This window comes from Flavobacterium sp. 140616W15 (genome assembly GCF_003668995.1).
Taxonomy (GTDB): domain Bacteria; phylum Bacteroidota; class Bacteroidia; order Flavobacteriales; family Flavobacteriaceae; genus Flavobacterium.
The window spans coordinates 2,133,842-2,191,512 of record NZ_CP033068.1 but is presented as its reverse complement, the minus strand read 5'-3'; the positions used below and the strand labels follow the sequence as shown (position 1 = coordinate 2,191,512).

Genomic DNA, 57,671 nt, shown 5'->3' with positions numbered 1-57,671 from the left:
TTATCACCTATTAACTGCCCGTAATATCCATATTGTTTACTAGTTTTTTTATCTATTCCAGTTCCTGAAATATGTACCACTTTATCTTTTTGAACTATTTCTCTAGCTTCACTGCACAAATCTAAGTAAACCAACGTGTCCGTTTTATTCTTGCTTTTTTTATAAAGCTTCACGTTATCACTTTCATCATTGATTCCATATGGATAATCAACTATATCTCTTGTATATTCCGTTTCTGGTATCGTTTTACATATACCCAGTCTTTCTTATAATCAGTCCCTTGAAATTTGTAGACTTTGTTTTCAACTGTATGAACATAAAGCTGCTCCTTTGGATTTGAAATTACTTCCATTAGAAAAAATTTTCTAGTATCAAAAGTTGTTGTTTCCCAAGAATTTCCAAAATCTTTTGAAATATGTATTCGAGAATAATCCGATTCGTGAATTCCTACCCAACTATCAATTCCAACAAGAATCTTTTTATCAGTAAAAGTTATTTCGTGTTGATGCGTTTGATCTGGATTGATTCAACTTTTCATTGGTTTTTGAGCATAAAAAAAGTCCTGAAGTAATTCAGGACTTTTATGTGGGGAGAGCAGGATTCGAACCTGCGAAGTTCTCACAGCAGATTTACAGTCTGCCCTCGTTGGCCGCTTGAGTATCTCCCCTAAGCTTGTTTTGTCTTGCGTTGTTCTGCTTGACGGGTGCAAATATAGGGACACTTTTTAATTCTGCAAACAAAAAACACACTTAATTTTAAGTTTATTTTATGTTGTTTTTTAAAGCATTGGTATTGAATAAAATAAAAATTGATAACAAGGCGTTTTTTTTGAAATATAGGTAGAATAGCATGATTTTATTTCTCAGTCTCAGTAATCAGTAGTGTTATCTTGAGTGGAGTTGAAGGGGTATCAGTTCTAGTTTTCAGTTTTCCTCCTTTGAGTCTTTGTAATTTTGAGTCTCTATTGAGGAGTTATTTTATGAGTTCCTTCCTTTGTCTGTATGACAAAGTTGGTTATATTGATTAGTCATAGTAATCAGTAGTGTTCTTCTGAGGAGTCGAATGACAGTCGTAGTTTTCAATGACAGTGTTTTACTTTATTTTAAATGTAGTTTTTAAATCTAACTAGTAAATGGATTATAATCTCGTATAAGTGGTGTTATTAGTCCGTATTTGGTGTTTAAGTTGTAAACTTTTGGGTGGTGTATAAAACAAAAAATCTCCACTAGGGAGATTTTTGTTTTATACTGAATATTGGTATTATTTAGCTAAAAGTTCAATAATTTTTGCTCTTAATTCATCGCCTCTTAAATCTTGTGCTACTACTTTTCCTGATGCATCTAGTATAAATGTTGCAGGAATTGATTGAACACCGTATTGAGCAGCAATTGGCTCATCCCAAAATTTTAGGTTAGAAACTTGCGTCCAGGTTAAATTATCTTTTGCAATAGCTTCTTTCCAAGCTTTGGCATCTTTATCTAAAGAAACTCCAATAATATTAAGGCCTTTAGAATGTAGCTCTTTGTAAATAGCTACAACATTTGGATTTTCTTTTCTGCATGGTCCACACCATGAAGCCCAAAAATCTACAATGGTAACTTTTCCTAAGCTTTCTTTAAGAGATACCGTTTTTCCTTCTGGATTAGGAGCAGAAAAATCTGATCTTCAGTTAGCGCTACCAACTGGAGGAGCAGTAGCACCAACAGCAGGCATTTTCATTTGACCAATTTTTTCTTTTATTTCTTTACCAGGCTTAGTGTTCTTTACAGATTCATCTAAACTAGCGTAGATCGATTCAACTTTTTTCAAATCCGTTGAAGGATCGTTTAACATTCCTTTGATAATTAATGCAGTAATGAAAGATTTTGGGTGAGATTCAGCGTAAGTAGTGTACTTAGATTTAGTTTCAGTTTGTACATCACCTTGTAATTTCATAAATTCTTTCATCAAACCATTGATTACTGCAGTATCTTGAGCTTGTTGAGCAGTATTCATAGTAGCTGTATTTTTTTTCTGGAAATCAACTAATTTCTTTTGAACTTTCATAAGTTCGTCGTTGAATTTTACATACTCATCATTGTTGTATGTACCAGAAATTTTAGATTTATGGATACTATCTTTATCTACAACAACTGTAATTTCTCCAGTTTCAAGAATAAAAGGAACAGGTCCTTGAATGTCTTGTATTTGTAATATGTGAAATGCAGGCTCAGTAACTTTACCTTTAATTTCGAATTTTCCATTTTCAACTTTTACAGTATCAAGAGAGATTGCTGCTCCAGTAGTTGGATCTTGAGTTTGTAGGATGATAGTTTTCCCATTTTCAATTCCTTTTGCAGTACCAGTAATTAGGTATTCACCGTCTTTAACTTTGTTGCATGAAATTATTGCTATAGAAGCAGTAAGTAAAAAAAATATTTTTTTCATTATTAATTAGTTAATTGATTTGAGGAACAAAAGTATTTAAAATTATATGACTTAAATAATTTTGTAACCTAAAATTTTGTTATTGTTTTCTGAAAGTTAAAACACTTGTAATCAGTTTGTTTTGCGGTGTTTTAGTAGGTAAGTGTTGCGTTTTTATGTTAATTACAAAACATAAAACAATATTTTGTGTGTTTTTATAGCAAAAAAAAAGCATCCGCCAGAGGGGATGCTTTTCTAAAACAACTAGAAAAACTAGTCTTGATTTGTTTTCTTTCTCCAAGTAAAAGAGTTAAGAATATGTCTTTTTGCAAATCTTCCAGGAGAATCTGCATTTACCATTTTTACATAAGTAGCTTTTGGTACACTGATGTACTCATATACACTACCATTTGAGAAATCAATAATTAATCTACCTTCTACAAATTTGTAATCTGTAATAGATGAATTAGAGATTGTTTCTGTGTATTCTGGCAAGTTTTGCTTAATTGTCTCAGGATTGATGCTTACCAAAAAGTGGTATGCTTCAATTACTAATTTACTTTTTTCTTCTGCTTCTTTTAAACCAGCGTCGTTACCTTGAAATTTGTCAGGATGACATTCTTTCATAGCATTACGATAGATTGTTTTTAAATCTTTTAATTCTGCAGTTTTGTCTACATTAAGTAACTTGCGGTATTCAACTATTTTTTTCATAAATAAGATAACTACTTGTCTATTAGGTTTAAATTAATATTTGTTTAATTTAAAAAAGACAAATTTTTTGCAAAGGTACACTTTTTTTTAACTTTTTACTTTCGTAGAAAAAAATATTCAAAAATATATAAAACACTGATTTTAAAGTGTTAAAAATAGGTTTTTTATCGAAAGGATCTGCTGAGAATTAAAACTTAGAAAATAATCGAATTATTTTTGCTCCGGTTTATTATTTGCTTTATCAAAGTTTTTTGACTTTTTTGGATATTTATTATAACTAATATCACTTGGGTTTTCGATTATAGATTTTATAGTAATCCAATCTCCAACTACGTGATTAGCATGTGCCATCTTGTAATCCAAAAGGTATATACCACAAAAATAATTATTATTTTCGTCCTTCTCCATTATTCCTGTATAAACCCCTTTTTGTAACATTTTTTCTTGAGAAGCTTTTGTCATGATATTTTTATTTAAAATTTGATGCAGCAAAGTTAATCAATATATTGTTTGGTTTAGGGAGTTCGTGACAATCTGAGTATATTTGCACATGCAAAAAAACTTTAGACCAAATCCGAATTCATTCAAAAATACATTTTGTGTTTTTCAGGAAGTAACAATGAATGAAGTCAAGGGGTTGAAAATTCAGTTTGAAAGTAAGGCAGGGAGTACTTATTATTATTCAGATTTGGGAATGTATCGTTTTTCAAATCATTGGGGAAGATTGGCCAATAGTAAATGGCGTTTAATCGCTTTAGAACCAGAAACAGAGTCTAAATTTAAATTAGGTTTTGCCTCATGGAACTCTTTTTATCCTGATAATGCAATTGATAAACTGTATTATATAGAAGCTGATTTTAATAAAAACAGTGTTAATTATCAACATAAAAATAATCCTGAGTACAATAATAAGGCATTACTTAGAACAAGTTTTGATACAACAAAAAGAATTAAACAAATAAGAAATTTACAGCAATTAACTTCATGGGCAAAATATTTTGATTATGATGATATTGCTGTTTTGCGAGAATCAATTATAAATGAACTTATTTTTACCAATAAAACATTGGAAGAAATTAAAAAAGAGATACAATAATGGGAAGGAATAACGAAAGGAATATCAAGAAACACAACGATAAGTTGCACAAAGCACAAGATAAAGCAAAGCAGGCTGTAATTGCGCGTAAGGAGAAACTAAAAGAAATTGTAAAGAAATTTAATGAAGATAAGTCTTCATCTGAAAAATAGAATATAAATATATGGAAAACGATAAATTCAACGGTTTAAAAGAAAGTGTTCAGGAAATTATAGATTTAATTGCTGCCAAACAAAATAAATCTGCAAATAATAAACTAGTAGAAGTAAGCGATATCTTAGATGAATTACTTGATTTTTCTGAAGAAGACGAAGATCTAATCGAGATTAGTAAATATCAGGTTTTACTTAATCAATTGCATCAAAAGATAAATACTGCTGAATAATATTAAATATTTTCATGGAAAACTCCAAATGTTATTGTGATACAGGTTTAGATTTTGATAATTGTTGTGGTTTGTATCTCAAGAATAATCTAAAAGCGCCAACAGCCTTAGCTCTAATGCGCTCTCGTTTTTCGGCTTATGTTACTAAAGATGCCGATTATTTATTGGATACGACACATGCCTCTGAAAGAAAATATTATTCGAAAGAAGATATTTTGAATTGGGCTACGACCAATGAATGGCTACGATTAAAAATTATTAGTTTTACAGAAACGACTGTGGCTTTTAAAGCATATTTTTTAGATGAAAATAAACAATCTCAAACGCATTATGAGTTTTCTACTTTTAAACAAGAAAATAATGTTTGGTACTATCTAGAAGGTAAGTTTGAGTAATTAGTAGTTTTATACTGATTATGAGGTGTTTTTAGAGGAATCTTTTAACTAAAAATTAATATCTGTTTGTTTTTGCTACACTCTAAAATGATGTAATTTTAGAATTATGAAAGAGGAACATAAAAAAGGCTTTTATTTTAAAACGTACGAAGCTCCAAATCAGTCTCCGTTTGAAAAACTTTTTGGTATTTTCAAGGAACTAATTACTCATACTTCGGGTGATTTTGATGAGGCTATAGACTGGCTTCGTGAATTGGATAAAGAATACAAGCTTACAGATGAAAATTATACCATCGACGATTTTATAGAAGATCTGAAAAAGAAAGGATATATAAAAGACGAAATAAAAGAAGATGGTTCTTCGGGAATAGGGATTACTGCTAAAACTGAACGTGCGATACGACAACAAGCACTTGATCAGATATTCGGAAATTTAAAACGCTCTGGAAACGGAAATCATAAAACCAAATACGCTGGAAATGGAGATGAACATACGGGAGAATTCCGTGAGTTTCATTTTGGCGATGGGCTTGAACGAATTTCGCTTACAGAGAGTCTACGTAATGCTCAAATTAATAATGGAGTAGATGGCTTTGTGCTTACCGAAAATGATTTGGTTGTAGAAGAGACACAATACAAATCACAAATGAGCACCGTTTTGATGATAGATATTAGCCATAGCATGATATTGTATGGAGAAGATCGTATCACACCTGCAAAAAAAGTCGCCATGGCTTTGGCAGAATTAATTACTACGCGTTATCCTAAAGACACTCTAGATATTTTGGTTTTTGGAAACGATGCCTGGACAATTGCAATTAAAGATTTACCATATTTAAAAGTTGGACCTTATCATACCAATACAGTAGCTGGTTTGCAATTGGCAATGGATTTATTACGCCGAAAACGAAATACGAATAAACAAATCTTCATGATTACAGATGGTAAACCAAGTTGCGTTCGTGAACGTGACGGTTCTTACTATATGAATAGTAATGGTTTAGATGAGTATATTGTAGATAAATGTTATAATCAGGCGCAACAAGCCAGAAAGTTACATATTCCTATTACCACATTTATGATTGCAAATGATCCTTATTTGCAGCGTTTTGTCAATCATTTTACCGAAGCAAATCAAGGGAAAGCATTTTATACAGGATTGAAAGGCCTTGGAGAAATGATTTTTGAAGATTATGAAGCTAATAGGAAAAAGCGAGTGCGTTAGTTTGCAGTATTCAGTCTCAGTTTACAGCTATAGTGTTGAGATGAATCGGAGTAAATTTTAAGATATTCAAAGGTTTTACTGTAGAGGCTCACAGTAGTGCGTCTGATTATTGATTTTATTAGAAACAAATTTTACAGGTTTAATTCAAAAAACACAAAAAATAAAAACTGAAGATTTTATAAATTTTTAAATCATTTAATCTTTCAATTTTTAAATAATATAGATATGGAAATAAATAATATAAACACATTAGGTGAATTAAACGCTTCAGGATATAAAAGTAAGAGCATCAAAGATGAATTACGAAATAACCTTCGTGAGAAAATAAAATCAGGAAACCCAGTTTTTGATGGTGTACATGGATTCGAAAATACAGTTATTCCTGAACTAGAACGTGCTATTTTATCACGTCATAATATTAATTTATTGGGACTTCGAGGACAGGCTAAAACGAGATTGGCTCGTAAAATGGTCGAATTGCTAGATGAATACATTCCATTTGTAACAGGTTCAGAGATAAATGATGATCCATTGAATCCCATATCACGCTTTGCAAAAGACATAATTTCTGAAAAGGGCGAGGCAACTCCAATAAGCTGGCTGCATAGAAACGATCGTTTTTTCGAAAAATTGGCAACACCAGATGTTACTGTTGCTGATTTGATTGGAGATGTTGATCCTATAAAAGCAGCTAATTTAAAATTGTCATATGCTGATGATCGTGTAATACATTTTGGAATGATTCCGCGTGCTAATCGTTGTATTTTCGTTATTAATGAATTACCCGATTTGCAAGCAAGAATACAAGTGGCGCTGTTTAATATTTTGCAAGAAGGAGATATTCAGATTCGAGGATTTAAGTTACGAATGCCATTAGATATGCAATTTGTATTTACTGCAAATCCTGAAGATTATACTAATCGTGGAAGTATAGTCACGCCATTAAAAGATAGAATAGGATCTCAAATTTTAACACATTATCCTGAAACAGTTGCAATTGCCAGAACAATTACAGAGCAGGAAGCTAAATTAGATGCAGAGCAAGAAGAGTTGGTATATGTGCCAGGTTTAGCAAAGGATTTATTAGAACAAATAAGTTTTGAAGCTCGCGAAAGTGAGTTTGTAGATAATAAGAGTGGTGTAAGTGCTAGAATGAGTATTACGGCCTACGAAAATTTATTAAGTACTGCTGAGCGCCGTGCATTGCGTGCAGGTGTTGATAAAACTAGTTTGCGTTTATCGGATTTTATGGGAATTATTCCGGCTATTACAGGAAAAGTTGAGTTAGTATATGAAGGAGAGCAGGAGGGAGCAGCGATTGTTGCCCAGCACTTAATAGGTGATGCAATTCGAACATTCTTCCCAATATTTTTTCCGAAAATTGAAAAATTAGAAAAACCAAACGAAAAAACACCCTATACAGATACGATCGAATGGTTCTTTACCGAAAGTGGTTTTGAATTATTAGATGATTGTTCGGATGCTGAATACAAGAAAATTCTTGATGGCATTAAACCATTGGATGTCTTGCTAAAAAAATACCAACCTGAATTACCCGCGGAAGATCACTATTTTATGAAAGAGTTTATATTATGGGGATTAGTTGAATATAAAAAACTAAGTAAGGATCGTTTTTCAGAAGGATATGAATTTAAGGATATATACGGGAGTTACATCAGTAAATTATAAAGTAAATAGAAAGGGTTTGATAATTATCAAGCCCTTTTTTATGTCGTTAAAAATTTAATTCTAAAAAGGTTATACTATTTATCTCTGATTATAGTGTCGCAAATTTTATTTAGCCTACCTTGCTCCGTTGGTTGTACTTGCATTCCATCAAAAACATAAATGGAAAATAGCTTTGAGGCTTTGATCGCTACTTATATAGATAATAAAGTAGGTATATGCGAACATTTTTTGAGTACAGAATTGGCAAATAATTTAAAACAAAATCTTCTTGATTTAAATGCCAAAAGTTTACTGCTCGATGCTGGAGTCGGGAATTTAGATAAAGTGACTTATGATGGAGCTATTCGTAGTGATTCGATTTATTGGCTTGACAAAAAGCACAATAATGCATTCGAAAATGAATTCTTTGTTCAAATTGAGACATTTATTGCTTATTTAAATAGTAGCTGTTATGCTGGAATTACGGGCTATGAATTTCATTATTCTTTATATGAAAAAGGAGATTTTTATTTAAAACATTTAGATCAATTTAAAAATAATCCTAGCAGAAAATATTCGATGATAAGTTATTTAAATGCCAATTGGGAAGAGAGTGATGGAGGAGAACTGCTTATTCATCAGTTAAATAACAATCAAAAAATTAGTCCTACACAAGGTAAAACGGTTTTCTTTAAAAGTGATGAACTTGTTCATGAAGTATTGGTGACTCAAAATACAAGAATGAGTATTACAGGTTGGTTAAAGAGTGATTAAGTAATTGTTTTTCAGTCTGTTTTGAATTTTTATAAAAATAACTCTACTAATTCTATAGAATATTAGAAATATATTTATAGATTTGTAAAAGAAATGAGAAACGAAAGCCAAAATACGATCCCTTATGACTGTGATACTATAATGTGTTATATGTATGATTTGTTATATGAACAGGTTTTCTATAGTTTGGTTATTTAGCTAAAGAGCATTTTTTATTTAAGATTATTAAAAAGTAAATAATATAAATCATTAAGAAGTTAAGTTTTATTAAGTATTGCTCTTGTTCTTACTAAGAATTAAATTAGGTTTAAATCTGTGTCATTTTTAAGTAATTAGAAGAATTAGAGATAAAATAAAATTAAGCGGTTAAGTATTTTAAACTTAATAGGACTTAATTTATTAATGGTGAAAAATAAAAATAGTCAAGGTTAGTAATAAAATAAACATGAGATTATATTCTATAAATAGTAACATTATGATGCAAAGCTGCCACATGAAAATCCCTCCCTGTTGCAGAAGTTGCTATTGTTTATAAAATAATATTTATGCTCTTTCGTAACAGTTCCGAAAGAGTTTTTTTATGCCGTTCGCATTTCAATTACTGTACTTATTTAATAAAAATATAATTTAACACCCCATAAAATTATGAGTTCACAAATCGTAAAACAGAATCCTTTTCAATCGATGATTGATCGTTTTAATATAGCTGCTGACATTCTTAAATTGGATGAATCGGTTAGGCAAAAACTACAGAGACCAGAGAAACAGATAGTAGTTAATTTTTCTATTACACTTGATAATGGTACAGAACAAAATTTTGAAGGATATCGCGTAATTCATAATACTGCTTTAGGACCGTCTAAAGGAGGTATTCGTTATGATACAGCTGTTAATCTAGATGAGGTAAAAGCCCTTGCGGCATGGATGACCTGGAAATCAGCAGTTACTGGAATTCCTTTTGGAGGAGCTAAAGGTGGAATTATCTGTGATCCGAGATTACATTCTAAAACAGAATTAGAAAAAATAACAAGGGAATATACCAATGCATTGTCAGATATTTTTGGACCTGATAAAGATGTTCCGGCGCCAGATATGGGAACTGGTCCAGATGAAATGGGATGGTTAATGGATGAGTTCTCTTTAATTCATGGAAAAACAATTCATTCTGTTGTAACCGGCAAGCATTTGCATTCAGGAGGTTCATTGGGTCGGGTAGAAGCGACAGGAAGAGGAGTGAGTATTATAAGTATTCTGGCACTTCAAAAATTAAAATTGAGACCTGCAAGAGCTACAGCAGCTATTCAGGGATTTGGTAATGTGGGACTTCATTCTGCTTTATTTTTATTTGAAAAAGGACTAAAAATTGTTGCTGTTAGTGATGTCTCTGAAGCCTTTTATAATCCGCAAGGAATTAATATTCCAGAGCTTATCTTGTACTATAATTTAAATAATAAAAGCGTTAACGGATATCCAAATGCTGTTGCTATAAAACACGAAGATTTATTATTACTTGAAGTAGATGTTCTTATTCCTGCTGCTAAAGAAGATGTGATTACAGCAGTAAATGCGGGATCTGTACGTGCTAAAATTATAGTTGAAGGAGCTAATGGCCCTGTTTCTTCAGATGCTGATAGAATCTTGCATGAGAATAATGTTTTGGTAGTTCCGGATATTTTAGCAAATGCAGGTGGAGTTACGGTTTCTTATTTTGAATGGCTTCAGAATTGTCTTTTAGAGTCTTGGAGGATCAATCAGATTAACAAACGTTTGGAAGATATATTAGAGAAAAGCTTCGAAACTGTTTTTGCTACTTCTGTAAAATATAAAATAACACCGCGTATTGCGGCTTATGTAATTGCTTTGCGTAAAGTGGCAGATGTTCAGCAAGTAAAAGAAATTAAATTGATTGAGAAAAAATTCAAACAGAATTAAAAGCAATTGAGTTTTAAAATTGACTTTAAACTGGTTTAAGATAATTTTCATTGGCTACATATTGTATTTTTTTTGATATTTTTTTTTGAAATACAGCATTGGTTAGTTGCGTAAGTATATAGTCAATGGAAATGTCTTTTACTCAATATTTTTAACGTATTTAGGATGGAACATATTAATTTTTTGGCTTTTGCCATGCCTGCTTTTTTTCTTTTTGTTTATATAGAATTTCGATTGGCACAACGAAGTAATAGACCTGAATTATTCAATTATGAAAGCTCTGTTTCAAACATAAGTATTGGTATAGCTGAGCGATTAATTAATCTTTTTATTGCAGCAAGTTTTTATCAATTGTATTATTACATCTATAATAATTACAGAATTTTTGATATTCCGAGTAATTTTCTGGTCTGGATTGGATTAATTCTCGCCACAGATTTCGTTTGGTACTGGTATCACAGGCTGGGACATGAGGTGAATTTTTTCTGGGCAGCACATATTGTACATCACCACAGCAGTGAATTTAATTTTACAGCAGCAGCAAGAATAACTACTTTTCAGGCAATTATTCGTACTGGATTTTGGTGCATATTGCCGTTTATTGGCTTTCATCCCAAGATGGTTATTACAATGTTAATTGTGCATGGTGCCTATTCTTTTTTTACGCACACTCAGATTATAAAGAGAATAAAATGGTTAGAATATGTTCTTGTCACGCCTTCGGTTCATGGAATTCATCATGCTTCTGATGAGAAATATTTGGATAAAAACTACGGAGATATGTTTACATTTTGGGATCGTATTTTTGGAACTTTTCAGGAAGAAGAAGAAAAACCAAAATACGGATTAACGCATCCCTTAAAAAGCTATAGTTTTCTTTGGCAGCATTTTCATTATTATTTTGAAATTTATGAATTATGGAAACGTTCTAAAGGATTTAAAGCCCGTTGGAATGCCATATTTGGAAGTCCTGCCGATATGGATCAAGATATCCGTCCAATACTGGAAAAGCGCTTTCTTCAAGACAAAGACAATCCAAGTCACCGACTTAAATTTAAGAATTACCTTTATTTGCAACTTGGTATAAGTACATTTTTGCTAACTATTTTTACTTATTATTTTGATTCTTTGGATGCATCTGACAGAATATTTGTTTTGTCTTTCATCATAATCACACTGATCAATTGCGGAGCGCTTTTAGAACAGCGAAAGTGGATTTATTACCTTGAATATTTCCGAATTTTTATTTGTACGACTTATTTTTTATATGTTGTGAATGAAGTCGAATATTTTATTATTCCTGTTGTTTTGATGTTTTTGGCGGAGCAGGTTTTTTCTTTGGGTGAAAAATATCAAAATGTAGTGCTTCAGCTTGAAACTTCTGAGTGAGGGGGTGATTTATATAATAACCTTTGATGTTTTTTTTGCTAATTTGATTTTGAATGTCTTGCTCTTTTGTTATATTTGAAAGTAAAATAATACATAACGACTGTAAAATAATTTATAGAAAAACAAGAGTATCGATAATGGGATTAATCAATAGTATTTTAGGAAAAAAGGACGCAGCTATAAAATCATACGCTGATTTTTGGAATTGGTTTGAAAAAAATGAAAAAGTTTTCTTTGAAGCAGTGATGAGTAAAGGGGAAAATATAGAAAAAGATTTTTTTGATAAATTATCTCCTAAGTTAGGAGAGCTAAAAAAAGGCTATTTCTTTTTGGCTGGAATGATGAACGATACTACTGCAGAATTAGTTTTAACTGCCGATGGTAATATTAAAAATATTGTTTTTGTAGAAGAATTGGTACATGCCGCTCCTAAGCTTCCTAATTGGAAATTTACAGCATTAAAGCCAGCAATCGATATTAATAATTTAGGAATACAAATGAATGGTTTTACTTTTGATAAAGACAATTTGTTTTTTTATTCAAATGATGAAAATGAATTTCCTGATAAAATAGATATTACAATTGTTCATTTGGATTGTACTAAAGAGAACGAAGCAATTATAACGAATGGAACATTTATCTTTTTAGATAATTATCTTGGCGAATTGCATTTTACTGAAAACATTGATAGAATTAATGTGATTGGTACAGCTGAAGCTAATAAAGAGTTAGTACCTATTGAAAAACTGAAAGATTTCTTAATTTGGAGACAAAAAGAATTTGTTGAAAAATATGAAGGGGTAAGACATGATACAGAAAATGACGGTTATGCAAGCCTTGAAGCTACTCTTAATAATGGAATGCCGTTGATGGCAGTTATTAACTCGACATTGTTTGAATGGGATGCAAAACCATCTCACCCTTGGATTGTAGCTATAAGAATAGGATATAATGGAGAGGACAATAATGGATTTCCTGATAGCGAAATGTTTAATTTATTGAATGAAATTGAAGATGATTTTTTAATGGTAAAACTTAAAGATTCAGAAGGGTATTTAAATTTAGGCCGTGAAACAGCAGATAGTTTAAGAGAGATTTATTTTGCTTGTAAAGACTTTAGAAAGCCTTCGATAGTGCTTGAAGAAATCAAAAACCAATTTGCTTCACAGGTAGATATTGAATACGAGATTTATAAAGATAAATACTGGCAATCGTTTAGTAGATTTATGAACTAGCTTTGGCTTTATGAGTAGATACTCTCAATGTTTTATTGGAAAAAGTATATTAAAAGCATCCATCTCAGGCGGATGCTTTTTTGTTTTTTATAAGGCCATTGTATTGTCTTTTTTATGGTTTTTATCTCCCCAGTCAGCCATTAAATTCAAGATATCTTCAAAAGATTTGCCAAGAGTAGTTAGTTCGTATTCTACTTTAGGAGGAACTTGTGGGTGAACGATTCTATTTACTAATCCATCACTTTCTAACTCCTTAAGTTTAGAAATGAGCATGCGTTCAGAGATTCCAGTAAGCCTAGATCTTAATTCGCTATATCGAAGTTTGTGTTCATTTATTAGATAGCTTAATATATTTATTTTCCATCTTCCTCCAATTAAAGACAGTGTGTAGGCAATACCACAAGTTTCGGTTAAAAAATTTTCATTAATGCTATTGGTAGAATTTTTCTTTCTCATAATGTGTACTTACTTTTTTATTAGTACCCAACAATTTTGTATGTACTTATATAAATGCAAGTTAGTAAATATATTTGCTGTATAAATAAAATATATAAAAAATGGAAACTATTAAAACAATTATTCATTGGTCTAGTTATTTGTATTATCTATATGTGTTTGGATATGCCTCGCTTTTTAAAATTTTTCAAAAAGAATCAATGATGAAAAGCATGGAATCTTTAGGATTTAACAAGATCTGGACGATCTATATTGGTATTGGAGAGTTTATAGGTGTTTTGTTGATTGTTATAGGGCTATTTAATCCGCCTATAAAAACAATTGGAATTTTATTATTGTTCCCTTTTGCAGTGGGAGCATTTACAGCTCATATGGCACATCACGAGTACAATCATTTTTACAATTCGCTTATAATGTGTATTCTGACTGTATTGTTATTATGGTCTGATAAAAATTTTAAAATAATTTTGTAAATGAAATTACTGATTGCAGACGTTTTAAGGTTAATTAAGCTCCTGTTTTGAAGGAGCTTAATTTCTTTAAGAAAAAGAAGTTTTAGAGATTCATTCCTCCCGAAACTTCAATGCGTTGAGCATTAATCCATCGGGCATCTTCGGTACATAAAAATGCTACAACACCGCCAATATCATCAGGTAATCCGGCACGACCTAATGCTGTTACTGATTTAACATAATCATTATACTGCTGGATATCTCTAACGGCTCCACCTCCAAAATCGGTTTCAATAGCTCCTGGAGCTACAACATTAACTGTGATTTTGCGATTGCCAAGTTCCTTAGCTAAATATTTTGTAAGTGTTTCTATAGCGCCTTTCATAGATGCGTAAGCAGAATAACCTGGTGCAGTAAATCGAGCTAATCCTGTTGAAATATTTATTATTCGCCCTCCGTCATGTAATAAAGGCAATGCTTTTTGGGTTAAAAAATATACTCCTTTGTAATTGATGTTCATTAATTGGTCAAATTGTTCTTCGGTAGTTTCCGAGAAAGGAGTATTAATTCCAATACCGGCATTATTGATTAAGAAGTCAAAACGTTCTGTGTGGAAAGTGTCTCTTAAAATAGTTGCAATTTGAGTATAAAAAACATCAAAGCTCTTTATATCTCCGCCAGTATTAAGTTGTAAAGCAATTGCTTTTTGTCCTAATTTTTCAATTTCAGATACTACGATTTTAGCTTCGTCTTGATTGCTATTATAGGTAAGTATTATATCTATTCCTTTTTTAGCAATACTAATTGCCATATTCTTACCTAATCCTCTACTGCCTCCAGTTACTAAGGCTATTTTTGTATTTGCTGCCATTTTTATATTTGTTTATAAATGAAAGAACAAAGGTAAATATGAAATGAAATGAGCTATTTGTAAATTTCAATCAGATGTTTGCAAAATTCAAATACCATTAATTATAATCGAAATGATAAGGGAGTTAGCGAAGTTTGTTTTTTGAAAAAATTAGAAAAATGGGCTAGTTCTTCAAAACCGAGAGTATATGCAATTTCAGATACATTCCAGTTTGTTTCCTTTAGTAAAATCTTTGCTTCTTGTGTTAATCTGCTGCTTATTAACTCGGTTGTAGTTTTACCCGTATTTTCTTTTAGAACTTTATTAAGGTGGTTTACATGAATGGATAATCGTGCAGCAAAATCTTTAGCCGTTTTTAATTCGACTTTCTGATGTGGAGATTCTATTGGGAATTGTCTTTCAAGTAATTCTATGAATAATGAAGAAACTCTTGCTGCAGAATTGTGTTTAGAATATAAGGCAGTAACAGGCTGCAGTTTTTGTCCAAAATGGATTAATTCTGAAACGTAATTACGAATTAAATCATATTTATAAGCATAATCAGAATTAATTTCGGAATGTATCTTTTTGAATATTAGTTCGATTTCTGTAGTCTCATCATCGCTGAGTTCGAAAACGGGATATCCATCAGATTTAAATATAGGAAGTTCATCCAGTTCTATTCCGTTTTTATTCCCTGTAATAAACTCGGATGTAAAAACACAAAAATGACCAGATTGATCAGTGTCTAGAGGGACATAATGGTAAGGGATTTTGGGAGTTGCAAATAAGATAGCATTTTTTTGAATGTCAATTATTTTGTTTGCGTATTCAGCCCTGTTTTTTCCTCGAATCAAACTTATTTTATAATAAGCTCTTCGATCATAAGACATAACGGGTTTATCCTGAAATTTTTCCCAAAGTTCTTTTATATTAAAAACATTGAAGTGACCAATTTCTTTCTTAATATCATTTGGTAATAGTGAGCTAGGCTCAATGTCTGAACCTTCTGTGATTTCTTTGTAAAACTGGTCGATTGAAGTCGTTTTCATATAAAGGACTTGTAAGATTCAAATATACGAAATAATGTACTTGAGTTATGTGGTCTTTTTTGTTTTGGAATAGATGATTTTATAGCTTTTTAAAATCAGTAGGTTTCATGTTTTTTCTTTTTTTAAAGTAATTCGATAAATGACTTTCATCAGTGAAACCAAACTCGTGAGCAATTTGCTTGATTGGCATTTGGTTGTTTGTAATTCTTTTTTCGATTAATATAGTCCGCAAATTATTGATATAATCGCGATAACTAATAGAGAATGCTTTTTTAAAATAAGCACTAAAATAGGATTCGGCAATATTAAAATGAGCTGAGATTGCTTTTATCTGAACTAATTTTGGATAATAGATTTTTTGATGAATATAGGATGTAATCTGCTCGCTATCAATAGAGGCCCCTTTTGTTTTAGGATTCATACTGCGCATGGTCTCCTTTATTAATCCGAAGATAGAGAGAATTTGATAGAAAACAATTGGAGAAGTAGTAACATCAATCCTGCTATTGTAAGCAGTAATATTCTCAATTGTATTTTTTAGTATTGTTTTACATGGTTCGTCTAGTTTAAGGACTGTTTCTTTGAGTAATCTATCCCGCATAAAACATTCCGGAGTATTCAGAAGTAAATCATCACAAAACAGGCTTTTATTTGAATTGAAATAATTATCAGTAAACTTGATATATACAAATCGCGTATTTTTTTTAATGTCAAAATAATGCTCATCTTCTGGCGAAACTACAAATAAGTCACCTGCTTTATAGGGAAGTAAGTTTTTATTAAGATGATGAATACCATTGCCTTTTACGATATAAATAATTTCATAATAGGTATGACTATGAAAAGGAAGATGAAATTTCTCCTCTTCAAATTCATCTATAACGAGAGTTTCAAATTGATTTAATTTAGGCATGCTTGATATGTACAAGTTTATGTCGTAAATATACAACTTATTTTATGCATGATGGAAGTAAATTTGCATCACAGAAAATCTATCCTTTTCTTATCTATTCAAATGAAAAAAAGTCTTATTGCGCTCTCATTGGGCGGTTTAACTATTGGTATTACAGAGTTCGTGATGATGGGTTTATTACCAGATATTGCTCTTAATATGAATGTTTCAATTCCTGTGGCAGGATATTTAATTTCTGCTTATGCTTTGGGTGTTGTAATTGGTGCCCCTTTACTGGTTATTATAGGGAGAAATTATCCACCTAAAAAAATGCTTTTAATTTTGGCAATGATGTTGGCTGTGTTTAATGCGCTTTCGATTATTGCACCTACTTATGAAATTTTGTTTGCTTCAAGATTACTCTCAGGGCTACCACATGGAGCCTTTTTTGGAGTTGGAGCAGTTGTAGCGAGTCGCCTTGCTGATAAAGGGAAAGAAGCGCAGGCAGTTTCTATTATGTTTGCTGGGTTAACATTAGCTAATTTAATTGGTGTCCCTATTGGAACCTATATCGGACATCATTTTTTATGGCGCTATACATTTGTTCTCATTGCAGCGATTGGACTACTGACATTTCTTTTTATTTACTTATGGATGCCCAATTTAGAATCGAATACAGGTGAAAGTATGAAAAGCCAATTGCAGTTTTTTAAGAGAGCAGAGGCTTGGTTGATTATTGCAATAACAGCTATTGGTTTTGGAGGATTGTTTTCTTGGATTAGTTATATCGCACCTTTGTTAACAAATGTCTCTGGGTTTTCTCCTGAAAATGTTCCTTATATTTTAATCTTAGCTGGACTAGGAATGGTGATTGGGAATTTTATTGGAGGGAAATTAGCCGATAAATTTTCACCTGCTACAACTGTAATGATGTTACTGTTGGTAATGGCAATCGATTTATTTTTGGTTTATACTTTCTCTTCTAATCAATACGCTTCTTTATTCTTAACGTTTTTAACGGGCTGTGTTTCGTTTTCGATTGTAGCTCCAATTCAGATGTTAATGATCCAAACAGCAACAGGAGCTGAAATGATTGCTTCGGCTGCAATTCAGGCAAGTTTTAATATAGGAAATGCTCTAGGGGCTTTTTTAGGTGGATTGCCTTTGATAGCAGGATATAGTTATGCTTCTCCTAATTTAATAGGTGTTGGGATGTCGGTTCTGGGAATACTTATTACGTTTATATTTATACAAAGAAAAAAACATATTCTTCAAATGCAAAAAGTTTAAATGTAAACTTATTTTATAAAGACAAGTCTAACTGACTTGTCTTTTTTGTTTGTAGTTGTTTTTGGGATTAAATTTTGATAATCTTAAAACTGAAAAAGCAAACATTTATTGAATATAATTTTTGTAAATTTCAACCAACGGATTAGATAATAGTTCGTTTTTTTAGCGAAGCTGATTTTAATGATTGTATTATAAAATGTTTTAGAATGAATAATAATAAAAAACTTAAGGCAGTATCTTATGGTGAGGTACTTTGGGATATTTTTGAGAATGAAAAGAAAATTGGCGGAGCACCTCTTAATGTTGCTCTACGAATGAAAGCATTAGGTTGTGATGTTGCAATGATAAGTTGTGTGGGGAATGATGCTGATGGAATAGCAATTATAGATCAGGTTAAAAGTTTAGGACTAGAAACCAATGCGATTATCAAATCAGAAGAATTTCCGACAGGTACAGTTCAGGTTTCTTTAGATGATAAAGGGTCTGCTAGTTATGAAATTAATTATCCATCGGCTTGGGACAAGATTGTTCTTAATGCTGCTGCAAGAAAATTGGTTGCCGAAGCGGATGTTCTTATTTATGGGAGTTTAGTTTGTAGGGATTCAGTATCACGTTTGGCATTAGAAGAACTGCTTAAAAATGATGTTTATAAAGTTTTTGATGTCAATTTAAGAAAACCCCATTATTCGTATGAGATAATTGAGAGGCTAATGCAATCTGCTAATTTTATAAAGTTTAATGATGAAGAATTGTTAGAAATCGCAGCTGTTATGAATTCTCCTTACACAAGCTTAGAAGAAAATATGGAGTTTATAGCCAAAGAAACAAATTCTAAAGGATTGTGTGTAACCAAAGGAAAAGATGGTGCATTGCTGTTATGGGAGGGTAGATTGTATCGCAATGAAGGTTATCCGATAAAAGTAGCTGATACAGTAGGAGCAGGAGATTCTTTTCTTGGGGCTTTGATTACTTCGTTGCTTGCAAATAATAATAACCCACAAAAATCAATCGATTTTGCTTGTGCTGTTGGGGCTCTGGTAGCAGAGTCAGTTGGGGCAAATCCTGAAATTTCTAACGCTAAAATTGATGAATTAATGCTAAAAGGTTTATAGGTTATATTTTAAATGAAATCTACCTACTAGTATTTCACAAAGATATTTGTATAATAATTTCTGCCATTAATGGGGTTTTTAGTTATCGAAATACCAAAGTTTGTATAATCTCCTGTAATGTTTTTTTTGTGTTTAGGGCTAGCTAACCAGGCATCAACAGCGGCTTGAGGAGTCTTATAATTATAAGCAATGTTTTCGCTAACTTTTATAACATCAAGTGTTTTAATGATATCTTCTGAGCGAGCTACAAAATTATCATGACTAACTACATTATTGCTAATCATATAATTATTGTGTTCTTCAGATTTAACAGAAACGTAGTTTATTGTTTCTAAAGTATTCAAGCCTATACTAGTTCTGTATTCATTTATTAAATCGATTACTTCTAATTCTTCAGGAGTGTAATTGTACTCCACATTTGCTTCAGGGGTAGGTCCTGACGAAGTACTTTTGTTTAATGCGTCATTAGTACATGAAAGTAGTGTTAATAGTAGTGTGATAAATAATGTAATGTGACTAATTTGTTTTGTCATGATAGAATATAATTTACTGATTCAAAAGTGTTTGTTTTGAATTTGCAAAGTTCCGTCAAGTATTTTTTTTCGTTTATAATTTAAAATTTTAAAAATAACACGATAAGGTTTTTTTTGGCTGATAAACAGTGATTTGTTGCTTTTTTATATGATTGGCTTAGTTTTTTAAAGAAAATTGATAACAATCATTCGAACTGAGAAATAGGTCTGCAAGGGAAAAAGGACCTATAGGTATTTTTTAATTATTTGGATGAACTGATATTCTGGAAAAACAAGAATTGTTAAAACTCTTAATTAATATTCTTTTATACTTAAAAAAGGAAAATATTTAGTGTGTTTTATGTGCTATTTAACATATTAATTTTGTTTTTCAAAATGCTTGATTTTTGTAAAAAATAATAAACCCGGTATTACATTAAAAATAATAATTTGTTAACTTTTTTGTGTTAGTAAATTTTTAGTTACTTGATTTTTAAGTGTTTATTTGTTTTTATTTGTGAACTTTTTTCTTCTCATTTTTTTTATAGTTTAATTATTTTTAAATTTACTTAAGAATTAAATTTTTAAAATTATCAATATCATGAACGAATTATTAGCTACAAAAAATAAAGCAGTTACCTATTCTCAAGATGAAGTTATACAAGCATCTTTAGAGTACTTTAAGGGAGATAGTCTTGCCGCAACAGTTTGGGTAAGTAAGTATGCTCTTAAAGATTCACAGGGAAATATTTTTGAGTTATCTCCTAATGATATGCATCATCGTATTGCAGGTGAAATAGCCCGAATTGAAAAAAAATATAGTAATCCGTTATCAGAAGATGAAATTTTTAATTTGATAAAAGATTTTAAATATTTGGTGCCACAAGGGAGCCCTATGACTGGAATTGGAAATCCGTTTCAGGTTGCTTCATTATCTAATTGTTTTGTGATTGGTAACGATAATTCAGACTCATATGGGGGAATTATGAAAACCGATCAAGAGCAAGTTCAACTTATGAAAAGACGTGGAGGGGTTGGACATGACTTGTCGCACATTCGACCTAAGGGTTCCCCAGTTAAAAATTCAGCATTGACTTCTACGGGATTGGTACCATTTATGGAGCGTTATTCTAATTCGACTCGTGAGGTTGCTCAAGATGGCCGTCGTGGGGCATTGATGCTCTCAGTATCTATTAATCATCCTGATGCAGCCGATTTTATTGATGCCAAAATGGATCAGGGAAAGGTTACAGGAGCAAATGTTTCAGTGCGTATAGATGATACTTTCATGAAAGCTGTTAAGGAGGACGCCATATACGTTCAGAAATATCCAATTTTTAGTGCTAATCCATTGTATACTAAAGAAATTAAGGCAAAAGAGCTTTGGAATAAAATTATTCATAATGCATGGAAATCGGCAGAACCAGGAATTTTATTTTGGGACACTATCATTAATGAATCTTTGCCAGATTGTTATGCTGATTTGGGATACAAAACGCTATCTACAAATCCATGTGGAGAGATTCCGCTTTGTGCTTATGATTCTTGCCGTCTATTAGCTATAAATTTATTATCCTATGTAAATAATCCTTTTACTAAAGAGGCTTCTTTTGATTTTATTCTTTTTAAAAATCATGTTGCAGCGGCTCAAAGAATAATGGATGATATTATTGATCTTGAATTAGAAAAGATTGATGCAATATTGGCAAAAATAGATGCTGATCCTGAAAGTGATGAAGTAAAGATGGTGGAGAAAAATTTATGGCTTAATATTAGAAATAAAGCAAAAGAAGGCCGTCGTACTGGAATTGGTATTACTGCCGAAGGAGATATGCTTGCTGCACTTGGATTGCGTTACGGAAGTGATGAAGGAGTTGTGTTTTCTGAAAAAATACATAAAACCCTTGCAATTGAAGCTTATCGTGGCTCAGTAAATCTAGCTAAAGAGCGTGGAATGTTTGCTATATATGATTCAGAAAGAGAGAAGAACAATCCATTTTTGCTTAGGCTAAAAGAAGCCGATGAAGAATTGTATTTTCAAATGAAAGAACATGGGCGTCGTAATATTGCTTTGTTAACTATAGCCCCTACGGGAACAACAAGTTTAATGACTCAAACAACATCGGGTATTGAGCCTGTTTTTTTACCAGTTTATAAACGAAGAAGAAAAGTCAATCCAAATGATAAAGATACTCGTGTAGATTTTGTTGATGAGGTTGGGGACAGTTGGGAAGAATATGTTGTATTCCATCATAGATTTAAAGAATGGATGCTCGTAAACGGATATGATGTTTCTAAAAATTATAGTCAAGATGAAATTGATGAGTTGGTAAAAAAATCACCTTATTATAAAGCTACAAGTAATGATATTGACTGGCTAAGTAAAGTTCGTATGCAAGGTAAGATACAAAAATGGGTAGACCATTCAATATCTGTTACCATCAATGTACCAAATGAAACCCCAGAAGAAATGGTAGATAAATTGTATATGGAAGCATGGGAAGCAGGATGTAAAGGAGTAACAGTATATCGTGATGGCTCACGTTCAGGAGTACTTATTGCTAATACAGAAAAGAAAGAAGAAACTGTTCAGACTGTATCAACTGTTTTTCCAACTAAACGTCCTCAAATATTAGAAGCCGATGTAGTTCGTTTTCAGAATAGTAAAGACAAATGGATTGCTTTTATAGGATTGATAGATGGTAAGCCCTATGAAATTTTTACTGGTCTTGTAGATGATGAAGATGGTATTTTGATTCCGCGTTGGGTATCAGAAGGATTTATTATTAAAAATAAGAATGAAGACGGAAGTAGCCGTTATGATTTTCAATATAAAAATACTAGAGGTTATAAAACAACAATCGAAGGGCTTTCCCATAAATTTAATCCTGAATATTGGAATTATGCCAAGCTAATATCGAGTACATTGCGACATGGCATGCCTATCGATAAAGCTGTTGAATTAATAGGCAGTCTTCAGTTGGATGGCGAGTCTATAAATACTTGGAAAAATGGAGTTGCCCGTGCACTTAAACGCTATATCGTAGATGGTACCGAAGCACATGGTCAAAAATGCAGTAATTGTAACTCAGAGAATCTTATTTATCAGGAAGGTTGTCTTACTTGTAATGATTGTGGTTCTTCTAAATGTGGTTAGGAAAAAAGGTTCAAAAGGGGTTTCTTTAGGTTCTGTGAAGCTAAGGTTCTAAGGTTTTTAGGGACTACTTTTGAATATTATATAAATATTTTCTTTATTAAAAAACGCCTGTAAGGATTTCTTTGCAGGCGTTTTTGTCTATTATCTAAGTTATGTATCCTCAAGTCTAAAAACCGAAATAATTACTGTTTTTCATAGGTGGATTCAGTTCCATCTGCTGCTATAACTCCATTAAAAAGAATCAGTTTGTTTTTTAGTAAAGACAAGTATGTTTTCTCAGTATCTTTATTAAACGTAATGCTGTAATTGGCTTTGCGGTTGTTTATTGTTGTGTCTTCTGGAGTAATAGTAAAGGTACCGTCCTCTTCTTTTTTACCCTCATAATAGCGTTCGTATTTTTGTCCTTCAAATTTAAGTAAATTACCATTTCCAGGTTTAAAGTTAGGATCTGCGTTAGCCACTTGAATGCCTTCGATGTGTCGGAGTTCCCATGAGCCGTTTAGCTCTTCGAGTGCCGATTTTTTTTGACAACTTACAATTGTAAAGAGTACTACAAGAGGAATTACTAGGTTCGAAATATTCTTCATATGTTTTATTTATATAAGATTGTTAAATTATTTTGGTCAAAATAGAGTTAAATAAAATTGATTTGAACTTTCATTATTTTTAATTTATAAAAAAAAGAAACATTATGGTTTTATCACTTTTGATAAAACTTGTGGTATTTGTATTAGATCATAATCATCACTAAAAACAATATATTGGTTATGCCAGGAAGGTGAAAATTTTTCTTTAAAATCTCTTAAGCCTTTATAATGTGAAAATGATTTTACTTTTTCATATACATATTTCATCGATTTCTCTTGAATAGTGGTTGGGTTATCAATACCACTCATTGGTGCAAGACCAATATTTACAGCAGTAAGATTTTGAGATTTTAGGTGATTAAAAAGTTCAATTAAAATAAAATCAATTATACCATTTGGAGCATCGGTAGTCTTTCTAATTAAGTCGTAGGTTCCTTCGTTCTTCGTATAATCTGGAATGATATTAAGGAATGCAATGATTTTTTCTTCGCCATTTTCAACCGTAATTATAGTTTGTTTTTTTAGCTCATCCCATAAAAAAATGCCTTGCGAAAAAAGAATTTCTTTGCGTCTAGTTTCTTCTAGCCATTCGTCACTAACCGATTGTATTTTTTGTAATAAACCATCTTTTATGGGGGGTAAATTGATAGTGGTTTTTAATTGTAAGTCGCTTATTTTTTTTAATCCATTACGTAACGATTTTTTACTGCCTCCTTCTAAATTAAAGCTAGTTAAGTCAACAACTCCCTCTTGACCAATAAAAAAATATTTTTTACCAAGTGATTTATATACTTCCAGGTTTTCTTCAGGAATACGATAATAAATACTTTTTAATCCAGCTTCATAACAAAAATTGTCAAATTCAATTATGCATTGTTTCATTTCATTTTCATTTTTTGCTACAGGATTTTCGAGTACTACAGCAAAATTACCTGAAACTCGGTAGGCTAGGAAAGCATCATTATTTTGAGAAATGTATAAAAGTTTATCAAAGTAAGTTTTAAAATAATCTAAAGAAGAATTGCCGTATTTTTCAAGAAGTTCATTTGCAATTTCTTTTTCAGCAGTTGTCACAGAATTTTTTAATATATAAGGTTTTATCAATGTATAAATTAAAAAGGCGAAAGAAATAAAACCGCTAATTTTAATCGATGCCAAAAAGTGTTTCGAAAAATTATCTAATGGAATTAAATCGTAACTCCCCAACAAAAAGTAATTTTGCAAAGTATATCGTATCGATTGACCGATGCTAAAATCAATATTAAAATGCTTTTTATCTAAAAAATAGAAGCCGATAATACCGTAAATTAATACCGCTATTACGCTTAGAATAGCAGTTTGCAAGCCCAATAAACGAAGTCTGGGATTGGTTTTGATATAATATTCTTTTCGGGTTGCAATTAAACTGATGCATACTATTAGCGCAAGAGTCGATTCTTCAAAATCTATTGCTTTAGTAAGATTCCCTATAAGAGAAATTATCGATAATCCGAAGCCAAACCACCAAGCCATTTTTAAACCTTTTAGCATAAATGATGAGGTAACTAATAGAAATAGTCCTGAAGTAAAAACCAGATAATTAGATAAATGGATTGCTTCTAGAGGTAAAAAGCCTTTTAATTGCATTAATCGGCCGCTAATTGCTGGAGTTAGAACTGAAATGATATTAATTATTCCAAGGAGAAATAGTAATAAGGCCGGAACAATTCTCATTAAGAGTTTATTTATTTTAGATAAAAAAGTTAGCATTCCTGCGAATAGTGGAAGCCAAAATTCAAATACTCGATATAGTAATGTTATAGAAATTGCCTCAGCATTGGTAAAACCATAGCGGATTAATATAAATCCCATTGAAACTTCTACAGGACCAAGACCACGAAGAAAAGGAGATATGATAAGAAAGATAACCGCTATTATATATCCCATAGCTGCAGCAACCAATGAAGGTTCAAATTGTAGTGCTATCATAGCGATATACAAATGCGCAATTCCAATTATATCAATAAGGATAGAGATAAAAACGGTATAAATAAATTTGTTTCTATTGATATTATGATTTTGTAAATCGGATATGAAAATTTCAGTTTTTGGGAACCATTTTAAAAGTAATTTGTTTGCTAGTCCATTGTTTATTATTGAATTAAATAATACAAACAGTATAATAATTAATAAAATAATCATAGACATTCCAATCCATTCGCTAGAAGCAATTGTTCCATTTAGCAGTGTATAAATGAATAAAGGGATTCCAACTATTACTACTGATAATATACCGATAAATCCATAAATGGTTGATGCCAGATGTACTTGTACTTTCTCAACACCTTTTTCTATTATCGATTCTGTGAAAAAATAGAGTGATGTTACACCACCAGCTGGAATAAATACGCTAATGAAATTTCGTTTTAAAAATAAAGAGAGCGCTTGCTTGAGTTTAATACTAACGCCAATCGCCGAAAAAGAGGTTATGTACATTAACCCTTGCAGGAGAATGTAAAGTATAGTTGTAAAGAAGCCTGCAATTATCCATGGAAGTTTTGCATTTGTAAAACTATTTTTAATCTGAGATAATTCGGTTTGTTCTTGTTTAACAAACCAAATCGCCACTCCAAGGAAGAAAAGTGTTACTATAAATTGAGTTATTATTTTTCCATTTCTAGATAATAGCGGAACACTTCTTTTTTTTAAAATTTGGACGTAATTATTAATTTTTGATGGTGTTTTCAATATTATTTTAATTAAGTATCTTATTATAAAGATATTGCATTAATTTTTAAAATTTAACAAATGATTTAATTATGATAAATATACACGGCAAATTATTATAAGTTAATCTGTTTTTCATTTAAGTGCAGTAATTTTAAATTCAAATTAAACCGAGTATAAATTTTTAAATATCACAAATTATGAAAAAACTATTCTTGGCTTTAATCATTTTGTATGGTGCAAGCATGATTGGCCAAACAGAAGTTAAATCAGATAAAGAAATTGTTCCCCCTGTAGCAGTGACTATAGCTTTTCAAAAAGAGTTTTTGGGTAAAATACCTACTTGGACTAAGGACTATGAAGGAGAAGATATGGATCATATTCGGTATTTGGCAAAATTTAGTACAGGTTCTTCTGTAGGATTAGCGGTTTATGATAACAATGGTGTTTTAAAAGCGTATGAATTGGCAATTGCAAAAAATGAACTTCCCAAAGCGGCTTTAAATTATATTCAAAAAAATTATCCTGATCAAACTATTAGGGAAGCTGCTAAGCTTATCGATGGAAATAATGTTATCACCTACGAAGTAGGAATTATAAAAGACAAGAAATTTCTTGATTTGGTTTTTGATAAAAAAGGTGGGTTTCTTGAAGTAACAGAAAAGGATTAATTATAACTGCAAATTATACATAAACAATACATGGACAATAAAAAACAAGTATTTCAAACCAACACGAAGTACCGTTGGAGAAGTTTTCAGTGGACAACAAGATTTGTTATCTAAAATTACTTATTGATCCTATTATGATGGCAAGCTTGTCTTTGTAACTTTAAATATTTATTTTTGGAAGAGTATAATTAATATCATTATTCTCTTGAGCAACTATTCCATTCCTACTTTATCTGTTGGTAATATTCTTGGTGAAGAAACTTTGGGTATTACGCTATTTCAGCATAGCGTAAAGGGGCGAGATGCTTTTGAAGAACCTCATAAGCATGATTTTTATATGCTGTTTTTTGTAGAGAAAGGCACAGGATTTCACAATATAGATTTTACTCAGCATACTGTAGGAGATAATCAGGTTTATTTTATACGGCCAGGACAAGTGCATAATTGGTTGCTTAATGCAAATACGATAGGGTTTCAGCTAATGGTTTCAGCTGAGATCATTACTGTTTTTTCTAATTTATCACAGCTTCCATATTTTGGACAAAGCGTTCCATCATGCCTTTCTTTAACGAAAGAAGAATTTCAAAAAATTAAAAATCATCTGCAAGAGATAGAAATTGGACTTTCTCAAAACGATTTACTTACAAAAGAAATAATTTTACTTCGCTTGCATTTACTTTTTAAGCTATTGCAAAAAGATTATTTAGAACAGTTTCCTGAATATCATTTTTCGGGTAGGCCAGAAAAAGTAATAAAGAAGTTTAATGATTTAGTAGATGCTAATTTTCAAACAGAGTCTTCAGTAGGTTTTTATGCTGATAGACTCAGTATTACTCCCAATTATCTAAACATACTTTCTCAGAAGTATTTAATGATGCCTGCAAGTGACGTGATAAAAGAAAGAACAATTCTTGAAGCGAAACGATTACTTACCAGTACCAATTTATCTATAAAAGAAATAGCTTATCAATTAGGCTTTAATGATAATGGGTACTTTAGTAAGGTTTTTAAAAAATATGCAGGAAAAACACCAGGCGATTTTAAAGAAAGTTATAATCTTTACCATCCTTCTCATTAATAATACCATTGCCGTTAAAAAATCTAACCGATTTTTGTAAACAATTAATAACAATTGTTTTCCGGAAACAATTATGAATTTTAAAATGATATGGAAAAAAATAAAAACAGAAGCAATCTGCGATATTGCTTGATTTTATATGTTCTAATATTAATGGGATGTTCTTCTAAACAAACAGATTTAAAAATAGATAAGATGAAAGATAAAACACTTATAGAAGCGGTTGAAGCGGGAGATATTGATAATGTAATTGCACTTTTAAAAGAAAAACCTTCTTTAGAAACAAAAAATATTGATGGAGAAACTCCTTTAATGAGAGCTGTTTATAATAACAATAATGAGATAGCAATACTATTAATTAATGCTGGTGCCGATGTAAATGCACAGAATAAAATGCTTGATAGTCCATTTTTATACGCTGGAGCAGAAGGGAATCTTGAAATAGTAAAAGAGTCTTTAAGTCATGGAGCAAATTTTAAAATATATAATCGTTATGGAGGCTCGGCACTTATTCCAGCTGCTGAAAAAGGACATTTGGATGTAGTAAAATTGTTAGTTAATACACCTAATTACCCTAAAGATCATATTAATAATTTGGGATGGACAGCATTATTAGAAGCAGTCATACTAAGTGATGGTGGTATAGTGCATGTAAATATTGTAAAAGCATTAATTCAAGGTGGCTGTAACGTAAATATTGCAGATAAAAACGGCGTGACATCTTTAGCGCATGCTAAAAAAAGAGGATACAAAGAAATGATAAAAGTATTAGAACAAGCCAAAGCAAAATAATATATAGGATATGGAAGAAAATAAGATAAGCCGAAAAAAATTTTTAGGATTGGGGGCAGCTGCTACAGGTGCTGCATTGTTTTCGGGAATAGGTGCTGCAGCTATGGCACAAGAGCAAGCAGAGGATGGGAAGAAGTCTGCTTTAAAAGAATATATTTTAAGTAATGTAAGATTAGAAGAAGGTTTTGAATACAATGAAAAAAATGAAGTTGTTGCTACAAAAACAGCTTTATATAATTTACATATTGCAGAAGGTAAAATAAAAAGTATTACTAAAGATAAACCAGTAACAAAATTAAAAACGGTTGATGCCAAAGGATTTTTAATGCTTCCAGGATTACGTGATATGCATATTCATATCGATAAAACGTATTATGGAGGGAACTGGAATGCTGCGCCTAGAAAAGGATATACTGTAAAAGATATGATAACGCTGGAGCAAAAAATTATACCGCAATTGCTCACGGATTCTCAGTATAAAGCAGAAGAAGCTATTAAACTTATGCAAAGCCAGGGAAGTTATTTTGCACGTTGCCAATGTAATATTGATCCAGTTAGCGGACTAAAAAGCTTAGAACATTTGCTTGCGGCTTTAGATAAAAATAAAGATAGTTTTGGGTGGGAAATTGTAGCTTTTCCACAACACGGAATTTTATATTCACAATCGGAGCCTTTGTTAAGAGAAGCTGCTAAAATGGGAGTTGATTTTATAGGCGGATTGGATCCAACAAGTGTAGATGGAAACATGGAAAAATCGTTGGATGCAATGTTTCAAATTGCAATTGACACCAATAAAGGAATTGATATTCATTTGCATGAAGGACTTCCATCAGGTAAAGCAGCGATAGAATATATTATTAAAAGAACAGAGGAAAACAAGCAACTGCAAGGAAAAACGTATATAAGTCATGGTTTTGCTTTGGCAAAAATGGAACCTAAAGATTTAGAAAAAGTAGCAGAACAAATGGGAGCACTTGGTATAGGGGTCGTTTCTACAATTCCTATTGGTAAAACGATAATGCCAATTCCGACTTTAAAAAAATACGGTGTGAAATTAATGACAGGTACTGATAGTATCGTAGATCATTGGATGCCTTTTGGTACTTGTGATATGCTTGAAAAGGCAAAATTATGTGCGCAACTTTATGGTTGGACAGATGAATATAGTTTAAGCCGTGCTTTACATATTGCTACAACAAATGAGATATTGCCTCTCAATGATGCGGGAACCAAAGTGTGGCCAGCTATAGGAAATGATGCTAATTTTATTTTGGTAAAAGCAAGTTGTTCAGCTGAAGCTGTAGCTCGTTTACCAAAAAGAGAAGGTGTGTTTTTTAAAGGGAAAATGATAGCTGGAGAGATGGTTTAGAGCAGGTTCTAAGAAATAAAGGTACAAAGGTTCAGTACCTCAAAGGTTTTTCTGTAGAGACGCACCGCAGTGCGTCTCTACAATATAGGTTTACACATAAATTAGCCCCGTATTATGTAGACGCACTGCGGTGCAACTCTACGAGAATCTTTGCGCCCAATTTTGCGCGCCAATAATTAAACAATTAATAATCAACAATCAATTACTCCTTCATACAACCTTCATTATAAAAATGTAGTTTTATATTTTTATAATTAAAATGATTTTTGATATGGCTAATAAAACTTCACAACATATATTAAATACGTCAGCAAATCTTTTGGGGTTTTGTCTTATAGTTATGACTTCTTTGCATATTACAAATAAATCAGAAACGACTCATATGGATGAGTTTACATCTATAATATCTGTATTTCTTATCTTTTCCTGTTTCTTTTCCTTTTTATCCATTAAAACAATCAAAGAATCTTTAGAGAAAAAGTTAGAAACTATAGCTGATTATTTATTCGGAATGGCATTATTGGGAATTCTGGTTATTGTTGTGTTTACGGCACTAGATTTAATTAATTAAGGCTGTTTATAAAATTAAATAGATTCAATTATCTTTTCGCGATGATTTAGTCCCCATTGTACCAAAGTTTCGGTAACGGGGAGTACTGATTTACCATATTCTGTGACAGAATAAGCAACTGTTATTGGTTTGGTATCCTGAACTTTTCTTGTGATAAGTAAATTGATCTCTAGGTCTTTGAGTTCCTTGCTTAGCATTTTTGCAGAAATTCCATCAATTTCACGCTGCATTTTTTTGAAATGAATCACCTGATGCGTTCTGTTAGTAAGAAATCGCAAAATCATTAGTTTCCACTTCCCACCTAAGACGTCCAGACTATCTCGCATTGCAAGCAGTTCTTCTGTACAATTTGCTTCACGCAAAACACCATCTCTTTTAATTTTTGCCATAATAGTTTCTTTAAGGTAACTAGTAACCTTTAGTTAACGGATAGTAAATATAAATTATATTCAGAATAATTTTGTGTTTTAAATTGATTAATATGAAAGCAATTATAGCAGACAATATAGGGAGACTACATTTAGAAAATGTAAATGGACCAACAATAAAACAAGAAGAATTATTGATAAAGATAGTCGCTTCTGGATTTAACCCAATCGATTATCAGATGTTAGAAAATGAGTTAGAAAGAAAGCTAATGCATTCTCCAATCTTAGGGAGAGAATTTTCAGGAATTGTTGTTGAGGTAGGAGAGAAGGTGAAAGATTTTAAAGTTGGTGATGCTGTATTCTCGGGTTCAGGAAGTATGGGATCGAATGGTACATACGCTGAATATATTGCAATTCGAGAATCTGTTGTTGCGCATAAGCCTATTTTCTTATCTTTTGAACAAGCTGCTGGAATTCCTTCGGTGGGGTTAACAGCACTGCAATCTTTTAACCGAATGAAATTACAAAATACTGATTCAGTTTTAATTACTGGCGCAGCGGGAGGGGTAGGAGCTATGTTAATTAAAATCCTCTTGGCAAATAACTTTTCAAACTTTATTGTTACAGCTGGAAATGAAGAAAGCATTCAGGCATTGGTAGAAATAGGAGTTAAACACAATCAAATAATTAATTATAAAACTGATGTTGTTGAAACTTTCGCTTTAGCAAAAAACAACCAGCAAAAATTTGATTTTGTAGTTGATTTAGTTGGGAATGAAATAGGAGAAATTGCAGCAAGGCTTTTAAAATCTAATGGAACTTTTCTTGATGTAACAGCACTTTCTACCGTAGAATCAAGAGAAATTTTATTTAATAAAGGCGCTGTAATCATGAATATTTCCAATTATGTTTATTCGGCAGATAAAAATTATGCCTATTATAAGAACGGTTTGTTAGAGTTAGTTCGATTAATAGAAAATGAGTTGGTGACCCCACCAAATATTGAAATTATCGGGCAATTAAATACAGAAACAGTTGTTAAAGCACATGAGAGACTTCGTTTGAATAAAACAAAAGGGAAGAAATTAATTATGCAAGTAAATACGATATAAGCATCATGAAAACGATACCAAGAAGAATTGTAACAGGAATTAAGAATGGGAAATCTATTATTGAAAAAGATGAAATAGTAAGTAATGTTTCAGAACACTTTCCAGGTCTTATTATATCTGATATTTGGAGTACTGATAGTATGCCAGTACAACTTTCTGAAGAGAAAATTATAGAAAATACAGCATTTCCCCACACACCCAAGAATGGTACTTATTTTCGATATGTACAGATTCCGCCTGATAAAGATTTAGGAATTGCTGTGGCAGTTGGACAACCACATCCATTAATGCATCAAACCGCTACATTAGATTATATCGTTATACTTTCTGGAGAAATATATCTTATTATGGATGAAGGAGAAACTCTCTTGCAAGCAGGGGATATCGTAATACAAAGAGGAACAAATCATGCATGGAGCAACAGATCGAATGAGCCTTGTATTCAATTGGCAGTTCTAGTAGATGCTTCTTTTTAGTCGGAGTATTCAGTATTCAGTATTCTGTCTCAGTACCAGTTTTCAGTGGTAGCATTTAGTTCAGTAGTTGTATATATTATAAAAAAAGAGTTTTGCAATGCTGAACTGCCCCCAAAAAGTTAGACACTATTTGGGGGCATTTTTATGGAAAGAAAAGTCAAATACAATTATGAATTTAAACTTCGTTGTGTAGAGGAAGTTTTAAAAAGACATAACTCGGTTAAAGGCACAGCCAAAGCAAACAGCATAGCCGAGAGTAACCTTACATGCTGGATTAGTCGTTATAATGAATTTGGAATAGAAGGTCTTTTACTAAGACAAAAAAATAAAATTTATACTGCAGACTTTAAATTGAAAGTGATACAAACCATTCAAAATAAGTCTATATCTTTGGATGAAGCCTGCTTAATTTTCCAAATTCCAGCACAGTCCACAATAATAAGCTGGCAAAGAAGATATGCGAAAGATTACTTGGCAGGTTTAGAACTTAAATCACGAGGTAGACCAGCAGTTATGAATTTTAAGAGAAAACAACGAAAAACAGATAAACCTTTAAGCAGGGAAGAAGAGCTCTTAAAGGAGTTAGAGTATCTGCGCGCTGAGAACGAAATTCTAAAAAAGTTCAACGCCTTAGTTCAAGCCGAGCAAGCCAATCAAAACAAAAAGCTCAAACCATAATGGAATTAAGGCATAAGTATGATTTAGATCTTTTACTAAATTGTATGAACATGGTTAGAAGTACGTATTATTACTATGAAAAAAAAGGTCAGGTAATCGATAAATATCAAGAGATAAAAGAATTAATTAAAAAGATTTACAATTATCATAAGGGTAGATTGGGATATAGACGTATTACTCTATTAATCAAAAAAGAAGGTATTTTAATTAATCACAAAACAGTACTTCGATTGATGAAATTTTTAGGATTAAAAAGTTTAATCAGAATCAAGAAGTACAGATCATATAAAGGTGAACAGGGAAGAATAGTTCCCAATATATTACAACGTAATTTTAAGGCAGATAAACCTATTGAGAAATGGGCAACCGATGTGACTGAATTTAATGTTTCTGGCAATAAACTGTACTTATCGCCGATAATTGATCTGTTTAATGGAGAGATAATCAGCTATGAATTATCTCAAAGACCAGTGTTTAATCAAATCTCAACAATGCTTGAAAAAGCATTTGCAAAAATACCAGATAATACTAATTTAACTCTGCATTCTGACCAAGGCTGGCAGTATCAAATGAAACAATATCATTATTTATTAAAGAAAAAAGGAATTAAACAAAGTATGTCCAGAAAAGGGAATTGTCTTGACAATGCGGTTATTGAAAATTTCTTCGGAATATTAAAATCAGAACTGTTTTATCTTAAAAAATACAGTTCTATTAATCAATTGAAACAAGAGATTGTTGAGTATATAAATTATTATAATAATGACAGAATTAAACTTAATCTAAAAGGAATGAGCCCGATACAATACCGAGCTCATTATTTTCAAACTTAATTATTAATTTGTCTAAACTTTTGGGTGCAGTCTATGCAAAACTCTTTTTTTATAACTGCAACTGAATGCTAAAAACTACCAGCCCTTAACAGCGCCTCCTTTAAATTCTTTTTCAGCAGCTTTTGCTACTTCTTCAGATTGGAATGCTTTAAGGAATTTTTGAACCTTTTCTTCGTTTTTATTATCTTCTCTAGAAACAATTAAGTTTACGTAAGGAGAATCTTTATCTTCTACAAATAAGGCATCTTTAGACGGTACAAGACCTGCTTGTGATGAGAATGTATTATTGATGATAGCAATAGTTACATTTGCATCATCTAATGCTCTTGCTATTTGTGGTGCTTCTAATTCTAGAATTTTTAGGTTCTTAGGATTTTCGGCTATATCAGTTACTTTAGGTAAAAGACCAACACCATCTTTAAGTTTTATAAGTCCGTTTTTTTGTAATAATAGCAACGAACGGCCACCATTGGTTGGATCATTAGGAATAATAATAGTGCTTTCTGGTTGCAACTCGCTAAGTGATTTTATTTTTTTAGAATAACCAGCTATAGGATAAACAAAGGTTTTTCCGATAATAGCCAGTTTGTATCCTCTCTGTTTAGATTGCTCGTCAAGATATGGTTTGTGTTGGAATGCATTTGCATCGATATCTCCTTGGTTTAATGCTTCGTTAGGAACTACATAATCATTAAAGGTTATTAGCTCTACATCAAGACCATATTTTTCTTTAGCAACTTTTTGAGCAGCTTGTGCAACTACAAATTCAGGTCCAGCAGCAACACCAACTTTAATATGGTTAGGGTCGTTTTTTTTGTCTTTTCCGCAGTTAGCAAATACTAATGTAAGTAGTAGTATTCCTGTAAGTATTGAAAATTTATTTTTTGTATTCATGGTTTTAAAATTTTATTTTTTTTTATCTGTGATCAAAACGTTTTGAGAGTGCATCTCCAATAAATTGTATAATAAATACTAGCGCAACAAGAAGAATCAATACTATATTCATGATTGTAGCGTCATAACCAATATATCCGTATTGGTATCCAATTTGTCCTAAACCACCAGCACCTACAGCACCACCCATTGCTGAATAACCTACAAGTGTGATTAGTGTAATCGATGCAGCATTGATAATAGAAGGAAGTGCTTCAGGCAATAATACCTTGTAAACAATCTGAAAAGGTGTTGCACCCAATGCTCTCGCTGCTTCTATCAATCCTGAAGGTAATCCCAAAAGACTGTTCTCTACTAATCGAGCAATAAAAGGAGCAGCTCCTATGCTAAGAGGGACTAATGCAGCACTAACTCCAATAGAAGTTCCTACTAATGCTCTTGTAAAAGGAATCATCCATACAATTAAAATGATGAAAGGAATAGATCTGAAAATGTTTACTACAACCGATAAAATTCGGTTAAATAGAACATGCTCCATAATTTGTCCCTTGCGGGTTAGGAATAGAAAAATACCTGCTGGAAGTCCCAATAAGAAACCGAAGAATCCAGAAAGTAAGGTCATTATAATAGTTTCTAATGTACCTTTTAATAATAATAGTATAATAGATTCAGACATAGCCTAATATTTCAGTTTTAATATGTTTTTCTTTAAAAAAGTTGATTGCTTGATTTTGCTCACTTTCATCACCAGAAAGTTCTACAATAAGGATTCCAAAATTAGCATCGCCAGCAAATGCGGTTTGTGCAGTTATAATATTGGCATTAACATTAAATTTTCTTGCAGCTTGAGTAAGGATAGGCTCATTTACCGACTTGCCATTTAACTCTAATCGCAATAATGGATTTAGTCCATCTTTGTAAACTGTAGAAAGGCGTTCTTGATATATTTCAGGAATTTCGATATGTAACGAAGAAGCAATAAATTCGCTTGTTAAAGGATGTTTTGGATTGGCAAATATCTCCCCAATAGTTCCTTGTTCTATTAATTCACCATTGCTAATTACGGCAACTTCATCACAAATGGCTTTTACAACTTCCATTTGATGGGTGATAAGTAATATGGTAATATTTAATCGTTTGTTTATGTCTTTTAGTAAATTCAGAATAGACCTTGTAGTTCCTGGATCCAAAGCACTTGTCGCTTCATCACACAGTAATACTTTAGGATTATTAGCCAAAGTTCTTGCAATAGCAACACGTTGTTTTTGACCGCCAGAAAGACTAGCAGGGTAATCATTTATTTTTTCTTCAAGACCTACAAGCTCTAGTAATTCTTTAACTCTGTTTTTTATTTCATCTTTAGAAACTCCAGCTAGTTCTAATGGAAAAGCCACATTACCAAAAACAGTTCTGGATGAAAGTAAATTAAAATGTTGAAAAATCATTCCGATTTGTCTTCTTTCTTGTGCTAATTCAGAATTTGAACGATATAATAAAGACTTTCCGCCAATGATTACATCACCAGATGTTGGTTTTTCTAATAAGTTAATACAGCGTATAAGTGTACTCTTTCCTGCTCCTGAAGTACCAATTACACCAAAAATTTTCCCTTCTGGTACATGAAGGGAGACATTATTAAGGGCTGTAATTTCCCTTCCAGTCTTGTAAAACTTCTTGGTTATATTTTTTAATTCTATCATATCTAACTATTTGTAATCATTAATAAGATAAAGTGAACATTTAATTTTTGAAGAATTAAAGCCAACTAAATGTGCTTTTTTACTTTAGTCTTTTAAATTATTGTGCAAAGGTAACTCAGAATTTGATATAATAAAATCTATAGGTTAAGTAGAATAATAATAAAATGTTAATTTTTAAAATAAAATTTGCTTGAAGTACTGATTTACAGTGTTTAATTTTTCTGATTCAAAAGCTAATTTTGTATTATAAATAAAGTTAAACCTGTTAAAATATTGCATAAGATTTTGTTTTTTTGTTAGAATTATCTAATAAATGCTTAAATTTAAATCAATTTAAAAATACTTGATATAAATATGCCCCATAATCATTATTTATAATATGCCGAAAACTAAAATTATAGAAAACCTTAAACTTCCAAATGTATATATTCTTTTACTAATAGTATTTTTTTCATGTGCATTATTAATTTTTATTAATTTTTATACAATTAAGATTTTATCTGCAAACAGAGCGTATGTAAATGGAGAATCACACTATTCAAAAGGACAGAAAGATGCAGTAAGACATCTTATAACATATTTGTACACAGAAGATGAAGAACAGTGGAAATTATATCAGGAAGAATTAAAAGTATCTCAAGGTGATGGGATTGCCCGAATTTTACTCTTAAGTAATGGAGATATCGATAGTATTAAAAAAGCATTAAGAGATGGTCGCAATCATGAAAAGGATTTAGACGATATGATTTGGCTATTTAGAAACTTTAAATCTGTTTCTTTTTTAGCGAAAGCCATTAATGAGTGGGAACAGGCAGATAATTTAGTTAATCAATTAGCTGAGATTGGGAAAAGTATTGATGAGAAAATAAAAACGGCTAGTTTAAATGAGGAGGATCAAAAAAAAACTCTTAATTTAATTAGTGTAATAAGTGAAAAATTAACAATAAATGAACGCAAATTTTCGGATACGTTAGGAGAAGGAACACGTGCAATTAAAGATCAATTGATATTTACGAATATTATTTTTATTTTAATAATTGTTAGTAGTGTTTGTATCTATTATTCGATAATGGTAAAAAAGATTATAATATCAAAAAAGAAGTAGAAGCGAAGAATGAAAATTTAATTCTTGCAAATAAAGAACTAGATAGATTTGTTTATAGTGCTTCACATGATTTAAGATCTCCTATTACTTCTCTCAAGGGATTAATTGAGATTACTCAAATGGAAGACAACTTAGAACAAATAAGAGAATATCTCAATTTGATGAAATTAAGCTTAATTAAGCAAGATCAATTTATAAGTGATATTATTGATTATTCTAAAAATAAAAGAAAAGGAGTTGTTTTAGAAAACATAAGTTTAATAAATTTATTTGAAGGAGCAATAATACAACACACACACATAGAAAATGCCGATCGTATTATTGTAGATATTGAAATTTTGGTTGATGTAATTAAAAGTGACAGCCTTAGATTAAAAATTATTATAAATAACTTACTCTCTAATGCTATAAAATATGCTGATGAAAACAAACAAGAAATGCGTATTTTTATTAAGACTTACATCGAAGGGAATTTTTATAAAATCGAAGTAATTGATAATGGAATTGGAATTAAACCAGAATTTAAGGAGCATATATTCGAAATGTTCTATGTTATTGATAGTAATAAAGGTTCGGGATTAGGTCTTTATATATTGAAAGAAGCTGTGAAAAGCCTTAATGGAAGTATTGAAGTAGAATCTGAGTTTACTGTTGGAAGTAAGTTTGTAGTAACAATACCTAGATTATAATAAAGCATATGATTTAAATATTTAAGAGATTAAAATAAATGTTAATACCATATTCCCCAAAAATAGTATCGACACCATGGAATCTAAATATGTATTTTTGCTGATAGAAGATAGCGATATCGATAAGCTGGTTATAAAACAACTGCTTAAAAAGGTACTTGAAGTAACACATGTAAATGCTGTTAATAATGGTAAAGAGGGAATCGAATGGATTATAGATAACCGAAAGAGTTTTACTCAATCTCTAGTTATTCTTCTTGATATACAAATGCCAATAATGACTGGATTTGAATTTCTTATAGAGTATGATAAACTTTCAGATGATTTAAGGCATGAAACTCAAATATTTGTTCTTTCGTCTTCATTAGTGAAGGAAGAAATAAAGCGGATTAAAAATAATCGCTATGTAACAGATTTCCTAAGTAAACCTATCGATATTGAGGAGTTTGGAGATGTGTTATATCCAAAGCTAAAGAAAAAAGTGCAATAAAATATTTGAGAAATAAATTTAGAATATGGTGCGATTAGATAGAATCGAAAAACATTTTCCTTGGCTAGTAATTTTACTAAAAGGATTAGGTCAAATTATGCTACAACAATCTGCTTACACAGGTTTGTTTTTTTGATAGGAATATTTTATGGATCTATCACTATGGGAGTAGGAGCCTTATTAGCAGTTTCTGTTGGTACAATCACAGCATATTTATTACAATATGATAAAGATCAAATTGCAAATGGAATTTACGGCTTCAGTGCTACTTTGGTAGGTGTAGCACTTACTTTTTATTTTGAAGCAACATTAATTGTTTGGATAGCTGTTGTAATTGGAGCAGTATTAGCTACTGTTATACAACATTGGTTTAGTAATAAAAAGATTCCAGTATTTACATTCCCATTTATTCTGGTTACATGGGGAATAATGTATTTGCTAAAGGATGTTTTCTCAGTTGGACCATCTGCGTTTTTGGATATTCCAGCAGAAATTAATCAGGATTTTGCCTTTGGATTTCGTGGGTATGGTCAGGTTATATTTCAAGGAAGTACGCTAGCTGGACTGCTATTTTTTATTGGGGTATTTGTTAATTCTCCATTGCAGGCACTTTATGGTTTTTTTGGAGCTGTAATTGCTGGTTTTATGTCTAGATTATATGATGCTCCGATAGAATTAGTTATGACTGGATTGCTTAGTTATAATGCAGTATTATGTGCTATAGTTTTTTCGGGAGATAAAATAAAAGATGGAATTTGGGTAATAATTGCAATTATTCTCTCATTAGTTGTCAGTTTTATTATGAGCGTTTATCAAATGACTCCGCTTACTTTTCCTTTTGTAGCAGGTACTTGGAGCGTTTTGATAATAAAGAAAATGACAGCAAGAATAAGTGATTATAAATATTAAAACTATTTGTCTTTAAGCGTTTTAATTTCGTTTTTTAATTCTAAGAACATGGTTTTAATAGTATCTATTTCGGATGTTTTTTGTTCTTTATCATTTCTACCAATATTACATACATATTCCCAGATTTCGAGAATATTTGAAGCCTTTACAAGATAAGGAGGATAGAATGTATTATCAGAATGTGCCATTAAATCATTTTTCCCATTTTTGTTGAGACGCTTATACACGATACCATCAGTTTTTGTAATAAGAATGTAGGTTTTGCCATCTAGAACTTCGCCTAAATTCTCTACATACCTGCCAACAATAAAAGAGCCGTTTTCGTGAGGAGGCATCGAATCGCCTTCTACAGGAAATGCTCTGTGTTTTCCGTGACCTAAGAACGGGAGTGAGATGTGTTGTAAGTTTTCGATAAACTCAGGATCAGCATAGCCAGAAAGATAGCCTGCTTTTGCTTTATGTGGAATAATTTCGATTAAATTGTCACCATTTCTATCTACCGTAATTGGTAGTAATATTCGGTTATCACCCAATTTTAGCAACTCACCTAGAGGAATTTTTTTCATTTCTACAGAAAGTAAAATATCTATGCTAATATGAAAAAAGCGTGATATAGCTACTAATATTTCTGGTGGAGGAGAGTTCTTTCCATCTTCGTATTTGGCATAACGATCACGAGATATATGTAAACCTTCGGCTACTTCACGTTGTGAAATCTCTTTTCGGGCTCTAAGGTGCTTAATATTTTCAGAAAATAACGACATATGTTAATGGGATAATTTATCACAGTAAATATATTAAATTTGTGACGATATATACTAATTTTGTTTTAAATATAAAATAGATACCAATTACTGGTTCATTTCACTTAATTCAATTAGCATGTTACTTTTTAATGATACCGAAATTTTTACAAGTGGTAATAGAGAAAAAAAGGTTTTTGACCTCCCAGATACAGAATTGATATTGTCTGATTCTCTTTTTACTAAAGAGGAAGCTGATCATTATTATAATGTGTTGCTAAACAATACTGCATGGCGTGAATATGAAATGGAAATGTATGATAAAACGCTTAAAGTTCCACGTATGATTTCTTGGTATGAAGACAAAAGTAATATTGGTGTTGCACTAGATTCTCCAGATTGGACGCCCGAATTATTGCAGATAAAAGAACGAGTAGAGACAGAGACAGGAGTTAAATTCAATAGTGTGTTGCTCAATTTGTATCGAAACGGAAAAGATGGAGTAAACTGGCATAGTGACCGAGAGCAAAATTTTGGAAAAGATGCTATTATTGCTTCTGTAAGTTTTGGAGAGACTCGAATGTTTAAGTTAAGACATAAATTTAAAAAAGAAATTCCACAATTAGAAATTCCGTTATATCACGGGTCTTATTTATTAATGGGAGGAACAACACAAAGTTTTTGGCAACATCAGGTTCCTAAAAGCACAAAAGATATTTTACCAAGAATTAATCTTACTTTTAGGATTGTAGACAGGAAGTTATAATTTTTTAGTCTGTGAAGAAAAAATTAACCGCAAAGTGCACAGTTCCGATAGCTACCGGGATACGCAAAAAGTGTAACGTTTTAAAGCTTCTACAAAATGAAAATTGAACCATTAAGAAATAAAGTTTCACTAAGAACAAGGTTTAATTTTTATTGATTTCTTAATGGCAAAAAAAATTGCGCTTATTAGTGTAATTTGTTGTAGAAAATAACCCAAGTTTTTCTTCAATTTTGTCATTCTGAGCGGAGTCGAAGAATCGCATTAAACTCACACAATCTTTGTCGAGCTACTTGCGGAGCCCCTTCCTGCGTCGGGATGACAATTTTGTGGAAATTTTTAGCGAAAAATAACAGCAAAGCCTAAACCTTTTAATCTTTTAAATCTGTGAAGAGAAAAATTAACCTCAAAGTGCACAGTTCCGATAGCTACCAGGATACGCAAAGAGTGTAACGTTTTAAAGCTTCTGCAAAATAAAAATTGAATCATTAAGAAATAAAGTTTCATTAAGAAAAGAACAAGACTTAATTTTTCTTAATCTCTTAATGGTAAAAAAATCGTGTAAATCGTGGCAGACTTTTTTTAAGATTAATCATTGTTTTTCCAACAAAGCATTTGTTCTACGAATGGATTCTTCGTCTTTATAATCTAGCCAAGCTTGTCCTTTGCGTTTTCGCATCCAGTTATCATAATGGCGTATGACTGTTACATTAAGTAATGCTTTGATTACATTAGTTGGTCTGCCAGATAAGGAACGTAGGCTTAATGAAAATCCCGGAGTAGTATATTTCATATAATGCCACCAGCCCTCAGGCATATAGAGCATTTCGCCATGTTGCAAATTGGCAATATATGGTTTTACGTATTTAAGAGCAGGAAACTTGTCGTAATCGGGATTATCAAAATCGATATCTTCATTACAAATCCAGGAATAGGGAAGGCGATACATGTATTTTGTTTCTTTGGGATCTACAAGAACGCATTGTTTTTTTCCTTGAAAATGGATATGAAATATGTTGGGGAAATCAATATCATAATGCATAAATACTTTAGCATTTTGACCTCCAAAAAAGACCAATGGTAAGCTTTTTATTAGTCGAAGACCAAGTTTGGGCCATCTCATATCGGCTCTCATAGAAGGCACATCTTTCATTAAATTATATAGAAATATACGTAAATGAGTAGGTCCTTTTTCGAGTATATCAACATATTCAGACATAGTCATTGTAAAATCGGGCTCATTGACTTTTTTGGTATGATCCGTTTTACGATTGTCGTATAAAGGAACCGTTTTATCCCCTGCTACTTCTCTTAAAAAGTCAAAATTCCATTTTGTAAAGGCAGGCCAATCTTCTATTTGATTAGTTATGACTACAGGTTTTTGTGGCTTATAATAGTTTTCTATGAATTCTTTTTTTGTAAGTTTCTCTACTCTTTCAATCTCTATATATTTAAATGCCATAATTAAAATTTTAAAATTGTTAGAAAACAATAAAGTTACATATTCTAGGAAAATTTCTACATAAAATTAAATCATTTTTCTTGTTTAGCGTAATGATATGTCTATAGTTTGTATGAAGATTGTGTTTTTTGGTGTGGATTATGGGATAAAAATTATTGTTAGATCATTTACTTCTTAGCTGATAAACGGTATCGTCTATGTGTTTTTATTATTATAAAAATAAGTTAACCTAAAGTTATTGAATTTTTAATTTATATGCTCAAAAAAAGTAAATTTCTATAAAAAAATGCATTTTCATTTTGATTGTTATATTTCTTTAAAAATTTATGATTATAAATTACTTTTCTATTCATAATTGTTTATGTTTGTTAATAAAACATTAAATATAAGGTTAAATTTAACTTTTTCTTTTTTAGATGTTTTGTTTAATAAATAGAAACCTATTGCTAAACTGTTACCTGATAGCGAGGGCTTTTAAGTTTTGTAAACAAGCGTATTTATTAGAATTGTCGCAATACAATCACGATTGAAATTCATTGAAATGTTAATAAAAATAAAATCATTTGTTAAATTGATTGCTACTTATAAATTTGAAAATACAGTAGAACTTCAATTTATCAAGAAAATAAAATGTAGGTTTTTATTTGTTAGCAATGAAAATTTTAAACCAAAAAACTTCAATGATAATTCTAACTGTCCTATCTATCAGTATGTTTGAATTAAAGATTGTTAATTAACCAAAACCAAATTATGAAAGTCCAAACAATAACGAAGGTAGATGTCCTTGATGATTCTATACTCTGGAATAATCTGAAGGCTGGTGATGAAAAGGCCTTTTCATTACTTTTTGAAAAGCATTATGCGCATTTAGTTCGTTATGGAAATTCGCTTTCTGCTTTTGCAGAAAAAGTGCAAGATTGTGTGCAGGATGTATTCACAGATATTTGGGTATATAGAGAAACATTAGATGATTCAGTTGTTGTAAAAGCCTATTTGTTATCTAGCGTACGTAAGAGAATTGCCCGACTTCATGAGCGTGATCATATTTTTCGCAAGACAACTTCTATAGATTCGATTGAATTTTTATTTGATTTCTCTGTTGAGCATCAACTTATCGCTGACGAAGAAACTCTAGTTAAAGTTTCACATCTTAATAAATTATTAAATAGTTTGCCAGCAAGGCAAAAAGAAGCTTTATATTTAAGATATAATGAAGGACTTAGTGTGGAGCAAATTGCAGAAATGCTTAATGTTAATTACCAATCGGCTAATAACTTGTTACACCGTGCTTTATTAAATCTTCGTAAAGAATGGAAAGGTAATATCTCCCTTTTATTGCTTTTATCACCAGGCCTTTTTTAGTTTTTTTTAATTAAATGTAAAAAAAATCATAAATAAGTGAGTATATAAAATAAAATCTGTCCTCTATGTTTTTGTAACCCTTATTATAAGATGCAAGAACGTAACAATTATAAAGAAGTAGAAGATTTTTTAGCTGACAAATCATTCCGAACATGGGTTCAATCTGAAGAAGATTTGGATCGCTGGGAAGAATGGACTCTTGAGAATCCTAAACGTGCCAAATTAGTAGAAGAAGCTCGTTTATGGTTGTTGGCAATGAATGTGCCTGAGAGTACTTTGTCTCAAACGGATATTCAATTAGCATTAGAGGCTACTTGGAACAAGATTGAAAGAAAAGAAATTACTCAAAAAGGAATAAATTTCTCTGTATTCAAACTTTGGAGTAATTATTGGCTTCGCGGAGTTGCTGCAGCTTTAGTTTTAGGGCTTGCAATTAGTTGGTTATATAAGAATAATATAAATTCTGACAATACAATTGTTACTTATAAAGAACTTGTAAGTGAAAACTACGAAGGTCTTGTAGAGCAAACCAATCACTCTAATAAATCACAAATTATAACTTTATCTGATGGTAGTTCTGTTTTGTTAAAGCCAAACAGTAAGCTAAGTTACCCTAAAATATTTATAGGGAACGAGAGAAAAGTTTATCTATCTGGCGAAGCTTTTTTTGAAATTAGTAAGAATCCCAATAAACCATTTTTTGTCTTCGCCAATGAGATAGTTACCAGAGTAGTGGGAACAAGTTTTAGGATTAAGGCATATTCTGATCAGCCTAATGTTGAGGTGCTTGTTCGAACAGGAAAAGTTACTGTTAAGTCAAATGAATTACTTACAAATTCAAAAAAGAAAGAAGTTGTTTTATTACCTAATCAAGCCTTACGTTTTGTGCGACAAGGATTTACTTTTAATAAAATTACTGATATTACACTAGATGAGTCTTTATCCCACTCAGTAGGTAATATTGAACAGCTAAGCTTCGAGTTTACTGATATTCCAGTTACACAGATACTCAAGACCATTGAACAAGCGTATTTGGTAAAGATTGATTATCCCCATTCAAAACTTAAAGATTGCCACCTTACAACTTCGTTAAGTGACCAACCACTACCAGAGAAACTCAAAATTATTTGTAAAAGTCTTGGTAACAATACAAGTTATGAGATGAATGGAAATCAAATCATCATTACATCCAACGGATGTGAATAATAGCTAATGCTTATGTAAAAATGATATAAAAAAAGCGCCGAAAATGCTGTAACATTCTCGACGCTTAAATGAAATCAAATTGCACTCTGTAAAGTGCAGTTTGTGTTGTTCCTCAATACCCAGTAAATAGTATTAATTAAACAAACCAAAATTATGAAAAAACCTGTTGTTAAACAACGATTACTCTTTCGAATCATGAAAATAACATTATTTCAGTTTGTCTTGGCGTTTGTCTTTTCAAGTGTCACTATGGCAAATAGTGTGAAAGGACAAAGGAAATTGGACACGAAAGTAACTATTGACGTTGTTAACTTAAGTTTGGATAACGCATTATCTAAGCTTGAAAAATCAGCTAAAGTTAAGTTTTCGTATAACTCAAGAATGACTCAATTGAATCAAAAAGTGAGTATCGAAGCCAACGATGAAACTTTATCAAGTATTCTAAATCGTGTACTTAAACCGTTCAGTATTACTTACTCAGAGGTAAGTAATCAAATTATATTGCAAAAGGACAGCTCACAAGCTGCTAATTTTGAAGATGTAAATGTATCAAGTTCATTGTTTGAAAGTTTATTTATTCCTGTTGTAAAAGGAAAAGTAATTGATCAAAACGGCAGTCCTTTACCTGGGGCTACTGTACTTGCAAAAGGGAGCAAGGTTGCAGTGCTTACTGATTTTGATGGTAATTTTACAATTGATATGCCAACCAATACTACAAGATTAATAGTCTCTTATGTGGGTATGGAAACACAAGAAGTTAGCATTGATAAATCGCCTCTTACTGTTGTTTTAAATGAACAAGGACAGAATTTAAAAGAAGTTGTGATCACAACGGGTTATGAAAAAACTTCAAAAAGAACTTTTACAGGAGCGATTAGTAAAATTTCGGGAGCGGAGTTAAAAATGGATGGTGTTGTAGATGTAAGTAGAATGATTGAAGGAAAAGCTGCGGGTGTTACTGTTCAAAACGTAACGGGTACATTTGGTACTGCACCTAAAATTACCGTGCGTGGATCATCATCAATTTTTGGAGATACAAAACCGTTATGGGTAATTGATGGTGTTGTACAAGAAGATATCATTAATTTATCTTTTGCAGATTTGGCTTCAGGTAACTCAGAAACTTTATTAAGTTCATCAGTTGCAGGTTTAAACTCTAATGATATCCAAAGTATTGAAATATTAAAAGATGCTTCGGCAACTTCTATTTATGGATCAAGATCTTTAAATGGGGTAGTGGTTGTAACTACAAAACAAGGGCGTAGAGATACACCTCTAAAAATATCTTATTCGTTAGAACAATCTGTTAGGGCGGTTCCTAATTATAGTCAATATGATATTTTGAATTCTCAGGAGTCGATGAGTATTTATAAGGAAATGGAAGCTAAAGGGTATCTTGATTTGCCATCAACAGTAAACGGTAGATACGGTGGTGTATATAATATTTTAGGTAAAGCTATAAATACCTATGTTCCTGAAAATGATAGCTATTTGGTAAACAATGATCCTGTAAGTCGTAATAATTTTTTAAAAAAATACGAGTTAGCCAATACTGATTGGTTTAAAGTTGTGTTTAGACCATCTATAACACAAAGTCACTCGTTGAGTTTTTCTGGAGGAGGGAAAAACAATACATTTTATGCTTCTTTAGGTTATTATTCAGATCCAGGATGGACTATAGCTGATAATGTAAAACAACTTTCATCGAACATAAAAGGAACCTTTTTTGTAAATGATAAATTAAACATTACTTTATCTACTTTAGCTTCTGTAAGAGATCAAGGAGCTCCAGGAAGTTATGAAAGTCAAAAAGATGAAGTTTTTGGAAAAGTAACTCGTGATTTTGATATAAATCCCTTTGCCTATGTGTTAAATACAAATAGAACGTTAAGGCCTTATGATGAGAAAGGGAATCTAGAATATTATAGAAATAACTGGGCTCCAATGAATATTATTAATGAGTTGGCTAATAATTTCATGGAAATTGAAGTTAAAGATATTCGTTTTCAATTGGATTTAGATTATAAAATAAATCCACATTTAACGTATAATCTTACGGGATCAGCTCGTTATGCTAATACTACAAGAGAGCACAAAATATTAGAAGGTTCTAATGTTGTAAGTGCTTATAATGCGGGAGTTGGTAATGATTTAAATACAATTGTTCAAGACGAAAATATCTATTTGTATCAAGATCCAAATGATCAAACAGCACCAAAAGTTTCGGTATTACCAAGTGGAGGTTTTTTGAGAAAATTTTCTAATGATTTGACTTCATACAACATCAGAAATAGTGTTAGTTACAGAAATACGTTACATGATAAGCATGAATTAGAAGGTTTGTTTGGAACTGAATTACGATCTGTAGATAGAAGTAGTGATAATTTTACAGCAGCTGGAGTTCAATTTAGTAGAGGTCTTACCCCTTTTACTGATCCTAAGTTTCTTGAAAAAATCATTAACGATGGAGGTTCATATTACGGTTTAAATGAAGAAAGAGAAAGAACAGTTGGTTTCTTTGGAAAAGTAGGTTATACCTATGATCGTCGTTATACTGCGTCTTTGACAGGACGTTATGATGGATCCAACAGACAAGGTAATAGTAATTCTTCTAGATGGTTGCCTACATATACGATAAGTGGTAAGTGGAATATTGCTGAAGAGAAATTCATGCAAAATTTAAAAGCGGTAAACAATTTAGCATTAAGAGCTTCTTATGGGCTTACAGCAACAGCTGGACCAGCTACAAATTCTTTGGCTATTTATAAAAGTTTCATCACCAACCGTTTTAATGTTTCTGATAGAGAAGCGGCAATTAGAATTGACGACTTGCAAAACGGTGATTTAACATGGGAAAAACAATTTGAAACTAATATCGGTTTAGATCTAGGGATGTTTAACAATCGTATACAACTTACTACTGATATTTACAGCCGTAAAGCCTTTGATTTAGTAGATTATGTACTTACTTCAGGAGTTGGTGGTCAAGATATTAAACAGGGTAATAATGCTGATATGGAGACCAAAGGTCTTGAGTTAGGTTTTACAACAAAAAATATTGTTACTAAAGATTTTAATTGGTCAACGACTCTTAATTTTTCTATATATGATCAAAAAATTACAAAATTAGCAAATCAGCCTTCTGCTTTTGATTTAATTGATTCTAATGGAGGAAATGCTTTAGGGAGACCAAGAAATTCAATTTATTCATATCAATTTACAGGTTTAAATAACCAAGGGTTACCAACATTTGTTATGCAAGATGGTGCCGTAAATAATATTACTGGGGCCAATTTTCAAGACATTGATAATGTTACAAATTATTTAAAATATGAAGGATCTATAGAGCCAAATAAATCAATTGGTCTAGCCAATACTTTCACTTATAAAAATTGGTCATTATATGTGTTCTTCGTAGGATCTGGGGGGAACAAGGTACGTTTAAACCCTATTTATGATAGTGAATACGATGATTTAACAGTATTCACAAAAGATTTTACTAACCGTTGGATAAACCCTGGTGATGAGAATGTTACAAATGTTCCAGTTATAGCAGATAAGAGATTAAATGAAAATAATGGAGGGGCAAGTACATTAGCGCGAGCATATAATACTTATAATTATTCAGATGTTCGTATAGCTGATGGAGATTTTGTAAGACTAAAAAATGTTTCATTAAGTTGGGAGTTTCCTAAAGAGTTTAAGAGAAAGTTGGGTGTGAATACATTTACCTTAAGAGGGTCTGCAGTGAACCCTTGGTTAATTTATTCAGATAAAAGATTAAACGGTCAGGATCCTGAATTCCGTAATACGGGTGGAGTAGCTCTACCAGTTACTAGTCAATACACTTTTACTATAAATCTTTCATTGTAATATTAAGAATATGAAAAATATAAAAATAATTATGTCCCTATTAGTACTTGTAAGTATTACTAGCTGTGATGAATTCCTTTCGGAAACGCCAGATAATAGAACTCAAATAGATACTCCAGAAAAAATTTCGGAGTTATTGGTTACTGCTTACCCAAATGCAACTTATATGGATATAGCAGAAACCATGTCGGATAATGTTTTTGATAGTGAGATATCTAAGATATCTTTAAAAAATGAGCAAAATTACAATTGGGAGATGCAAACAGAAACTAATGTAGACACTCAAGCAAGATTTTGGAATGAGTCTTATAAAGCAATAGCATCTGCTAATCAAGCTTTGGTAGCTATAAAACAACTCGGAGATACACCAGATCTTAACCCTAAAAAAGGAGAGGCTTTACTGGCTAGAGCTTATTCGCATTTTATGCTTGTTACATTATGGTCTAATCGTTATAATCCTTCAACTGCAAAATCTGATTTAGGAATTCCTTATATAATAGAACCAGAAACAGCTTTGATTAAGCAATATGCTAGAAATTCTGTTGCGGAAGTTTTTGATATGATTCAAAAAGATTTAGAAGAGGGACTTAAATATGTAACAAATGATTATAAGGAACCTAAATTCCATTTTAATAAAGAAGCAGCAAAAGCTTTTGCATGTCGTTTTTATTTAGTCAAAGGAGATTGGAATAAAGTAATTGAATTGTCTAAAGATCTAGGAGTTACACCGTTTGGTAAGCTTAGAGACTATAGTACTTTTAATGCATTTGCATTTGCACAAATGCCTATAGAGTATTCAAAAGAAGATAAAACAACTAATTTATTGGTATCCTATCCTTATTCTATTTGGAGGAGAGCTTATTCTAATAGATTTTATCTTACAGGCAATAAACAGGATTTGATACTAGGAAAAGAAACTAATATTTTTGGTAAGCCTTGGTTAACTAGTACTTCAGGGATTTATCTAGGAGGAATTAATGTTTTTGTTAATAAATTTTATGAGTATTTTAAATATACCAATGTAACTGCTCAAATTGGAGAACCTTATACAGGTACTGTACTCTTTAGTAATGATGAGTTATTCCTGAACCGTATTGAAGCGCATGTAATGACAAATCAGATTGATCTTGCCAATAGTGAGTTGGAATATTTCTTTTCAACAAGAACATCAGGGTATAATGCAACTACTGATAAATTAACTCAAACAAGTGTAATGGAAATGTATCCAGTAATTAATAACGAGTATACTCCTTTTTATGCTTTAACTCCAATACAAGCATCTTATATTAAAGCAATAGCAGAGGCGAGAAGAAGAGATTTTATACACGAGGGAATCAGATGGTTTGATATCAAACGCTTTAATCTTGTAGTACAGCATGATACATATACTGCAGGAAAAGTTAGTAAGAAAAACATCTTGATTAAAGATGACAAACGTAGAGCTCTACAGATACCACTTAGCGCATCAAATAACGGAATTGAAAAAAATCCTAGATAAAATTTAGTATTATGAAATTATTAAATAAATATAAAACATTAGTGTTGAGTATAGTAGTGTTAATATCAGCTTCTTGTACTCATGAAGATCAACCTAAAGAGAGCCAGCTAAATTATATACAACCTGTAAGAACAGACTTGGATAACTGGATTATTACAAATTATACCAATCCATATAATATTGATGTGAGATACCAATGGAATCAAAATACAGTAGACAATACTAGATATTTATTTCCTCCAACTGTAGATAAAGTTAAACCAGCCCTAGAAATTGTAAAAAAGATATGGCTTGATAGTTATTCGACCGTTGCTGGAGCTGATTTTGTTAAGAAAATAGCACCAAGAGAATTTGTTTTAGTAGGTGGTGTAAATTTGAATTCAACAGGTACAATTACATTGGGATTAGCTGAAGGTGGACAAAGAATCTCGCTTTTTCAAGTGGATAATATTGATAAGAAAAGCCGTCCAGATGTTTCTGAATTTATTCATACCATTCAGCATGAATATGTACATATCTTAAATCAAACAAAACCTTTTGATCAGCAGGCATGGGCAAAGTTAACTCCATCTGGATATACTTCAAGTTGGTATGTTGAAACAGTTGAAGATTCAAGAGAGTTAGGGTTTATAACTAGTTATGCAAGATTAAATATATTTGAAGATTTTGCAGAAACTGCAGCAATAATTTTGCTTAGTTCAGAAGCAGAATATGCTGCTATTCTAGCAGGAATAACTAGTACTACAGGTAAGGATGCTATTCAGAAAAAAGAAGCACTTGTAGTTAAGTATTATAAAGATGCATTTAACATAGATTTTTATGATTTAAGAGATGAAGCACAAAAAAATACAGATGCTGTAATTAATAATTAATAGCATTCAATAATACATATACATAATTATAAAAAAACATATTATGAAAATAAAAAATATATTTAGTTATCTAATTGTAGCAATTTTCGCATTACAATTAGTTGCTTGTACTAATACAGATACTGAACAAAAATTTGATCAGACACCAACTGAGCGAACTAATGCTCAGAAAAAAGAACTCAATGATTTATTGTTATCCTCTGAGTATGGTTGGAAAGCAATTTATTTTACAGATAGCACACAATTAGGAGGTTTTACACACCTTTTTAAATTTTTGCCTAACGGAAAAGTAAACATGGCTTCAGATTTTAATACTGACACAAAAATGTACAATAGTCAGTATGAAATTCAGCTAGGAAGCACTGTAAGTGTTGTTTTTACGACTGCTAGTAGAATACACCTTTTATCGGATTCTAATAACTTTCCTACAGCAGCTCTTCGCGGAAAGGGGTATCTCGGGGATTTTCAGTTTCTATATTATGGACAAGATAAAGAAGATATTATTTTTAGAACAAATAGAACAGTTCAGGAATTACGATTTGTAAAAGCTACGGCAGAAGATTGGTCAGATTTAAATAAAAATGCTATTACTCTTAATAACATTAATGGAACTGCTACAAGTCCATTATTTAGACTATTGGTAACTAATGATGGGACTGCAACACATAATTTTGATTTTGATTTTAATACAAATGCTCGTTTTGGAGAAGCGACTTCTTTGGATCCTACATATGATGAAAGCTACAATTTTGGTTTTTCTTATACACCAACTGGAGCAATAGCAAAACCTGCAGTAGTTGTTAAAGGGCAAAAATTAGCAAATTTTATTTTTGATAGCGTAAATAATTCTTTTGTTGCCACAGGTAGAGATGGAGTAAGTGCAACTATAAAATACACTAACACTCCCCCTACGTTAACAGATGATTATAAGGTGTTACTTCCAGGTAAAGTAGGAGCAAGATTTGGATATTTTCCAGATGATTTAACAGCTGGTGCTTCTACAAATTCACAATTTTTTATTGATGAATTAGCTAAAATTAATGCTAGTTTGCCAGATGGTATAACTTTGGGATCTGTTCAACTTTATCTTAATCATTCTCTGGGTAATTTTATTTACTATACTTTTAATGGAAGATCAGCTGTTTTTCATTATATAGATGTAGAAGAAGATGCTGTTGGTAAAAAAATTATTTTTAAACATAAATCATGGAATGGTAACACAACTTCAGCTGCACCAAGTTTTCTTGCTAGTTTTGATAAAAATTTAGTGAATGCTAGTGGAGTTTATGTAAAAAAAGAAAACTTTAGGCTTACTTATGCAAATAGTGTTTATACTTTTACTAGTAGTGTAAGTTCATTTAGAATGACTACTTGGTTGCTTTAATACTTAATTTTGAATAAAATTTGTAGTTCGTTTAGAGCAGTAAATTTTTGAATAAAAGATGTAGAATAGTTGTGTTTTTTACTATAATTGAGAAAATAGTTCGGCAGGCTAATTTAAATTAGCCTGTTTATTTTTATCCAAGTTCTGTAATTAGTTTTATAACTTGAATGTTTGAGTAATAAAAAATATTGTTTTTATGATTAAACTAATATTTTTAATGGCTTTTGTTTAAAGCAGTTTTATAATTTAGTTTGTATTTTTTTAAGGGAAGCCGTCTAACTAGACGGCTTTTATGTCTTATTGATCTTTTCTACAAAATAAAACTTTAATTTCTACTATTTTATTTAAAAACAATTGTTTTTTTTTAAAAAGTATTTTCTTATATTTAACAGTTAAAAGTCTAAAAATCAATGGACTTAAAAGGATTGATGAATTTTAAAATCTAATTATTTAATTTATTATGTTAAAATCAATTTTGAATTTAAATGGAGTAGAATTACTAAGTAAAAATCAACAAAAAAACATTATTGGTAAAGGGCAAAATGGACCAGTCATTCAACCAGCATGTGCTGCTGGTGATTGGGCACCTCCAGGAGCTACCAGTGTAACTCATCCTAATTACCCATGTGCGCATACAATAGGCGAGCCTATTGGTGAACGTCCTAGAGTTTGTGCAGAACCAGGAAAAGATAGTATATTTCCTCCATGTTAATGATTAATCAAAGCCAGTATTTAATACTGGTTTTTTTTTTGCCCTTTAAGAATGATATTAATTAATCATATATTAGAGAATATTTAATTATATCAAACCCTATGATGCCTACCTTTGATAAAGAAGTTTTGGTTACAATCGAAAAAATAATTGGGATTCCTTTTATAGCAGAATTGTATCTTGACGGTAGTGTATGTTTTGCAAATAACGATGAAGTTCGACCAGAGTTTAGGCAACATTTTAATGTATTTCATGTTTTAGATTATGTTAATGCAAGTATTTGTAAATCCGAATTACCATTAAAAACAGATTTTATTAAAATTTCATACCCTACAGATTCAAGTTTTTTTTGGAAACAAGTTGCCGTAGGAGCGATGCTTCGAAAAAGTGATTTGCTAGAAGAACCTACTACTGAAAAATACTTTGAGATAAAATGGCACTTTAAATAACAATGAAAATTTAATGAAAGAAAAGGAAAAAAATATAGATTATAAAGATTGTATGGTTCAGGAATGCGATACAAATTATATCAATTTGCATGGGAGTTCCCCACTGTATAGTATTTTTCTTTTGGAAGGAACAGGAAGGGTTAGTGTAGATTTAGTAGAATATACTTTTGAAGGTAAAATTATATTATTTACAAGTCCCTATCAAATTATTCATTTTGATGTTGAAAAGCCACTTATCGTTAGGAGATTACAGTTTCATGGAGATTTTTATTGCATAGAATATCATAAAAAAGAAGTTGCTTGCAATGGTCTTTTATTTAACAATATATACCAGCAACCCTATGTAAATCTTAAAGAAAAAGACTTTACGGAATTAGACTATATTTTAGGAAAACTTATTGCAGAGTTAGAAAATAGAAGTACTTATGCTATGGCAGTTGTACGCTCTTATTTGCAATTGATATTGGCATTATGCAGTAAAATTAAATCAGAAGAGAATCTTGTTCATGAAGAAAGGAACATACATCACCCGTTGATTCAGTTTAAAGAATTATTAGAAAATAATTTTCGCAAAGAAAGACAACCTTCTTTTTATGCTACTCAAATGAATATCTCGTCTAATAGCTTTTCGAAATTATGCAAACAGTATTTTTTGAAAACACCATCTACACTCATCCACGAAAGGGTGATTCTTGAGGCAAAAAAACTCATTCACCTTAGTTATAAAAGTATGAAGCAAATCGCAGCTGAACTTAATTTTGATGATGAAAATTACTTCAGTCGTTATTTTAAAAAGCATACTGGCATTACACCAACTGCATTCAGAGAGAATGTTGGTATATCTATCGTAGCAGATTTGTCTAGGTAATATCCATATCTGTCCATTGTGAGAAGAGCCTAGCGTTTGTAATTTTGATTTTTATATTTATTACCTTAAAAAAAAAAAATTATGAAAATAATAGTAGCCTTATCAGAATTGCAAAACCAGTTTTTTAATTTAATGCGCATAGCCATTTTTATAGTAATGGTATGGATTGGAGGACTTAAAGCTTTTCAATATGAAGCAGATGGTATTGTACCATTTGTTGCAAATAGTCCCTTAATGAGTTTCTTTTATAATAATCCAAGTGAATACAAAGATCATAAAAATAAAGAAGGAGAAGTAGTCGAAGACAATATCAAATGGCATATGGAGAATGGAACTTATATCTTTTCTTACGCACTAGGTGGAGTAATTATAATTATTGGATTACTTACCTTATTAGGAATTTTTAATGCCAAAATAGGTCTTATAGGTGGAGTACTTACTGCAGGTATGGCACTAGTAACACTTACTTTTTTAATTACTACGCCAGAAACGTGGGTACCAGATTTGGGCAGTTCTACGCATGGTTTTCCTTATTTATCTGGAGCTGGACGATTAGTTATAAAAGATATCATAATGATGGCAGGCGGCTTGTTATGCGCATCGGATTGTGCTAAAAGAATTATATCTCAAAATAAGTAATTAAAGATGCTATCTTTTAAGGCTATCTCATCAGATAGCCTTTTTTATTTATACTAACTTTTATATTGACTAAGGAGCAAAAAGCTTATTATCCAAATAGTAATGCTATTCCAATTGATTTTAAATTTTTGTGGAGAAAAACCATAAAAAGCTTTAAATGCCGCAGAGAAATGGGAAACATCTTTGTAACCACATTTATAAGCTACTTCATTGACGCTTATTGATTTAGATTTGAATAACTCTTTAGCGTGTTTCATGCGAAGTTCGATAATGTAACTTTTTACAGTAATTCCAAAGCAAGCTTTAAAACCTTTTTTGAGTTTGAATTCGTTTAAAGAAATTATCCTTGAAAGTTCAGGAAGAGTAGGAGCATGCACATAATCTTTATCCAAAATTAATTTAGCCTGTTGAAGTTTGTTATAATCTTCTTCGTTTATAAAATCTTTTGGGGCTGCTTTCTCAATTAGAGTTTCTAGCTGTAAAATCAAAAGTTCTTTAATTTTTGTTTCAATGTACATTCTTTTTAAGGTGCCCTGACGATTACAATTTTTAATTTCATGAATTACCCATAATATAGATTGTGTAAAAGGAATGTAGCTAGAAGTTAAATAGCTGGATTTTTTTAAGAGAATGTCTTTCGAGAATTTTTGATGAAGTTCCCAATCTTCATTGATAATATTGGAATAGAAATCTTTTGACAAAATGATTGAAAAGTAATTCATTTGTTCAAATGGCTGAATCTTGAAAGTGGCTCTATAGTTTGATGTATAGAAGATATTATGTGTGTTTTCTTGTGTAGAATTTTTCGTTTCTAGCTGATCAATATGAGTTTCGACGTTATTACAATATATAAAATTCATAATAATCGATTCACAACTAATCTCAAATAAAATTGTTTGAGGTTCAGAGAAATACATTTGAGTGTCTAGAATTACAAGCCCGTCCGTTATTAAATGAAAGCTTTTTATTTCCTCTTTGAGTTCATTTTTACGACATATTTTTTCTTGTATCAGGTGACTTTTTGGGTCATAGCCATCGCGAGTCACAATAGAGACTATTGATTGGTCTTGATTTATAAGTTTCGATTTAATTTTCAAAATAATAATCCTTTTTTACAAAATAATAATCCGTTTTTCCCTATAATTAATAGGATGAGTGTTGGTACTTTTGCGACAAAGTTATTTATAATTAGTCTAAATAAAAATATGTCAACTCATAAAATTTCATTTCTCAGTGTATTTTTTTTAATATCATCTTTTTTGTCAGCCCAACAAAATAAAGGGATAGTAGTATCAGGTCAGGTTACGGAGGATTCAGGACAAAGTATTCCGTTCGCAACAGTAAGTCTTGAAAAAACAGATTTTATAATTATGTCCGATGAAAACGGAAAATATAATTTTAAGAATGTTAAAGCAGGAAATTACATTTTAAAAGTTTCTGCAATTGGCTTTACAACTTCAAAGAAAAATATTGAAGTTAAGGGGATAAACGAAATAATTTTCTCAGTTCGTTTACAAAGCGAATTAAACGAATTAGAGAATATAACGGTGATGGGACGTACCCAAACCGAAAAAGTAAATAAGCAATCGTATAGTGTAACTGCCATTGATGCTAAAAAGCTCCATAATTCTACACTAGATTTATCGCATGCATTAGATAGAGTTTCTGGTGTTCGTGTTCGTGAATCAGGTGGAGTAGGTTCTAAATCACAGCTTTCTATTAACGGATTTTCGGGCAACCAGATAAAACTTTTTATTGATGGAGTACCGATGGATAATTTTGGTTCATCGTTTCAGCTTAATAATATTCCAGTAAATCTT

57 protein-coding genes, 1 tRNA gene and 1 pseudogene (2 of these 59 running past the window's edge) are annotated in these 57,671 nt (G+C 31.3%); 39 read left to right on the top strand and 20 right to left on the bottom strand.

Annotation, left to right across the window (positions count from 1 at the left end):
* The 6 genes and pseudogenes from EAG11_RS09265 to EAG11_RS09240 all read right to left on the bottom strand — a co-directional run.
* On the bottom strand, window positions 1–173 hold the 5' portion of the coding sequence (locus EAG11_RS09265; RefSeq protein ID WP_129538945.1) for a hypothetical protein. The gene continues 100 nt to the left of window position 1, outside the view; only the first 173 of its 273 coding nucleotides appear in the window; it begins with the start codon at window positions 171–173; its stop codon lies beyond the left edge, outside the window.
* A 413-nt stretch (window positions 174–586) separates the two neighbouring features.
* Window positions 587–667, bottom strand: a tRNA-Tyr gene (locus EAG11_RS09260).
* Between the two features lie 593 nt (window positions 668–1,260).
* Window positions 1,261–1,647, bottom strand: a pseudogene (locus EAG11_RS22785) (peroxiredoxin family protein); the annotation flags it as partial.
* A gap of 18 nt (window positions 1,648–1,665) precedes the next feature.
* Window positions 1,666–2,427 carry a DUF4369 domain-containing protein gene (locus tag EAG11_RS09250; RefSeq protein ID WP_129538944.1) on the bottom strand — a complete coding sequence of 254 codons (762 nt, stop codon included), beginning with the start codon at window positions 2,425–2,427 and terminating at the stop codon, window positions 1,666–1,668.
* A 252-nt stretch (window positions 2,428–2,679) separates the two neighbouring features.
* Window positions 2,680–3,120 (bottom strand): KTSC domain-containing protein, encoded by a 441-nt coding sequence (locus EAG11_RS09245; protein ID WP_129538943.1) that lies wholly within the window; start codon window positions 3,118–3,120, stop codon window positions 2,680–2,682.
* A gap of 210 nt (window positions 3,121–3,330) precedes the next feature.
* On the bottom strand, window positions 3,331–3,582 hold the full coding sequence (locus EAG11_RS09240; RefSeq protein WP_129538942.1) for a hypothetical protein: 252 nt from the start codon (window positions 3,580–3,582) through the stop codon (window positions 3,331–3,333).
* Between the two features lie 88 nt (window positions 3,583–3,670).
* On the opposite strand from EAG11_RS09240, the gene EAG11_RS09235 reads away from it, so the two are divergent.
* The 10 genes from EAG11_RS09235 to EAG11_RS09195 all read left to right on the top strand — a co-directional run bounded on the left by EAG11_RS09235 (window position 3,671) and on the right by EAG11_RS09195 (window position 13,219).
* On the top strand, window positions 3,671–4,216 hold the full coding sequence (locus EAG11_RS09235) for a hypothetical protein (RefSeq protein WP_129538941.1): 546 nt from the start codon (window positions 3,671–3,673) through the stop codon (window positions 4,214–4,216).
* Window positions 4,216–4,368: a hypothetical protein gene (locus tag EAG11_RS21670; protein ID WP_164998683.1), complete on the top strand. Its 153-nt coding sequence runs from the start codon at window positions 4,216–4,218 to the stop codon at window positions 4,366–4,368. Before EAG11_RS09235 ends, EAG11_RS21670 begins: the two co-directional genes overlap by 1 nt.
* Before the next feature lie 11 nt (window positions 4,369–4,379).
* A complete protein-coding gene (locus tag EAG11_RS09230; protein ID WP_129538940.1) occupies window positions 4,380–4,601 on the top strand; it encodes a hypothetical protein in 222 nt (73 codons plus the stop codon).
* 14 nt (window positions 4,602–4,615) lie between these two features.
* Window positions 4,616–4,996 carry a YchJ family protein gene (locus EAG11_RS09225; protein ID WP_129538939.1) on the top strand — a complete coding sequence of 127 codons (381 nt, stop codon included), beginning with the start codon at window positions 4,616–4,618 and terminating at the stop codon, window positions 4,994–4,996.
* A gap of 106 nt (window positions 4,997–5,102) precedes the next feature.
* Entirely contained in the window at window positions 5,103–6,221 is a 1,119-nt protein-coding gene (locus EAG11_RS09220) for a VWA domain-containing protein (protein ID WP_129538938.1), read from the top strand.
* A gap of 225 nt (window positions 6,222–6,446) precedes the next feature.
* Window positions 6,447–7,910: an AAA family ATPase gene (locus EAG11_RS09215; protein WP_129538937.1), complete on the top strand. Its 1,464-nt coding sequence runs from the start codon at window positions 6,447–6,449 to the stop codon at window positions 7,908–7,910.
* A gap of 159 nt (window positions 7,911–8,069) precedes the next feature.
* Window positions 8,070–8,663: a 2OG-Fe(II) oxygenase family protein gene (locus EAG11_RS09210; protein ID WP_129538936.1), complete on the top strand. Its 594-nt coding sequence runs from the start codon at window positions 8,070–8,072 to the stop codon at window positions 8,661–8,663.
* Window positions 8,664–9,308: 645 nt separating this feature from the next.
* Window positions 9,309–10,595, top strand: a complete 1,287-nt coding sequence (locus tag EAG11_RS09205) for a Glu/Leu/Phe/Val dehydrogenase (protein WP_242499323.1) — start codon at window positions 9,309–9,311, stop codon at window positions 10,593–10,595.
* A 165-nt stretch (window positions 10,596–10,760) separates the two neighbouring features.
* Window positions 10,761–11,984 carry a sterol desaturase family protein gene (locus EAG11_RS09200; RefSeq protein ID WP_129538935.1) on the top strand — a complete coding sequence of 408 codons (1,224 nt, stop codon included), beginning with the start codon at window positions 10,761–10,763 and terminating at the stop codon, window positions 11,982–11,984.
* A 137-nt stretch (window positions 11,985–12,121) separates the two neighbouring features.
* Window positions 12,122–13,219: a DUF695 domain-containing protein gene (locus EAG11_RS09195; protein WP_129538934.1), complete on the top strand. Its 1,098-nt coding sequence runs from the start codon at window positions 12,122–12,124 to the stop codon at window positions 13,217–13,219.
* A gap of 87 nt (window positions 13,220–13,306) precedes the next feature.
* Here the strand turns inward: EAG11_RS09195 and EAG11_RS09190 are convergent, their stop codons facing one another.
* Window positions 13,307–13,675: a helix-turn-helix domain-containing protein gene (locus EAG11_RS09190; RefSeq protein WP_129538933.1), complete on the bottom strand. Its 369-nt coding sequence runs from the start codon at window positions 13,673–13,675 to the stop codon at window positions 13,307–13,309.
* A 101-nt stretch (window positions 13,676–13,776) separates the two neighbouring features.
* On the opposite strand from EAG11_RS09190, the gene EAG11_RS09185 reads away from it, so the two are divergent.
* Window positions 13,777–14,148 (top strand): DoxX family protein, encoded by a 372-nt coding sequence (locus EAG11_RS09185; protein ID WP_129538932.1) that lies wholly within the window; start codon window positions 13,777–13,779, stop codon window positions 14,146–14,148.
* Between the two features lie 82 nt (window positions 14,149–14,230).
* On the opposite strand, the gene EAG11_RS09180 is transcribed toward EAG11_RS09185, so the two are convergent.
* From EAG11_RS09180 to EAG11_RS09170, 3 genes are all read right to left on the bottom strand, one after another.
* The gene (locus tag EAG11_RS09180) at window positions 14,231–14,998 is read right to left on the bottom strand and encodes an SDR family oxidoreductase (RefSeq protein WP_129538931.1); all 768 of its coding nucleotides are present in this window, start codon (window positions 14,996–14,998) and stop codon (window positions 14,231–14,233) included.
* 101 nt (window positions 14,999–15,099) lie between these two features.
* Window positions 15,100–16,029 (bottom strand): AraC family transcriptional regulator, encoded by a 930-nt coding sequence (locus tag EAG11_RS09175; protein WP_129538930.1) that lies wholly within the window; start codon window positions 16,027–16,029, stop codon window positions 15,100–15,102.
* A gap of 79 nt (window positions 16,030–16,108) precedes the next feature.
* Window positions 16,109–16,942 (bottom strand): AraC family transcriptional regulator, encoded by an 834-nt coding sequence (locus tag EAG11_RS09170; RefSeq protein ID WP_129538929.1) that lies wholly within the window; start codon window positions 16,940–16,942, stop codon window positions 16,109–16,111.
* A gap of 102 nt (window positions 16,943–17,044) precedes the next feature.
* Here EAG11_RS09170 and EAG11_RS09165 point away from each other — a divergent pair, with 102 nt between their 5' ends.
* Together EAG11_RS09165 and EAG11_RS09160 are read left to right on the top strand one after the other, a co-directional pair.
* Complete coding sequence (locus EAG11_RS09165; RefSeq protein WP_129538928.1) at window positions 17,045–18,211, top strand: MFS transporter; 1,167 nt, start codon at window positions 17,045–17,047, stop codon at window positions 18,209–18,211.
* A 206-nt stretch (window positions 18,212–18,417) separates the two neighbouring features.
* Window positions 18,418–19,323, top strand: a complete 906-nt coding sequence (locus EAG11_RS09160; protein ID WP_129538927.1) for a carbohydrate kinase — start codon at window positions 18,418–18,420, stop codon at window positions 19,321–19,323.
* A gap of 26 nt (window positions 19,324–19,349) precedes the next feature.
* Here the strand turns inward: EAG11_RS09160 and EAG11_RS09155 are convergent, their stop codons facing one another.
* Entirely contained in the window at window positions 19,350–19,856 is a 507-nt protein-coding gene (locus tag EAG11_RS09155; RefSeq protein ID WP_129538926.1) for a CAP domain-containing protein, read from the bottom strand.
* A 580-nt stretch (window positions 19,857–20,436) separates the two neighbouring features.
* On the opposite strand from EAG11_RS09155, the gene EAG11_RS09150 reads away from it, so the two are divergent.
* The gene (locus EAG11_RS09150) at window positions 20,437–22,992 is read left to right on the top strand and encodes an adenosylcobalamin-dependent ribonucleoside-diphosphate reductase (protein WP_129538925.1); all 2,556 of its coding nucleotides are present in this window, start codon (window positions 20,437–20,439) and stop codon (window positions 22,990–22,992) included.
* Between the two features lie 182 nt (window positions 22,993–23,174).
* Here EAG11_RS09150 and EAG11_RS09145 read toward each other — a convergent pair whose 3' ends face one another.
* Window positions 23,175–23,579, bottom strand: coding sequence for a hypothetical protein (locus EAG11_RS09145; RefSeq protein WP_129538924.1), 405 nt, complete (start codon window positions 23,577–23,579; stop codon window positions 23,175–23,177).
* 102 nt (window positions 23,580–23,681) lie between these two features.
* Window positions 23,682–26,306 carry a phosphatidylglycerol lysyltransferase domain-containing protein gene (locus tag EAG11_RS09140; RefSeq protein WP_242499322.1) on the bottom strand — a complete coding sequence of 875 codons (2,625 nt, stop codon included), beginning with the start codon at window positions 26,304–26,306 and terminating at the stop codon, window positions 23,682–23,684.
* A gap of 179 nt (window positions 26,307–26,485) precedes the next feature.
* On the opposite strand from EAG11_RS09140, the gene EAG11_RS09135 reads away from it, so the two are divergent.
* The 5 genes from EAG11_RS09135 (at window position 26,486) to EAG11_RS09115 (ending at window position 30,766) form a co-directional block, all read left to right on the top strand.
* Complete coding sequence (locus tag EAG11_RS09135) at window positions 26,486–26,956, top strand: hypothetical protein (RefSeq protein ID WP_129538922.1); 471 nt, start codon at window positions 26,486–26,488, stop codon at window positions 26,954–26,956.
* Between the two features lie 205 nt (window positions 26,957–27,161).
* On the top strand, window positions 27,162–28,034 hold the full coding sequence (locus EAG11_RS09130; RefSeq protein WP_242499321.1) for an AraC family transcriptional regulator: 873 nt from the start codon (window positions 27,162–27,164) through the stop codon (window positions 28,032–28,034).
* A 90-nt stretch (window positions 28,035–28,124) separates the two neighbouring features.
* Window positions 28,125–28,826 (top strand): ankyrin repeat domain-containing protein, encoded by a 702-nt coding sequence (locus tag EAG11_RS09125; protein ID WP_129538920.1) that lies wholly within the window; start codon window positions 28,125–28,127, stop codon window positions 28,824–28,826.
* Window positions 28,827–28,836: 10 nt separating this feature from the next.
* Window positions 28,837–30,195 carry an amidohydrolase gene (locus EAG11_RS09120; protein WP_129538919.1) on the top strand — a complete coding sequence of 453 codons (1,359 nt, stop codon included), beginning with the start codon at window positions 28,837–28,839 and terminating at the stop codon, window positions 30,193–30,195.
* A 271-nt stretch (window positions 30,196–30,466) separates the two neighbouring features.
* On the top strand, window positions 30,467–30,766 hold the full coding sequence (locus EAG11_RS09115) for a hypothetical protein (RefSeq protein ID WP_129538918.1): 300 nt from the start codon (window positions 30,467–30,469) through the stop codon (window positions 30,764–30,766).
* Window positions 30,767–30,780: 14 nt separating this feature from the next.
* Here the strand turns inward: EAG11_RS09115 and EAG11_RS09110 are convergent, their stop codons facing one another.
* Window positions 30,781–31,155: a helix-turn-helix domain-containing protein gene (locus EAG11_RS09110; RefSeq protein WP_129538917.1), complete on the bottom strand. Its 375-nt coding sequence runs from the start codon at window positions 31,153–31,155 to the stop codon at window positions 30,781–30,783.
* 92 nt (window positions 31,156–31,247) lie between these two features.
* Here EAG11_RS09110 and EAG11_RS09105 point away from each other — a divergent pair, with 92 nt between their 5' ends.
* The 4 genes from EAG11_RS09105 to EAG11_RS09090 all read left to right on the top strand — a co-directional run bounded on the left by EAG11_RS09105 (window position 31,248) and on the right by EAG11_RS09090 (window position 34,233).
* On the top strand, window positions 31,248–32,246 hold the full coding sequence (locus EAG11_RS09105) for an NADP-dependent oxidoreductase (RefSeq protein WP_129538916.1): 999 nt from the start codon (window positions 31,248–31,250) through the stop codon (window positions 32,244–32,246).
* A gap of 5 nt (window positions 32,247–32,251) precedes the next feature.
* Window positions 32,252–32,722: a cupin domain-containing protein gene (locus EAG11_RS09100; RefSeq protein ID WP_207209632.1), complete on the top strand. Its 471-nt coding sequence runs from the start codon at window positions 32,252–32,254 to the stop codon at window positions 32,720–32,722.
* A 144-nt stretch (window positions 32,723–32,866) separates the two neighbouring features.
* Window positions 32,867–33,400, top strand: coding sequence for a helix-turn-helix domain-containing protein (locus tag EAG11_RS09095; protein ID WP_129538914.1), 534 nt, complete (start codon window positions 32,867–32,869; stop codon window positions 33,398–33,400).
* Window positions 33,397–34,233: an IS3 family transposase gene (locus EAG11_RS09090; protein ID WP_305775270.1), complete on the top strand. Its 837-nt coding sequence runs from the start codon at window positions 33,397–33,399 to the stop codon at window positions 34,231–34,233. Before EAG11_RS09095 ends, EAG11_RS09090 begins: the two co-directional genes overlap by 4 nt.
* A gap of 75 nt (window positions 34,234–34,308) precedes the next feature.
* On the opposite strand, the gene metQ is transcribed toward EAG11_RS09090, so the two are convergent.
* The 3 genes from metQ to metN are packed head-to-tail and all read right to left on the bottom strand — an operon-like array spanning window position 34,309 to window position 36,827.
* A complete protein-coding gene (gene metQ / locus EAG11_RS09085; protein ID WP_129538912.1) occupies window positions 34,309–35,127 on the bottom strand; it encodes a methionine ABC transporter substrate-binding lipoprotein MetQ in 819 nt (272 codons plus the stop codon).
* Window positions 35,128–35,149: 22 nt separating this feature from the next.
* Entirely contained in the window at window positions 35,150–35,803 is a 654-nt protein-coding gene (gene metI / locus EAG11_RS09080) for a methionine ABC transporter permease MetI (RefSeq protein WP_129538911.1), read from the bottom strand.
* Window positions 35,796–36,827 (bottom strand): methionine ABC transporter ATP-binding protein MetN, encoded by a 1,032-nt coding sequence (metN, locus tag EAG11_RS09075; RefSeq protein WP_129538910.1) that lies wholly within the window; start codon window positions 36,825–36,827, stop codon window positions 35,796–35,798. Before metN ends, metI begins: the two co-directional genes overlap by 8 nt.
* 379 nt (window positions 36,828–37,206) lie before the next feature.
* Here metN and EAG11_RS22215 point away from each other — a divergent pair, with 379 nt between their 5' ends.
* The 4 genes from EAG11_RS22215 to EAG11_RS09060 all read left to right on the top strand — a co-directional run bounded on the left by EAG11_RS22215 (window position 37,207) and on the right by EAG11_RS09060 (window position 40,020).
* On the top strand, window positions 37,207–37,932 hold the full coding sequence (locus EAG11_RS22215; RefSeq protein ID WP_242499319.1) for a hypothetical protein: 726 nt from the start codon (window positions 37,207–37,209) through the stop codon (window positions 37,930–37,932).
* Complete coding sequence (locus tag EAG11_RS22210) at window positions 37,878–38,621, top strand: HAMP domain-containing sensor histidine kinase (RefSeq protein ID WP_242499318.1); 744 nt, start codon at window positions 37,878–37,880, stop codon at window positions 38,619–38,621. The genes EAG11_RS22215 and EAG11_RS22210 overlap by 55 nt, the downstream gene beginning before the upstream one ends.
* A gap of 76 nt (window positions 38,622–38,697) precedes the next feature.
* The gene (locus EAG11_RS09065; protein ID WP_129538909.1) at window positions 38,698–39,111 is read left to right on the top strand and encodes a response regulator; all 414 of its coding nucleotides are present in this window, start codon (window positions 38,698–38,700) and stop codon (window positions 39,109–39,111) included.
* A gap of 132 nt (window positions 39,112–39,243) precedes the next feature.
* Window positions 39,244–40,020: an urea transporter gene (locus tag EAG11_RS09060; RefSeq protein ID WP_129538908.1), complete on the top strand. Its 777-nt coding sequence runs from the start codon at window positions 39,244–39,246 to the stop codon at window positions 40,018–40,020.
* A 2-nt stretch (window positions 40,021–40,022) separates the two neighbouring features.
* Here the strand turns inward: EAG11_RS09060 and EAG11_RS09055 are convergent, their stop codons facing one another.
* Complete coding sequence (locus EAG11_RS09055) at window positions 40,023–40,784, bottom strand: LexA family transcriptional regulator (protein WP_129538907.1); 762 nt, start codon at window positions 40,782–40,784, stop codon at window positions 40,023–40,025.
* Window positions 40,785–40,902: 118 nt separating this feature from the next.
* Here EAG11_RS09055 and EAG11_RS09050 point away from each other — a divergent pair, with 118 nt between their 5' ends.
* Window positions 40,903–41,529, top strand: coding sequence for an alpha-ketoglutarate-dependent dioxygenase AlkB (locus tag EAG11_RS09050; RefSeq protein WP_129538906.1), 627 nt, complete (start codon window positions 40,903–40,905; stop codon window positions 41,527–41,529).
* A 589-nt stretch (window positions 41,530–42,118) separates the two neighbouring features.
* Here the strand turns inward: EAG11_RS09050 and EAG11_RS09045 are convergent.
* Window positions 42,119–42,988, bottom strand: coding sequence for a cupin-like domain-containing protein (locus EAG11_RS09045; RefSeq protein ID WP_129538905.1), 870 nt, complete (start codon window positions 42,986–42,988; stop codon window positions 42,119–42,121).
* A gap of 750 nt (window positions 42,989–43,738) precedes the next feature.
* Here EAG11_RS09045 and EAG11_RS09040 point away from each other — a divergent pair.
* From EAG11_RS09040 to rclC, 10 genes are all read left to right on the top strand, one after another.
* The gene (locus EAG11_RS09040) at window positions 43,739–44,350 is read left to right on the top strand and encodes an RNA polymerase sigma factor (protein WP_129538904.1); all 612 of its coding nucleotides are present in this window, start codon (window positions 43,739–43,741) and stop codon (window positions 44,348–44,350) included.
* A 90-nt stretch (window positions 44,351–44,440) separates the two neighbouring features.
* Window positions 44,441–45,556, top strand: a complete 1,116-nt coding sequence (locus tag EAG11_RS09035) for a FecR family protein (RefSeq protein ID WP_129538903.1) — start codon at window positions 44,441–44,443, stop codon at window positions 45,554–45,556.
* Between the two features lie 153 nt (window positions 45,557–45,709).
* On the top strand, window positions 45,710–49,429 hold the full coding sequence (locus EAG11_RS09030; RefSeq protein WP_129538902.1) for a SusC/RagA family TonB-linked outer membrane protein: 3,720 nt from the start codon (window positions 45,710–45,712) through the stop codon (window positions 49,427–49,429).
* A gap of 10 nt (window positions 49,430–49,439) precedes the next feature.
* The gene (locus EAG11_RS09025; protein WP_207209631.1) at window positions 49,440–50,927 is read left to right on the top strand and encodes a RagB/SusD family nutrient uptake outer membrane protein; all 1,488 of its coding nucleotides are present in this window, start codon (window positions 49,440–49,442) and stop codon (window positions 50,925–50,927) included.
* An 11-nt stretch (window positions 50,928–50,938) separates the two neighbouring features.
* Complete coding sequence (locus EAG11_RS09020; RefSeq protein ID WP_129538900.1) at window positions 50,939–51,799, top strand: putative zinc-binding metallopeptidase; 861 nt, start codon at window positions 50,939–50,941, stop codon at window positions 51,797–51,799.
* Window positions 51,800–51,842: 43 nt separating this feature from the next.
* The gene (locus EAG11_RS09015; protein WP_129538899.1) at window positions 51,843–53,183 is read left to right on the top strand and encodes a DUF4302 domain-containing protein; all 1,341 of its coding nucleotides are present in this window, start codon (window positions 51,843–51,845) and stop codon (window positions 53,181–53,183) included.
* Window positions 53,184–53,643: 460 nt separating this feature from the next.
* A complete protein-coding gene (locus EAG11_RS09010; protein ID WP_129538898.1) occupies window positions 53,644–53,895 on the top strand; it encodes a hypothetical protein in 252 nt (83 codons plus the stop codon).
* A 101-nt stretch (window positions 53,896–53,996) separates the two neighbouring features.
* The gene (locus EAG11_RS09005; RefSeq protein ID WP_129538897.1) at window positions 53,997–54,344 is read left to right on the top strand and encodes a hypothetical protein; all 348 of its coding nucleotides are present in this window, start codon (window positions 53,997–53,999) and stop codon (window positions 54,342–54,344) included.
* Window positions 54,345–54,357: 13 nt separating this feature from the next.
* The gene (locus tag EAG11_RS09000; RefSeq protein WP_242499317.1) at window positions 54,358–55,212 is read left to right on the top strand and encodes a helix-turn-helix domain-containing protein; all 855 of its coding nucleotides are present in this window, start codon (window positions 54,358–54,360) and stop codon (window positions 55,210–55,212) included.
* Window positions 55,213–55,290: 78 nt separating this feature from the next.
* On the top strand, window positions 55,291–55,851 hold the full coding sequence (gene rclC, locus EAG11_RS08995; RefSeq protein WP_305775269.1) for a reactive chlorine resistance membrane protein RclC: 561 nt from the start codon (window positions 55,291–55,293) through the stop codon (window positions 55,849–55,851).
* 53 nt (window positions 55,852–55,904) lie between these two features.
* Here the strand turns inward: rclC and EAG11_RS08990 are convergent, their stop codons facing one another.
* Complete coding sequence (locus EAG11_RS08990; protein ID WP_129538895.1) at window positions 55,905–56,948, bottom strand: AraC family transcriptional regulator; 1,044 nt, start codon at window positions 56,946–56,948, stop codon at window positions 55,905–55,907.
* A gap of 162 nt (window positions 56,949–57,110) precedes the next feature.
* Here EAG11_RS08990 and EAG11_RS08985 point away from each other — a divergent pair, with 162 nt between their 5' ends.
* Window positions 57,111–57,671 carry the beginning of a TonB-dependent receptor gene (locus tag EAG11_RS08985; protein WP_242499316.1) on the top strand. 1,782 nt of this gene lie beyond the right edge of the window, so the window shows 561 of its 2,343 coding nt (coding positions 1–561); its start codon is at window positions 57,111–57,113; the stop codon falls past the right edge of the window.

Bases quoted from the DNA above. Each gene is read 5' to 3' on its own strand.
- EAG11_RS09250 (WP_129538944.1), bottom strand. From the start codon at position 2,427: ATGAAAAAAATATTTTTTTTACTTACTGCTTCTATAGCAATAATTTCA.
- EAG11_RS09245 (WP_129538943.1), bottom strand. From the start codon at position 3,120: ATGAAAAAAATAGTTGAATACCGCAAGTTACTTAATGTAGACAAAACT.
- EAG11_RS09240 (WP_129538942.1), bottom strand. From the start codon at position 3,582: ATGACAAAAGCTTCTCAAGAAAAAATGTTACAAAAAGGGGTTTATACA.
- EAG11_RS09235 (WP_129538941.1), top strand. From the start codon at position 3,671: ATGCAAAAAAACTTTAGACCAAATCCGAATTCATTCAAAAATACATTT.
- EAG11_RS21670 (WP_164998683.1), top strand. From the start codon at position 4,216: ATGGGAAGGAATAACGAAAGGAATATCAAGAAACACAACGATAAGTTG.
- EAG11_RS09230 (WP_129538940.1), top strand. From the start codon at position 4,380: ATGGAAAACGATAAATTCAACGGTTTAAAAGAAAGTGTTCAGGAAATT.
- EAG11_RS09225 (WP_129538939.1), top strand. From the start codon at position 4,616: ATGGAAAACTCCAAATGTTATTGTGATACAGGTTTAGATTTTGATAAT.
- EAG11_RS09220 (WP_129538938.1), top strand. From the start codon at position 5,103: ATGAAAGAGGAACATAAAAAAGGCTTTTATTTTAAAACGTACGAAGCT.
- EAG11_RS09215 (WP_129538937.1), top strand. From the start codon at position 6,447: ATGGAAATAAATAATATAAACACATTAGGTGAATTAAACGCTTCAGGA.
- EAG11_RS09210 (WP_129538936.1), top strand. From the start codon at position 8,070: ATGGAAAATAGCTTTGAGGCTTTGATCGCTACTTATATAGATAATAAA.
- EAG11_RS09205 (WP_242499323.1), top strand. From the start codon at position 9,309: ATGAGTTCACAAATCGTAAAACAGAATCCTTTTCAATCGATGATTGAT.
- EAG11_RS09200 (WP_129538935.1), top strand. From the start codon at position 10,761: ATGGAACATATTAATTTTTTGGCTTTTGCCATGCCTGCTTTTTTTCTT.
- EAG11_RS09195 (WP_129538934.1), top strand. From the start codon at position 12,122: ATGGGATTAATCAATAGTATTTTAGGAAAAAAGGACGCAGCTATAAAA.
- EAG11_RS09190 (WP_129538933.1), bottom strand. From the start codon at position 13,675: ATGAGAAAGAAAAATTCTACCAATAGCATTAATGAAAATTTTTTAACC.
- EAG11_RS09185 (WP_129538932.1), top strand. From the start codon at position 13,777: ATGGAAACTATTAAAACAATTATTCATTGGTCTAGTTATTTGTATTAT.
- EAG11_RS09180 (WP_129538931.1), bottom strand. From the start codon at position 14,998: ATGGCAGCAAATACAAAAATAGCCTTAGTAACTGGAGGCAGTAGAGGA.
- EAG11_RS09175 (WP_129538930.1), bottom strand. From the start codon at position 16,029: ATGAAAACGACTTCAATCGACCAGTTTTACAAAGAAATCACAGAAGGT.
- EAG11_RS09170 (WP_129538929.1), bottom strand. From the start codon at position 16,942: ATGCCTAAATTAAATCAATTTGAAACTCTCGTTATAGATGAATTTGAA.
- EAG11_RS09165 (WP_129538928.1), top strand. From the start codon at position 17,045: ATGAAAAAAAGTCTTATTGCGCTCTCATTGGGCGGTTTAACTATTGGT.
- EAG11_RS09160 (WP_129538927.1), top strand. From the start codon at position 18,418: ATGAATAATAATAAAAAACTTAAGGCAGTATCTTATGGTGAGGTACTT.
- EAG11_RS09155 (WP_129538926.1), bottom strand. From the start codon at position 19,856: ATGACAAAACAAATTAGTCACATTACATTATTTATCACACTACTATTA.
- EAG11_RS09150 (WP_129538925.1), top strand. From the start codon at position 20,437: ATGAACGAATTATTAGCTACAAAAAATAAAGCAGTTACCTATTCTCAA.
- EAG11_RS09145 (WP_129538924.1), bottom strand. From the start codon at position 23,579: ATGAAGAATATTTCGAACCTAGTAATTCCTCTTGTAGTACTCTTTACA.
- EAG11_RS09135 (WP_129538922.1), top strand. From the start codon at position 26,486: ATGAAAAAACTATTCTTGGCTTTAATCATTTTGTATGGTGCAAGCATG.
- EAG11_RS09125 (WP_129538920.1), top strand. From the start codon at position 28,125: ATGGAAAAAAATAAAAACAGAAGCAATCTGCGATATTGCTTGATTTTA.
- EAG11_RS09120 (WP_129538919.1), top strand. From the start codon at position 28,837: ATGGAAGAAAATAAGATAAGCCGAAAAAAATTTTTAGGATTGGGGGCA.
- EAG11_RS09115 (WP_129538918.1), top strand. From the start codon at position 30,467: ATGGCTAATAAAACTTCACAACATATATTAAATACGTCAGCAAATCTT.
- EAG11_RS09110 (WP_129538917.1), bottom strand. From the start codon at position 31,155: ATGGCAAAAATTAAAAGAGATGGTGTTTTGCGTGAAGCAAATTGTACA.
- EAG11_RS09105 (WP_129538916.1), top strand. From the start codon at position 31,248: ATGAAAGCAATTATAGCAGACAATATAGGGAGACTACATTTAGAAAAT.
- EAG11_RS09100 (WP_207209632.1), top strand. From the start codon at position 32,252: ATGAAAACGATACCAAGAAGAATTGTAACAGGAATTAAGAATGGGAAA.
- EAG11_RS09095 (WP_129538914.1), top strand. From the start codon at position 32,867: ATGGAAAGAAAAGTCAAATACAATTATGAATTTAAACTTCGTTGTGTA.
- metQ (WP_129538912.1), bottom strand. From the start codon at position 35,127: ATGAATACAAAAAATAAATTTTCAATACTTACAGGAATACTACTACTT.
- metI (WP_129538911.1), bottom strand. From the start codon at position 35,803: ATGTCTGAATCTATTATACTATTATTATTAAAAGGTACATTAGAAACT.
- metN (WP_129538910.1), bottom strand. From the start codon at position 36,827: ATGATAGAATTAAAAAATATAACCAAGAAGTTTTACAAGACTGGAAGG.
- EAG11_RS22215 (WP_242499319.1), top strand. From the start codon at position 37,207: ATGCCGAAAACTAAAATTATAGAAAACCTTAAACTTCCAAATGTATAT.
- EAG11_RS09065 (WP_129538909.1), top strand. From the start codon at position 38,698: ATGGAATCTAAATATGTATTTTTGCTGATAGAAGATAGCGATATCGAT.
- EAG11_RS09055 (WP_129538907.1), bottom strand. From the start codon at position 40,784: ATGTCGTTATTTTCTGAAAATATTAAGCACCTTAGAGCCCGAAAAGAG.
- EAG11_RS09050 (WP_129538906.1), top strand. From the start codon at position 40,903: ATGTTACTTTTTAATGATACCGAAATTTTTACAAGTGGTAATAGAGAA.
- EAG11_RS09045 (WP_129538905.1), bottom strand. From the start codon at position 42,988: ATGGCATTTAAATATATAGAGATTGAAAGAGTAGAGAAACTTACAAAA.
- EAG11_RS09040 (WP_129538904.1), top strand. From the start codon at position 43,739: ATGAAAGTCCAAACAATAACGAAGGTAGATGTCCTTGATGATTCTATA.
- EAG11_RS09035 (WP_129538903.1), top strand. From the start codon at position 44,441: ATGCAAGAACGTAACAATTATAAAGAAGTAGAAGATTTTTTAGCTGAC.
- EAG11_RS09030 (WP_129538902.1), top strand. From the start codon at position 45,710: ATGAAAAAACCTGTTGTTAAACAACGATTACTCTTTCGAATCATGAAA.
- EAG11_RS09025 (WP_207209631.1), top strand. From the start codon at position 49,440: ATGAAAAATATAAAAATAATTATGTCCCTATTAGTACTTGTAAGTATT.
- EAG11_RS09020 (WP_129538900.1), top strand. From the start codon at position 50,939: ATGAAATTATTAAATAAATATAAAACATTAGTGTTGAGTATAGTAGTG.
- EAG11_RS09015 (WP_129538899.1), top strand. From the start codon at position 51,843: ATGAAAATAAAAAATATATTTAGTTATCTAATTGTAGCAATTTTCGCA.
- EAG11_RS09010 (WP_129538898.1), top strand. From the start codon at position 53,644: ATGTTAAAATCAATTTTGAATTTAAATGGAGTAGAATTACTAAGTAAA.
- EAG11_RS09005 (WP_129538897.1), top strand. From the start codon at position 53,997: ATGATGCCTACCTTTGATAAAGAAGTTTTGGTTACAATCGAAAAAATA.
- EAG11_RS09000 (WP_242499317.1), top strand. From the start codon at position 54,358: ATGAAAGAAAAGGAAAAAAATATAGATTATAAAGATTGTATGGTTCAG.